Here is a 57,671-nt window from a genome sequence, read left to right as displayed (position 1 = left end):
TTTTGTTCAGAATTTTAACAAAAGCAATGGTTACTTTTTTGTAGCGGTCGTCGAAAGAACCTGCGCAACCAACCCAGAAAAGTATTTCAGGTTCCTGCCCGTTCATGGCCATTTCTGCCATGGTAGGCACTTTATATTCAATAGTATCTGTCATAGTTAGTAGTTTCAAAAACGATTTAAAAAAATCGTGATACATCAACAAAAATAGTATGCTTGCATAATATTTGCAATAGTATTCATAAAATATTTGAGAGATTATTAAAACTGCGCAAAATCAGGCATATCAATGTATTTTAATGAGTCTTTTATAGTTATCTGTTCATTTTATAAATGGTTGGTTTGGTGAGATTATGAAAAAAAGATAAATTTGAAACGAACCTATTATTCAACACAATGACCTCGGTAGTTTTAGTAGATGATGAAGAAGAATGCCTGGATGTTCTTGAAGCAGAACTCAATAAATTCTGCCCTGATTTCCAGATTTTACAAAAATTAAATAACCCGGTTGAAGCGGTTGAATATATCAATCATACCCCATTCGATGTTCTTTTTCTTGATATTTCAATGCCCTTGCTCAATGGTTTTGACTTATTGAAACAAGTGAAGCAAATTGATTTTGATGTCATTTTTGTAACAGCTTATGATAACTTTGCCTTAAAGGCATTTGAATTTTGTGCAGTAGATTATCTGGTTAAGCCTACTAATAAGGAAAGCATCATAAGAGCCGCAGAGAGAATCAGAGATAAGCAGAAAAATGATAGTATCAGGCAGAATATTGCTTTGTTACTGGCGAATATGCAAAAAGATAGTATTAAACGACGCCAAGTGGCTATTCCCACTCTGGAAGGGTTCGAGTTTGTAAGTATTCACCAAATCACTTACGCCAAAGCAGAGGGTAATTATACTACTATTGTGTTGCAAGGGCAGGAAAAAATACTCATTTCAAAAACCCTGAAAGAGTTTGAAGGTATCCTGAATGATTCAGCCTTTGCTCGTATCCACAATTCGTATGTAGTAAATCTTGAGCATGTAAAGAAATATATTAAGGGTGAGTCCGGCTCGGTGGTTTTAAACGACGGGACTATCTTACAGGTATCGCGTGCCAACAAATCCAAGTTATTAAGCAGATTAAGTTAGGTTGGCAAGTATGAAAAAGACTATCATTACATTGGTATTAATGGGTTTATTTGGTTTTTTGAATGCCCAGAATATGGCAATAGCAGATAGCACTTTCAGTAGAGCCGAAGTATTAGATTTAAAACAATACACTGATTTTTTTCTTGATTCTACTCATCAATGCTCCATTGACAGGATTAAGAATCAGTCGTTTAAGCGGCTTAATCTCCTCCATGAATTTGACCATTTTTCAAGATATGGTACTGATATATGGCTAACCTTCCAGATAAAAAATGTAACATCAGATACTTTAAAATGTCTCTTTACAGCCGGAGGGAGTTTTTATACTACTTTATATGTATCTGATGGTGCAAGGATGCTTCAGGTGGCAGAAGCAAGCAGATTAATGACAGAGCATAAGCGGCCTTTCAGATTTGACGGGGCCTATCTGCCTATTCTTATACCCCCGCATAAAATATATATCTATTATGCCAGGCTCAATCGGTTCTCTCTTAAAAAAGTGCAGATTGCCCCGAGGCTTGTATCTTATAATCAAGAGGCCCGCAATAAAGAACAAGCCTTATATCAGGATCGCTTTGCAATGGTGTTTAATTATTCGCTGATAGCCATCTTGTTATTTCTAGGAGTATTTACACTACTGCAATACATTCTTAACCGCCAGCTATATATATTATACTATTCGCTCTATTTGTTTTCCATGTCCGGGTTTGCTATTTGGGGGTTTGAGCATTCGCCATTTGTGGTGTATTTTATGAAGTATTTCCCGTTTTTGCTGACTTCCCTGAGACAAAATTTTTATGTACTACTAACCCAGTTCTTTTATTTCTTATTTATTGGCAAGTTTCTGCTTTATACCCATTCACATCCCTTTATTACCCAAACTATCCGGTTTTTGTTGAAGACAATTAGCGTGCTGATGGCTTTAGAACTAATTATTACGCTTGTTTTGAATAGATATGACTGGGAAATTTATCTGAGTATATTCACTCAGGTGTATCTGTCGGTATTCGGATGCGTAGTATTATTTTTTATCTATCAGATTAAAACCCAACTGGCATTTTATATTAAAATTGGCAGCACTTTTTTATTATTAGCCGGTATTTTTGGTTTTATTTCAAGCTGGTTGCAATGGATACCACAGAGTTCTGATTTACTGGAGCATTATCCGAATGTATTTTTCAATACCTGTGTTTTACTCGAAATCCTGTTTTTCTCAATGGGATTGGCCTATAAGTCTGTTGAAATTATAAATCAGAAAAACGATTTGGAACAGGCTGTTTCGGTCTCCGAGCTCAATATTCTGCGTTTACAGATTAATCCGCATTTTCTGTTTAATAGCCTTAATTCAATTAAAAGCTATATTGTCAAAAACAAAATGGATGAAGCGGCTGACTACCTGACAGATTTTTCGATGCTGATTCGTTCTATTCTGCAAAAATCCAAAGAGCAGGTTGTTACATTGCAGGAAGAAATAGATACAGCCTTGCTATATATTAAACTCGAACAATTCAGATTTCAGAATAAATTTGATTTTAAATACGAGATAGCACCAGATATTGATACTCAGAGTACGATGATTCCGGCACTATTGCTACAGCCTTATATAGAGAACGCCATCAAACACGGATTAACCAATAAGCCTGTAAAAGGAATGTTAAGTTTAAAAATACTTGAAATCGATGGACAGGTACAAATACTGATTGAGGATGATGGTATCGGAAGAGAAAAGGCAGCTGAACTCAAGTATAATTCAGAGGGACATCAATCGATGGGTTTGAAAATTAATGAGGATAGAATAAAGTTACTCAATAAAATTTATGGATGGAGCATACAATATGAAATCATAGACAAGACTGACTCAGCCGGCCATCCCACAGGCACATCAGTTGTCATAAGGCTGGCTCAATAAGCTCCTACCAATTTTCTCCTATTTCCTGCAAGATATTAACTCATCACCGCTAAATACTCATTGGTGCTTGTGCTGCTGGTTCTATTTTAAGAGTTTTGGCAACACAAAGCCCCTATTTTATATGAGAAAACTTTTCCTTCTACTCTTTACTACACAAATTTCAATTGCACAGGTAAGTACATTACCTACTTCGATAGGTATAGGCACAGGTACGCTCTCTACTATTCCTTTACATATCAACAGTGTGGGTGAGGTAGCCCGGTTTCAGGGAACTACACCATATGTATCTTTTTATGATAATGCCTTGCTCAATGGCTATATTCAGGCGATTAACAATAGTTTTGAAATTGGTTCAAAGAACAATTATACAATCACATTTTATACAGGCGATACTCAACGCCTGAAAATCTACGGTGATGGTAGCGGTATTACAGCCTACACCCGTATTAATGCAGGCGCCGGACTTGATTTGGTAGGGTCACTAAGGGTAGGAGATAATGCGGGTACCCTGGGTGATGTCCTGATGTCACTAGGCAACGGTACGCCAGTCTGGAGCTCTATCAGCCAGAACCCGCAAGTGGGTTTTCAGGCAAGCCTGTTCCCGGTTGGGGGATATGAGGTGCCTAACGCCAGCGAAACATTCCTGAATAATTTTAATGAACAATTTGATGATGGCAGTAATTTTGATAAAGTAACGGGAGTATTTACCGCTCCCTCTAGTGGCTTGTATGCTTTCGATATTGATATTAAAATACCTAATTTAACCAGCAGTCCGAATATTCCGGGATATATAAGGTTGTACAGGAATGACATAATAAGTCAGCAACGCAATTTTATAATAAGCACCTCTTCAAGCTATGGTAATGGCGTTGAAACTTCTTTCAGATTAAAACTTCAACAGAACGATACAGTTAAATTTTCCTTCTTTCAGGCATCTGGTAGTAATATAGATATAGGGGATAATGGAAGCCTGACAACCAGAACCGTTACCTGTTATAAAATTTACTGATTCATACCTTTATAAACTCATGAAAACGAATACTTATTTCTTTTTTATCACACTTTTAATAAGCCAACTCTGTGCCGGGCAGGTTACTACTTTGCCTAATTCTATCGGAATAGGCGCGAATACACTACCTTCCATTCCATTACATATTAATGCCACCAGCGAAGTAGCCCGGTTTCAGGGAACTACTCCATACATAAGTATGTATGATGGGATAATGATCAATGGTTATATTCAGGCCATTAACAACAGTTTCGAAATTGGTTCAAAAAATAATTATGATATTAATTTCTATACCGGAGATGCTCAACGATTAAATATTAACGGTACAAATGGCATAGTTACGGTAAATCAGAAACTTGTAGCACAAAATGGAATAAAACTAACCGGGCCATTGCAGGCTGCCGGAGAGAGTGTTGGTGCCGAAGGCATGGTGTTAGTATCTAAAGGGAATGCTACACCAGCCTGGGAAGAACGAAGAATAGGTTTTGCAGCTTATCTTAGTAATAATATTACATTGACCACAGGAATAGAAGCTGTGATTACAGGATTAACAGAGCATTTTGATGATGGATTTAATTTTAACCCATCTACTGGAGAGTTTACAGTACCCTTAGATGGGGTATATCATTTTGATGTGAATACTTATTTCCTTAGTACTTCAGATTTATCTAATAAACCTGTAAGAGTATCTATGCATAATCATGGGACACTTCTTTATCAATACATCTATTTAGTTGGCTTTTCATCTACATTTACTACAGGAACCAGTTCTGCATTCACGGCTAAACTAAATGCAGGAGATTTGATAACTTTTAGGGTAACTCAGGCATCCGGCATCAATCAAACATTGCTTAACTATTCCAGCACTATTACTATTGCGGGCTATAAAGTCTATTAAACATGAAAAAAATACTTTTCTTCTTACTCTTTATTTCATCTTCTGTTTTAGGGCAAACCTTTACCGCAGAAACAGGTGATATTTATATTGGAGAACCCAAAGGAAATTATTATGGTATTTTCATTATCAAAACAGGGATGTTAAAAAGTACTGATGTGCTTGAGATTTATTCAAATAGTGGCTTTAAGTACACCGCCCGCATTATTAAAATAACAGACCTTGATACACGCGCATTATTAAAAGAGATAAAAAGTGGTCAAAGTGCCTTTATTGATTTTTTTACAGCCGATGACCCCGGTAATTATAACGATGCACTACGTAAAGGGTTTAAAGTTTACCCAAAAGGTGTAAAACCTGACGGTAAGCTGCTTGATATAAACGAAAGTAAAAGGCCTGATTTGTTGGTTACATTAGATAGTAAACCATTTAGAGCGGCGCTCACATATAAAGGCGCTGTACTCTGGCGCAAGGGCGTTAAAAACTATGCCAATAATAAGCCTTATCTTTTATTGCAGTTTGGGTCTGTGATAGCGCCTGATGACCGGATAATCAGCATTCAGATATTTAATCCGAAAGAGATGCCGACAAAATATAGTGTAAAAGATATGGAAGTTAATTTTTCGGGGTCTATAGATGGCAAAAAGGAAAATACAACCATATATGGCTTTGTAAATGGTAAAGCCGACACAGATTTTACTATCGAAATTACCAGATGGCAGATAGTTTCAGATAAAAAAGCGATTATTTCGGGAAAAATATATGGAGAACTCAGAGAAGTGAAAATTTTAGGTATAGCCAAAAAGATAAACAGATTTGAGAATGGTTCTTTCGAAAATATTGAAATAGAAATAATGAACAATCAGCCGGATCTGAAAGAAATGATAAAGGCTGAATATTAAGGGTTAGTAATAGGGGATATAGCTATTTGAAGCGCATTTCGGGTAGCTATTTTATTGTTAGTAAACAAATTCTTTCCACACCAGCCTCGGTCAATCTTAGCATCTCTTCCTCATTAGTCTCAGAAGTAAAAACCTTTAAGCCAACACGATCTGGAGTCAATTGTTTGATTTTTAAAGATTGAGCCAGATTGAGTGCCTGATAAATTTTAATATAATCTGCCCCTGCATCAATGGCATCTTTTATGGCTAGTTGCAGATTAATAAGATCAAAATGGCAAGCATCTATAGCTACCGTAAAAAAAACTTCCTGTTGATGAATAAGCTTCCCCAATTTGGCAAATTCTATTTTTACCCAATTCTTTTGTGTTGAAAACCAGGCAGAAGTATTGAGCATCACTTCAATATCGGTAGCTCCGTCTTTTAAAGCAAGTTCTGTTTCCAGTTGCTTTACTTCGGTGCGTTGATAGCCATTGGGATAACCGATAATTGTTCCAAGCATGGCTGTATTAGCAACTCCCCAATCTCTGCGTAATTTCTTTACCCAGAAAGGAGGCACCACTAAGCCAGCCAGTTTATTCTGCTGAACCTGATGAAGCGCCGCATACATCTCTTCAATGCTGATTTTCGCTTGCATTAATTGGAGTTCGATAAATGGAAATAGATGCTGCATGAGGCAAATATAGAGTATTTGCTGGTATCGGATTCTCTGATTTTAATAAATATATCCCGAATAATGTTTTTTCGCTCTTCATAGAAAATAACCTTTTATCAAAAACTGCCTTACTAAAGACTAAAATAGCTTTTTCTTTGAAGAAAATTATGAAAAAACTATTTGTCACCCAATGATTCATTTATTCAACGAACATACAAATGCGCTTGATGTAATCAGAATAAAACAGAATTCATTGGTTTTTTCTTCTTTGCGTGAATATTATCAGCCTGTAAAATCAGAGGGATTTGCCATTAAATATGTGGTGGAGGGAGTAGAACGATATAAACTCAATAATAAAAGCTACCCCATAGAAACTGGAAAATATTTGCTCACCAATGATACCTATGAGGGGAGTGTTGAAATAGAAGCCAATAGAAATGTAAAAGGCATTTGTATTAATATTAACCCCCAAATGATTGCCGAAGTGCTGGCCAGTAAAAAAAGACCTGATACCGCTTATACAGATAATGAATTAGGTCAATACTTGTCGTCTACTCATTTTTTAGAAAACCAATATTCTGATACCCAAACACAACTGGGGAAATTATTAAGGGTTCTGACCTCCAAAGTATATCAGAGTGATACAACTAAAGACGATATATCTACTGAGTTTTTCTATGCCGTTTCAGAGAAAATTATTGAAGATCAGATTCCGGTTTACACACAATTGCAGGCAATCCCTAGCTTGAAGCCCGATACTAAAAAAGATTTATACAGAAGGCTACAAAGAGGAAAAGACTTTATAGATAATTATTTTACCATATCACTCTCCATCGAAACGATTGCGCAGGAAGCGTGTATGTCTGAATATCATTTTTTCAGATTGTTTAGAATAGTCTTCGGCCTATCACCTAATCAATACCTTATTCAGAAACGTCTGGAATATGGCCGGAAGATTTTGCTGCACGATAGAAATTCTGTTTCTATTGCTGCCATCGAATCCGGCTTCTCTGATATTCATACTTTCAGCAAAGCTTTCAAAAGGCATTTTGGCACATCTCCGTCTCATTTTATTAAGTAAATCTCCGATTTTAAGATAAAGAATGAATTAGTTGATTGAAAGATGAAATCTTGTAATTAGCAGGATTTGACAAATTGGTTTTGAAAACATCGCTTAGCTTTGAGTCTAAAAAATTGCCGATTTTAGGCCAATTAGTATTTAAACACAAACACGTAACAGGTATGAAAAAACAAGAATTGCAACAATTGAAAATGCTCAAGGTCATGACACCAATCCTGATTATAGGCGGTGCGATTGCCATCTTCAAAGCCGGATATGCAACCGGACAATGGCTATATGCTATCACTCATTAATTAACAAACCTCCAATTTTATTAACCTGAATTAAGCACACATACCAGATTATGTTTAAAAAGCTATTACTTTTATTATTGATTACGACTGTATCTAAAGCACAAAACGGTATTATAAAAGGCTCTGTAAAGGGAGATAAAAACGAAGCCATTGTTGGTGCAACCGTTATTTTGTCAAAAAATCAGAAAGGCAGTATTTTGAAATCATCTTTTACAGATCTAGACGGGAGGTTTGAGTTTGATAAGCTAAAATACGATACACTTCAAGTAGAAGTGAGTTATGTAGGCATGAATAAATATGCTTCAAAGAAACTGATTCTAACAGCCCAAAACAGTGCCATAGACTTAGAGAGTATTCCCCTGAGTAATAGCACCAATGAATTGCAGGAAGTGGCCGTGAAAGCCCAGAAAGCTTTTGTTGTACAAAAAATTGACCGGACGGTCATTAATCCTGAAGCTTTAATAAGCAATGCGGGGGTAACTTCTCTGGAAGTATTAGAAAAAGCACCGGGTGTAACCGTTGATGTGAATGGAAATATCTCTTTAAGAGGAAAGGGTGGGGTAGTAGTCTTTGTTGATGACAAACCAACATACCTCTCAGCGGCTGACTTAGCTAACTACCTACGCACCATTCCCTCATCAACCATAGAATCTATTGAGATTATGACCAACCCACCTGCTAAGTATGATGCAGCAGGGAATTCGGGTGTGATTAATATCCGCCTGAAGAAAAATGTAGCCCGAGGAATGAATGGAGGTTTGAACCTTTCTTATGGACAAGGGCGTTTCATGCGTACCAATAATAGCTTCAACTTCAATTATCGAATCAATAAATTCAACTTCTTTTCTAACCTGAGTGTCAATAGGAATAGTAGTTACCAGGATTTAACGATTACCCGTAAATACTTTACACCGGAAGGACAATTGAGTTCTACATTCGTGCAGAACTCGTACATCAGACCTACTAACAGAAGCAATAACCTGAAATTAGGGCTAGATTACTATATATCTAAAAAGACTACAATTGGTGTTGCTTTGAGTGGATTCATCAATCCATCAAGCAAAAATCTGACAAATAAAGCAGTTATCAGAGATGGACAGAATGTAATAACGGGTCTGGTTGATGCCTATAATCCAACAAATACGCTCTTTAAAAATGGTAGTGTAAATCTGAATATGACTCACCAAATGAATACAAAAGGCAAAGAAATATCAGTCAATCTGGATAATATTATGTATAAATCAAAGATTGACCAGAGATTACAAAACAGTAACTTGAATCCTGACGGAAGTTTGATTAATAAAAGTATTCTGGAATCTGACTTGCCATCTGATATTAGTATCAGAGCCGCAAAGGTTGATTATATTAATCCACTCGCCAAGGGTGGGAGAATTGAAGCAGGAGTTAAAACCAGCTTTGTAAAAACTGGAAATATTGCTGATTTTTATGACGTGACTGATAATCAGAAAGTACCAAATTATACTTTCTCCAACAATTTTCAATACAAAGAAAATATCAATGCAGCCTATGTCAATTATTCAAGAGACTTTAAGAAAATTTCAGTTCAGGCTGGTTTGCGTTTAGAGAATACCAATATTGTAGGTAATCAGCTAGGTAATGTAGTGGTGAAAGATTCTTCATTTAAAAGAAATTATACCAGCCTTTTTCCTACTTTTTATACACAATATAGAGTTGATTCAGCATCAAAGCATGTTATTGGTTTGTCAGTGGGCAGACGTATCGATCGTCCTAATTATAAGGATATGAATCCGTTTACTTATCCGATGGATAGATTTACTTACTATGGAGGTAACCCATTCCTGCAACCAACTTTCTCTTATAATGCAGAGTTATCTTATACATTCAATAATTTCCTGACAACTACGCTGCAATACAGCCAATCTAACAATGTGATTTCGGAGACCAACGAGCAGAGAGGAAATATCTATTATAGCCGTCCGGGTAATTTTGCCAAACAGGTGTCATATGGTATTGAAGTAAATGGTACTTTCAGGATACAAAAATGGTGGACACTCCAATTGTACACTTCGTATCTCAATAATAAATTCGAAAGCCCGATTTATACCGAAACTCTCAACGATTCACGTTGGTTCTGGGTAGTTGTGCCAACCAACCAGTTTGTGATTAATAAAAAATGGAGTGCCGAATTAGCAGGATCTTATCAAACTAAAGTATTATCAGGACAGTTTCTGGTTATCCCAATCGGTTCTATCAGAGCGGGAGTATCAACCAAAATAATGAATGATAAAGGTACTTTGAGGCTGAATGTAAACGATATATTCTATACCAATCAGGTGGGTGGCGATATCCGGAATATCAAAAATGCCGCTGCCAGCTGGTTTAGCTATCTGGATACCCGTGTAATAACAATCTCGTTTGCCTATAGATTCAATAAAGGCCAGAACCTGAAAATACGCCAGAATGGTGGTTCAGAAAGTGAGCAACAAAGGGTGAAGGCTTCTTGATAAAAACAAGAAAGGCTGTTCAATCTGATCAGCCTTTCTTGTTTTTAAATCACTGAGCGCCAGCCACCACCTAAGGCTCTATAAAGCCCGATAACGGCATTATATTGGCTCTTTCTTAGATTAATCAGTTCCATTTGTGCCTGTAAAGCATTTTTCTGAGCTGTTACAACTTCCAGATAAGTAGCACTACCAAACTTAAATAAATCTATCGAAGTGGTGATTGAGCTTTTAAGCACATCTACTTCTTTCGATTTTAACTGATGTATTTCGTTGGTATTCTCAATCAGATTCAGATAATTGTATACTTCAGTAAAACTGTTTACAATGGTTCTTTTATAGTTAGTATAAGCTATTTTTTGCTCTGCTTCTGATGCCATCAGATCGGCAATTAATTGGCGTCTGTTTAGTAATGGGGCAAACAAACCACCAGCCACACCATAAGCTAATGAACCCGGATTGAAAAGAACAGCCGCTTTGAAAGCCTGCAAACCCATCGAACCGTTCAGATTAAGCGATGGATAGAAAGCAGCCTTCGCTGAATAAATATCCGCATCGGCCGCTATTAAATCGAACTCTGCCTGTTTAATATCCGGCCTGTTTTCTAATAAAGCCGACGGTATTCCGGTAGATAATTTTGGTGGAACGATACTTTCCCAAGCTATTGTTTTACGCTCAATAGTCTGTGGGAATCTACCTAATAAGAAATTAATCTTATTTTCGTTTTCAATAATTTTCTGTTTTGCTTCTACTTTCAGCGCTTGAGAACTAAGCAATTGGGCGCTCATCAATTCAACTCCTAGCTGATTTCCTTCTCCTGCATGTTTCAACGCTTTTACAATGTCTAAAGCCGATTGTTGCAGTTTAATATTATCTTCTAATATTTTCAGTTCGTTATCCAGAATCAACAGTTGGAAATAAGCATCTGCAATTTCTGATACCATAGACGTAACTACCAGATTCCGACCATGTTCGCTGGCAATAAATCTGGCTGCGGCAGCTTTCTTTTTACTTTTGAGTTTTCCCCATAAATCCACCTCCCATGAAGATTGAAGACCGAGAAAAAAATCAGGGATAACTGGCGATGGTATTTTTTGTTTGTTATCCAGATTAGTAGAAAACCCCGTATCATAATTACCCACCCCATCAATGGTATAATTTCCGAATTTACGTGCGCCCATACTCGCAGCAGCCGATAAATCAGGCATATCAATGCCTTGGGTAAAACGCACACCTGCACGAGCCAGCTCTATATTTTGTAAAGCTATCTGCAAATCGAAATTATTCTTTAAGGCAGTATCTATGAGCGCCATCAGCGCAGGGTCTGCAAAGAAATCCTGCATGCTGGCTAATTGACTAGTGGTTGTGTCGGTTTTGGCACTAAACTGTTGTGGTATGACCACAGATTTATTCTGTGGTAAATTTTGCTTGATTTTGCAACCACCCAAAAAAATGAGACAGACGAGTAAATAAATATATCTATGCTTCAACATACGCTTCCTTGTTAGTTTTTTTCGTGTTTTTCTTTCGTTTTGGCATTCCGGCAAAGATGACGTATAAGCCCGGAATGATGATAACCCCGAAGATGGTTCCGAACAACATACCTCCAGCAGCAGCAGTACCAATGGTTTTGTTACCAATTGCCCCTGCACCAGATGCAGACATAAGCGGAATCAGACCAGCTACGAAAGCAAAAGAGGTCATCAGGATAGGTCTGAAACGGGCTACTGCACCGCCAATGGCTGCCTTAAGCAAAGTCTTGCCCTCTTTCTGTTGCAATACGGCGAATTCGACAATCAGAATGGCATTCTTGCCCAATAGCCCTATGAGCATAACCATGGCTACTTGTGCATAAATATTGTTTTCCAGACCGAATAGGTACAAGAAAAATAAGGAGCCAAATATTCCGACAGGCAATGAGAGAATAACTGGTAATGGAAGCATGAAGCTTTCATACTGGGCTGCCAGAAGCAGATAAACGAACAGGAGACAGATAATAAAAATATATACTACCTGATTGCCCGAAAGTACCTCTTCACGTGTCATCCCAGACCATTCGAAAGTATACCCACGAGGCAATTTTGCCTTAGCTACCTCTTCTACCGCTTTGATGGCATCTCCACTACTATAACCTTTGGCAGCTTCACCATTCAACATGGCTGATACATACATATTATAGCGCGTCAATTGTTCCGGGCCATATACACGCTCAATGCGGCTAAAAATGGCATAAGGTACCATTTCGCCGTTTTTATTCTTAATGCGAAGTTTCATGATGTCTTCTGGCTGGGCACGATATTTCGGATCAGCCTGTATCATTACTTTATACATCTGTCCGAACAAAATGAAGTTGGTGGCATAAAAACTACCAATCAACGATTGCAGATTACTCATAGCAGCATCTACCGAAATCCCTTTCTTAGCAGCCATGTCCTGATCTACATGAATCAGATATTGTGGGAAATTGGGGTTGAAACTCGAAAACACTTCTTTAATTTCAGGGCGTTTTTTGAGTTCCTCTATAAATTCGTCAGCCACTTCTGCTGTTTTTTGCAGATTTCCTGAGCCCGTTTTGTCAAGCATACGCAACTCAAAACCACTGGCATTTCCGAAGCCCGGCACAGCAGGTGGAGGGAAAAACTGTATTTCAGCATCTTTGATATGCTTGGTTTTTTCAACCATTTGCGCAATAATATCGTTGGCATTAGCCTTGCGTTCATCCCATGCTTTCAGGTTGATGGTACTCATTCCAAAGGAAGCTCCTACACCATCAGTCATCATACTAAAACCAGACAAACTGGAGATAGATTCTACTTCCGGCAATGTCTTGGCAATCCTGTCAATTTCATTCATCACCTCTTCTGTACGTTCCAGCGTAGCACCTACGGGTGTAGTAACATTGACATAGATAGTTCCTTGGTCTTCCGTTGGGATAAAACTGGTAGGTAACACCTTACCCACACCCCAGGTACCCACACTAAAGGCAACCAATACAAGTACTGTTACCAGACGTCGATTGGCAATCAATCTTAGCAGGCTTTTATATCTATCAGATAGCTTATCATAGCCTTGGTTGAATTTATCAAAGAAACGGGTCAGCAGATTCTTTTTCTTCACCTCAGTGTGCGGATTTTTAAGCATCAAGGCACAAAGTGCAGGTGTAAGTGTCAAGGCATTTATACCGGAAATAACAATGGAAATGGCCATCGTAACCGAGAATTGCCGATAAAATACCCCTACAGGCCCAGATAAAAATGCCACAGGCACAAACACCGCTGACATTACCAGAGTAATAGCAATAATGGCACTACTTATTTCACCAATTGATTCAATAGTAGCTTCTTTTGGTCCTAAATGTTTTTCTTCCATTTTGGCATGCACACCCTCCACTACTACAATGGCATTATCAACCACGATACCGATAGCTAATACCAAGGCAAAGAGCGTAAGAAGATTAATGGAAAAGCCAAATAATTGCATAAAGGCAAAGGTTCCCACCAGAGAAACAGGCACGGCCAATACAGGAATAAGCGTAGAGCGGAAGTCTTGCAGGAACAGGAATACCACAATAGCCACTAAGATAAAGGCTTCGATAAGGGTCTTAATAACCTCATGAATAGAAGCATCCAGGAAGCGCGAAACGTCGTAGCTGATTGTATACTTCATTCCTGGCGGGAAAGTCGTTTCTTTCAGGAAATTCAGACGAGATTTAATGTTATCAATTACCTCGCTGGCATTAGAGCCCGGTCTTTGTTTCAATACAATAGCCGCCGATGGTTTGCCATTTTCTTTTGATAGTACATCGTAATCTAAGGAGCCAAATTCTAAATCAGCCACATCTTTCAAGCGAAGCAATTCTCCGTTGTCAGATACTTTGATAACGATATTTTCGTATTGCTCTTTTGTGGTCATTTTACCAGTATAGCGCAATACGTATTGCAATGACTGGTGCTGACGGCCTGAGCTCTCACCGATTTTACCGGGGGCGGCCTCTACGTTCTGGGCTTTCAATGCCTGAATAATATCGTCAGCTGAGATTTCATAGGCATCCATTCGCGTTGGTTTCAGCCATACACGCATGGCATACTCACGAGAACCCATAATATCTACAAAACCTACTCCGTCAATCCGTTTAAGCTCAGCTAAAACGTTGATATCGGCAAAGTTGTAAATGAATTTTTCGTCTAAAGAGGTATCATCGCTGATAAGGTTAATGTACATTAACATACTATTCACCTCTTTTTCTGTTGATACCCCGGCTTTGATTACCTCTTCAGGTAACTCGTCCAATACAGTGGTTACCCTGTTCTGCACGTTTACGGCAGCTACATCAGGGTCGGTACCTACTTCAAAATAGACCTGGATAATACTGGTTCCGTCATTACCTGAAACGGAAGTCATATAGGTCATGCCCGGCACACCGTTGATGGCTCTTTCCAAAGGAGTTACTACCGCTTTGGCACATACCTCGGCATTAGCACCCGTATATTTGGTGGTAACAGAAACGGCTGGTGGGGCAATATCGGGATACTGGGTGATTGGGAGGCCAATCATAGCCAAAACCCCTAACAGTACTATAAAAACGGATATAACCAACGATAGTACCGGTCGGTTGATAAAATTTGTAAACATGTTGATAAGGCTTATCTTAGGGCGTTGTTAGCCGCAAATTCTTTCGATATTTCGTTCATTTCCACAAATTGCGGATCTACGGTCATGCCGTCTTTGATATTCTGGATACCTTCATAAATAATCTTGTCATCAGGCGATAAGCCTGAATCTATGATATAAAAATGAGGCATCCGGCTATTGGTAGTGATAGGCTTAGACTTGACTTTATTGCTTTTGTCGATCACATAGACATACATTTTATCCTGAATCTCAAAAGTAGCTTTCTGAGGAATAATCAAAGCATTTTTATATTTTCTTAGCAAGCGAACTCTACCACTGGCACCATGTTTCAGAATCTTCTCCGGGTTGCTAAAACGGGCTCGGAAAGCAATATTTCCTGTACTTTGCTCTATTTCGCCCTCTGTGGTTTCAATTTTTCCTTTAAATGGATGCTCTTCACCATTGGCTAATATCAAAGTTACATTTTTTGATTGCTCTGCATCTGTTTTCAGATTAGCAGCATAGTTGAGATATTCTTTTTCTGAAACATCGAAATACGCAAATACTTCATCGTTTTTAGAGATACTAGTCAACAGCGTACCATCTTCCATCAAACTTCCGGTTTTATTAGGAATACGATTCACAATGCCACTGAAAGGTGCTTTGACCTGTGTATAAGTTAATTGAATTTTAGCGAAGGTTTCGTTGGCCTGTGCTTCTTCTACTTTTGCTTTAGCTAAATCAACTTTATTTTTAGCCATTTCAAACTGGGTGTTTGAAACAACGTTTTTATCAACCAGATACTTGATGTTTTTCAGCTCCAATTCGGCAGCTTTCAGTTCTGTAACTGTGCTTTTCAACGCAGCCGTGGCTTTTACGATATTCTCGTTCAACTCAGGATTATTGATAGTAAACAGAACCTGCCCCTGTTTTACATATTTACCTTCGTCGATATAGATATGATCCAGATATCCCTTGACCCTTGCCCTGATTTCGACATTCTGAACAGCGTTGATTTCTGCTACGTAGTCAACCGGCAAGGTAGTGTCAATGGAGATAGGAGACGTTACAGGAAATTTTTCCATTTCCTGTACCTGCTTTTCATCCTTATTAGAGGAGCAGGACGATGCCAATAATAGCATCGACAATGAGAGGGTAAGATTTTTCATAAAATAGTTTCTTTGGTGATTCGTAAAAGAAAGACTGTCAAGGTCTTAGATTAAATTTATTCTTAATAAATTCTTAATCCAAGTAATTCTTCGAAAGTCAAATTCTTTTATTGGAATCGTACAATGATAGATACAGCAGTAACCGACAAAGGCATTGCTAATTAAAAAAACAACATTTTACACGAGAAGCTATTGGGGTATTTAAAAGAATAATCTGACAGCAAAGAAGACCCTGCTGCGAGAAGAAACTTTTAAAATACACTTAAGCGAGCAAACGCATTTGCTCAGGGGGAGGTGTGTTGAGACCTAAGTACACTTCGGGTACATAGGAGGTGAAAAACATAGCTTCTTTATTGAGTGTACACTCAATAACAACAGGCTTGAACAGACCGGCAGAAAAGCATTCTTCTGCTTCATCAAGACTGAACAATTTGGCTTCCAAAGAACCACTATCCTCAAGACTAATATCCAAACATTGCTCTGTTTTATTGGCAGTCAATTCGTGGATTCTGATACCTTCAGTTACGAATTGTGTGCAAATAAAAGAGAACATCAGTATTAATAAAAAATACGCTTTTGAAGTTAATTTTTTCTTAAGCACTGAGATTTGGTTTTCTTTAGAAAAAGGATAATGAGAGCAAATATAGATATTAACAACTAAAAAATAATCCTAAGTTCAAAAAACAGCGAAATTTCTCTATCAACCCCCTGTTTTAATCGACCAAATTATTAATCGTATACGAATAAAACAACAAAATTACCTTTTGTATAAAAAAAGAGGTTTTACGAACAACAATTCGCAAAACCTCTTAATACATCTGGATTTATATTTATTTATCACTATACACTTTCTCGTAATACTCAGTTGCCATACGGTCTGAATCGAAGAAAGCATTTACATCATTCATACTCTGCAATACCATCTTTTGCCATTCGGCTTGATTATCATAATACATAGGCAGAATTTTATGTTCAAGCATATCCAACATATTACTTATATCAGCATTATCTCTTTCCCATTCAGGATAAGCAGTCGCAACCGGAACTACAAAAGAGTTCTGGTCGCTGGCAAATTCGCATACCCAACCATCAAAGGTTGAGAAATTAAGCGAGGCATTCATAGCAGCCGTCATTCCACTGGTACCAGATGCTTCACGGGTCACAATTGGATTATTTAACCATACATCAGACCCATCTTTCAAGGTTTTTGATAAAGCCAACTCATAACCTGTCAGCACAGCCATATTCGGGAAAAGATGGCTCAAATAATAGAGGTTATTAAAGATACCAATTGCTCCATCATCAAAAGGATAAGGCTTGCCCGCCCAGATAAACTGAATTGGGTAACGGGTATTACGCATGATTCTTTCAAATCTTTCTCTATCACGTGTCAATAGATCAGGACGTTTATAAGCAGCAAAACGTCTGGCCCATACAATCGTTAATGTATCAGGATTAAATAATTTACCACATTGGTCAGCAACTGTTTTAAATAAAACCTGTTTAAGCTCCTTTTTGCGTGTAGTTATTTTCTTGGTATCTGCTTTCTTCCGTGCTTTTTCCAGTTCTTCATCCGCCCAATAGAGGTTATTCTGTGCATTGGTTACATGAGTAATGGGAGCTACGCCACTTTGCCCACTCCACATGGTGCGGGATACATCTCCATGTAGTTTTGAAACAGCATTCGCTTTTTTGCTGAAACGAAGTGCCACCAATGAATGGTTAAAGATATTATCTTTAATGCCAGTAATCTTACGAACTTCATTTAAAGGAATTCCATTAAAGAAATTCATACTCTCCAGCATATGAATGTCATGCTTCTCGTTGCCTGCTTCTTCGGGTGTATGTGTTGTAAATACGATATTTTTCTTAATATCAGCCACTTTGCCCTGTTTCTTGTATAGATGAAATACTCCTGAAACAGCGTGCGCCTCATTGAAATGATAAATATCAGGTTGATAATTGAGTTCGTCCAGCAATTTCATACCACCCAAGCCCAGAATCATACATTGAGCTACCTTAACTGAAGCGTCTTTGTCATATAAATGATAAGACAATGAACGAGCCCAGGCATCGTTCCCTTCTGTATCAGTAGTCAGAAAAAACATAGGTGCAGACCCAAAAGTATCAGGTGTAAGAAAATAAGCGGCAATCCAGACCGGGCGATTCTGAATAGTTATCTGAAAGCGGATACCTGTGTCTTTTATAAAACTATACATCTTCTCACGAAATTGTACAGCCATACTATTGTCGCTATTACGGGTTTGGTCATAATACCCGTATTTCCAAAGTATGCCTACTCCAATCAGATTCTGTTTCAATTGATAGGCACTGCGCATATGTGAGCCAGCCAGAAACCCAAGACCACCCGAATAAGTTTTTAATGATTGATCTATGGCAAATTCCATAGAGAAATAAACAACAGATTTTTTGAATTTTGATGCGTAAGCGTAAGGATGAGCATATGGCTCAGGCAGATTATTCATAAACGATCATAGGTTTGTGTGGCACAAAATAAGAACATTTCTATGGATTAATACTTAAGAGCGATTTTAATATTCTTTTCCTGATTGACAAGAATACTAAACTCGCTCTATCTATAACGCCTTTGAGTAGGCTTTTGTCTTTTTATTAAGAAATTTCTTTCAGGAAATTACCATCTTACCTGCCCGTTGCCGGTTACTACCCATTTCTCAGTGACCAGTTTCTCCAAGGCAAATGGTCCTCTGGCATGAAGTTTTTGGGTAGAAATACCGATTTCGGCACCTAAGCCAAACTGCCCGCCATCTGTAAATCGGGTAGAGGCATTATGATAAACAGCCGCGGCATCCACCTCTCTTAAAAACTGATCAGCCAATGCCTGATTCTCCGTCAGAATAGCTTCTGAATGACGGGACGAATATTCTTGAATATGTGCTAAAGCTTCATCAATACTGCTGACAGTTTTAATAGATATTTTATAATCCAGCCATTCTTTGCCAAAGTCTTCCGGCTTTGCTTCATGTAATTTTTCATAGCCTGCTTGTTTAAAAGCAGTATAAGCCGGTGCATCTGCATATACTTCAACATTCCATTTGTTGAAATCTTCAATCAATAAAGGTAGAAAGTAGGCTATGATAGCTTCATCAACAATGGCGCAATCCAATGAATTACAAACTGATGGGCGAGACACACGGGCGTTGACAATAATGTCTTTGGCTTTTGCCAGATCTGCCGTCTTTTCTACATAGGTATGCACAACCCCTGCACCTGTCTCAATGGTAGGAATCAGTGAGTTCTGGCGAACATATTGTATCAAAGAATCAGAACCTCTCGGAATAATAATATCTACAAAGCGGGTGGCTTTGAGTAATTCTTCTGTAAATTTTCGGTCTGTTGGTAAGAGTAATACTCCTTCTTTAGCCACTCCGGCTTCTTCCAAAGCCTGATGGATCAAACCAACCAGACATTGATTTGAGAAGTTAGCTTCTTTCCCACCTTTCAATACGCAAGCATTACCTGAGCGCAGGCATAGAGAAGCTACATCAATTGTTACATTCGGGCGGGATTCATAGATTACTCCCACAACGCCTATTGGAACGGCTATTTTTTTTATAGTCAATCCATTATTCAGATGATTTTCAAGCAATAATTGTCCTGTTGGGTCGGGCAATAAAGCTACTTCTCTCAACGAATCAGCTAAACCCTGAATACGATTTTCGTTCAATAAGAGTCGATCGTATTTGGGATCAGCTTTATCCATCAGGTCTAAGTCTTTTTTATTTTCAGTCATAATCAACTCTTTCGACTGCTCAATAAGTATAGCCAGTCGATTGAGTAATTGACTTTTTTGTTCATCTGATAAATTTCTGATACCCGCCGATGCCTGTTGCGTTGCCTGAAGAAGAGGAAGAATGCTGTTCATAATAAATCACCCCAAAGTATTGCCTTGATTCTAAATTTTCGTAAAATTACGTCGCAATAATCACAATCAAAAGTATAAATACAACAAGTGATATGTTCATCGAAAAAGACCTTGACAAAATCAAAGTTCGTGGTGCTAGCCTCGAAACTATTGAACAACAGATAGAAAACTTTAAAAAGGGTTTTCCGTATCTGAATGTAATCAAAGCTGCGACCATTGGCGATGGCATTATCGCACTCTCAGATGCTCAGGCGAGCAAATATGCCAAGTATTTTGATAAAAAAGCCAAGAAACTAAGACTACTGAAATTTGTACCTGCCTCAGGTGCAGCTACCCGTATGTTTAAGTCTTTGTTCTCTGCCAAGGATGACGGGAAGCTGGATAAATCGGTAAATGAATTTCTGGAACGTCTGAAAGATTTTGCCTTTTATAATAAACTCACCAAATCTATTGGCTCAGAAACGGCTGATTATCAGGTAATCTTAGACCATTTGTTAACAGATAAAGGCTTAGACTATGGTAATTTGCCTAAAGGCTTGTTGCATTTCCATCAATATGGTAAAAAAGCTCGTACACCCTTAGAAGAACATCTGGTAGAAGGAGCTAAATATGCCAATAGCAAGGGCAAAGTAAGATTACATTTTACGGTTTCTCCAGAGCATAAAAAGAAATTCAAGAAACTGATAAAATCGGTATTGCCCAAATATGAAAAGAAATATGATGTAGAATATAAAATCAGTTTCTCTGAGCAAAAGCCTTCTACAGATACCATTGCAGTAAATATCGATAATACGCCATTCCGTACGGCTGATGATGAATTACTTTTCCGTCCTGCCGGACACGGTGCTTTGCTTGAAAACCTGAATGAGCAAAAGGCAGATATTATTTTTATTAAAAACGTAGACAATGTAGTGCCTGACCGATTAAAAAAGGAGACTATTTTATATAAAAAGGCGCTAGCAGGATTGTTACTTGATTATCAGGAGAAGATATTTTCTTACCTCAAAAAATTATATAATGGTGAGGTAGATGAAGAATTGTTAAAAGAAATTCTTGATTTCCTTGAAACCAAGCTTTGTACATTGCCTCCTGAAGGTTTTGAGAGTTTTTCAGCAGATGCCAAAATGGACTATTGCAAACGCAAACTGAATAGACCGATTCGCTTGTGTGGCATGGTGAAAAACGTAGGTGAGCCCGGTGGTGGACCATTCTGGGCAAAAGACCCTGATAGCTCGGTATCTTTGCAGGTAGTAGAATCGGCGCAGATTGATTTGGGTAATGCGCAACAGAAGGAGATTTTTGATAAAGCTACTCACTTTAACCCGGTTGACCTGATATGTTCTGTAAAGGACTATAAAGGCGAAAAATTTGACTTATTGAATTACCGTGACCCAATGACAGGTTTTATCACACAAAAATCGCAAAGCGGTAAAGATCTGAAAGCACAGGAGCTACCGGGTCTATGGAACGGAGCAATGTCAGACTGGAATACACTTTTTGTAGAGGTTCCACTCATTACTTTTAACCCTGTTAAAACAGTGAATGATTTATTGAGAATCGAGCACCAACCAGCCCGATAAGCATGAGCGCAATTAAAATTGATTCTCCTACAAGTATCAGGCAGGGTGAAGAAATTGATTTGGTAAAGCTGAATGCGTTTTTGCATTCAGCTTTACCTGATTTTGAGCCTATCATCGAAATCGCCCAATTTCCAGGCGGATATTCTAATTTGACCTATTTGTTAAAGACAGTCGGTAAAGCTTACGTTTTACGTAGGCCTCCATTTGGTGCAAAAGACATCAAAGGCGGGCACGATATGGGTCGGGAGTATAAGATACTTAGTGCACTGCAAAACAGCGGTTATCAGAAAATACCCAAGCCTGTTATCTATACCGAAGACGAATCTGTAATGGATTGCCCTTTCTATATTATGGAGCGGGTAGAGGGCATTATTTTGCGGGCAAAAGATGCACCAAAGCTAATGGGAAATATAAGCCCTGAAATGATGCAGAAAATGTCGGAAGCCTTATGTGATAATCTGGTAGAATTGCACGCTATTGATATTGAGATATCAAGTAGAGAGCAACCAGCTTTGATTAATATAGGCAAGCCGGAAGGCTATATTCAAAGGCAGGTAGAGGGGTGGCATAAACGCTATTTAGCCGCACAAACTGACGAGATTACGGCTATGGATAGTCTGGCGAACTGGCTAAAAGCTAATCTCCCGATAGAAGGTAAACCTACGCTGATTCATAATGATTACAAGTATGATAATCTGGTATTGAATGCAGATAACTGGTCGGATATATTAGCCGTCTTAGACTGGGAAATGACAACCGTCGGAGACCCTCTGATGGATTTAGGTACGACCTTATCCTATTGGGCAGAGGCCAACGATGGAATGTTTGAAAAAGGATTTAATTTATCATGGCTTCCGGGAAATCTTACGCGTCAGGAGTTTGCTGAACGCTATGCCGAAAAGAGTGGGAGAGAGGTATCCAATATTCTCTACTTCTACGTTTTTGGCCTTTTCAAGAACTCGGTAGTGATTCAACAAATATATAGTCGATATAAAAAAGGACTAACTAAAGATGAGCGCTTTGCTGATTTGATTTATGGAGTAAAGGCTTTATCGAAGAAAGGTGCTAATTCTCTAGAAAAAGAGAAGATGTTATGATAAGCAGTGTATAAATGAAACGGGGCTTTGAGATATCTCAAAGCCCCGTTTCATTTATTTGTATTGTTCAATGATTCTAAACAATGCCTTCTGTGTATTTAGATTCGGGAAAAAGTCATAAACCTGCGTATGGGCATCATAATTAAGCGTTAAGCCCGATTCCAGATACTGATAAGCTTCGTTGAAGCTACCATCTAAAATAAGATAAACTGCAGCTCTATAATACAAATCGGCATCTTCCGGTATTTCGGTGATAGCGTCATACATAATCTCAAAAGCCTTGGTATATTCTCCGTTTTCAAAGAATAAAAAAGACCAGCTCAACCAGATGTCCGGGTTTTTAGGGTCCAGACCCATTGCAAACCGATACGCTTCGTTGCTTGATAAGAAATTGCCCAGTTTTGCCTCTGTATCTCCTAATAAAAGCCAGTAGTCAGCATTGCTTTCATTAAGCTTAATGGCCTTTTGAGTAAAGTGAATACTTTCGTACCAACGATTTAACTCGTATAATGCTGAGCCCATACCAAACCAGGCTTCTTCCCAGTTTTCATCAAGGTTAACGGCCTCATTATAGTATTTATAAGCTTCTTCGTATTGTTCTAATTTCTCACAGGCTACTCCAAGGTGCGTATAAACCTCGGCAGTAGGTGTCTCATTCTTCAATACATTTAGATAACATTCTTTCGCATCCAGATGGTTTTCCAGATTGATATAAGTATAGGCCAGATTGAACCATCCCGAGGCAAATTTATCGTTGATGGTTACGGCATAATCATACGCATAAGCTGCATCTTTATGATTATTCAGCCTGCCATGTACCATACCCAAGGCAAACCACGCCAGATATGAATAAGGATTGTTATCAACTAAATCCTGAAAATAGGATACGTTTTCTTTTAATTTATTAATTTGCTCTAAGCAAAAAACCAATTCATAAAAAGCTATTTCTTCATTAAACTGATATTTAATGGCCTTTTTATAGAAATGAGCGGCTTCTTCAAACTTCTGCCAGTTCTGGTATGTCTGAGCCAATTGGAAATATACCGACTCTTTCTCTTCCGACATCAATAAGGCTTCTCTCAAATGTTCGATGGCTTCCTCATAGCTACCCATCAGGTTGCAGATAACGCCTCGCATATAAGTGATTTCGTTGTCAGCCGGATTAAAAGTAGCGGCTCTGTCGAGCACTTCCATGGCTTCGTCAAACTGTTCAAAATTAGCATGAATCTGTGCTCGGTCCAGAAGGAGGTCGAGAGAGTAGGGATACTGCTCCAATCCCATCTGACAGGCCTGCATGGCCATGTCCCATTTTCCGGTTAGAAGATAGTACTCAGAGAGTTGTTCATAGGTTTCTTCATCGAAGAAGACCGTTTCTTGGCTTTTGAGCATTCTTTCAAAACGTTCGACACTCGCTTTTACATCTGCGTCATCGAAGTTTTCGAATCTGTCGCTGAATTCGTGTTGCATGTAAGATTACCCAAAGTTTTTTACGATCCTACCGTAGGACGGTAATTATAAGTTATTGCCCGGGTTAGTCTTAATCTTTTATAAACAGCTTTAAATAAAGGATTTAAAGTGTTTTCAATTAAAAATACTCAATCCCGACAAGAATTATGATTCAATATAAGTATTTTTTATCAAATGTCAAGGATTTCTCTTAATAAATTTACTGTAAGGATGAGCCGGTCAAAACCCGGCATTATACGTTAGTTTTACCCAAAAAATCAATGACTCTTTAATAAAAACATACTTACCCGTTGAATGGTTTCGTCGAAATCAGTAAACTTGAAATGGAGTGTCTCACGAATCTTGTCACTTTTATAGACAAACTTCATCAAGGAGTTTTTAGCAGTCTCTTTGGTAATCAACGGTGCTTTTCCTGTAAGAAATGACCTGAACCCTTCTACCCGCCAGATGATTTCTGTAAGTATTGGCGATACCTTTTTGGTAGGCGGTTTTTTATTGAATAATCTGGCCGTTTTTTCGAAGAATTCTTTATAACTCACGGTACCTCCGTTTAAGATAAATCTCTCACCCTCAATATCCGAAGTAGTTAACTGATAAATGGCCTCAATCACATCTTTTACATCTACGTAGTTCATATTACCTTCGCTATAAAACCGATGCTCGTCAAAGGCATATTTAAACAACTGTGTACTACTTTTCGTCCAGTCGCTTTCACCTAATATAACGGAAGGATTTACAATGACAATCGGTAGTCCCTCTGCTTTCCCACGCCATACTTCCAGTTCTGATAAATACTTGGTTTTGGCATAGTGAGAGTTGATAGGGGAGTCTTCCCATTTCTGATCTTCGTCAATAACCGTATCCTTTGCTGTTAGTTTTAAAGGAGTATCTGGTTTACCTAAAGCGGCAATAGAGCTGATATGGCAAAGCTTTTTGATGCCTTTCAAAATACATGCATTTACCACGTTGGCTGTGCCTTCAACGTTTGTCTTATACATCCTGTTTTTGTCTTTCGGAGCATAAGAAACTACCGCCGCTGAATGTACCACAAAGTCTACATTCTCAAAGGCTTTTTCTAAAGAAACAACATCGAGAATATCTCCCTCAACGATGGTTATTTTTGAAGCAATGTCTTTAAGAGCAGTCAAATCACTTTCAGCACGGCACAAGGCTAGTACTTCAAAACCTGCTTCAACAAATTTTTTAGCGGTGGCACTACCCAGCAGCCCGTTAGCACCTGTAATAAGAATACGGTTCATATAATTTTGTGGTGCAAACCTCCCGGTTCGCAATCTGCTACAAATGTAACAGCAAAATGGCTAAAAAAAAGCCTTAAATTCGATTAGTCGAGAAAATCAGACTCTATTTCTTATCAACAAAAATCCCCGACTGAATTTCTGTTCAATCAGGGATTTTCAAGTTATTAAATTAATCTCTTAGGCTTCTGCTTTGGTTTCTTCCGCTACTGGCTCAACAACTTCAGTCGCTTCTTCAGCGGCTGGAGCTATGAAAACTTCCGGTAGATTTTTTGAAAGAACATTATACCAGCCAATGATTTTTTTGATGTCTGACGGATATACTTTATCACGGTCAAAATCAGGAGCTACCGGTGCAAAGAAATCGAAGAACTGGTTGTTTGAAAAGCTTTTATAATTATCCGCCACTGTTTCACCGTGTAATTCACGGATTTTCAGGAAAATATCCGAAAGTGGGATTGATTTGTTCTGGTCTTCGGTATAAATCGAAATATCTTTTAAAACGGATACACGTGCATTGGCACTTACCATTTCACGTTGTTTCTTATCGTCAAGCGTTTCTACAATTACGCCACCACGGCCCGGCTTTAAAATTTTATATAATCCGCTTTTTCCCGAAATGTGGGCGATGTCTCTTAATAATTCCATTTGATAAATAAAGTAAGCTTTATAAGTGGCAATAAATTACCTGTTTGATAAATTGTTGGATAAATTCAGCTGATAGCTTTGCTAATCAACGATTCATACGAATGCAAAATTATAAATTATTTTTTAAAAGACTGATTTAACTCATCAATTGCTTTCAATAATTCCTCACGTCCTATCCTTCTTTCAGAAGATGTAACAAAATAAGGCGGAACCTTGCTCCAGGTTTGTAACATTGTCCTTTTAAATAAATCAATGTTCTGTTCGGCTGTTACTTTACCAACTTTGTCTGCCTTTGTAAATATTAAATAGAAAGGAATGTTTTTTTCTCCTATTGCATCAATAAAGTTAAGGTCAACCATTTGTGGTTCGATTCTTATATCTATCAGTACAAATACGCACATCAGGTTTTCCCTATGTGCCAGATAATCCCAGATCATTTTATCCCATTTTTCACGCTCCGCTTTGGGTGCTTTGGCAAATCCATAACCTGGTAAATCAACCAGAAACCAATTATTATTGATGATAAAGTGATTAATTAATTGGGTCTTCCCCGGTGTCTGCGAAGTTTTGGCTAAGTTTTTATTAGCTGTGAGCATATTAATCAAAGATGATTTGCCGACATTTGACCTTCCTATAAAGGCATATTCAGGCAGCAAAGGCTTGGGGCTTTTGCGATAATCAGAGGCACTTTGAACAAATTTTGCTTCGGTGAGTTTCATGCTATTTCCAGATTCAGGCAATCGTTGACGATTGTATTTTTTCTTCTTATAAAGCTGATAGCTATAAAAAAGAAGAGAGAATAAAGTACAAAGGTAGCACTTTTTTCTCTCTTCTTTTGGTTTTATTGACGGGGCTTATGCCCGGCTATTATTTTACTTCTAATTCAAATGGTATTCTAGCCTGTAATTTGTCCATCGTTTGAAGCGTTTTTATCTGCTTGGCAAATGGAGCAAATGCACCTAAATAGGCTCTCACTTTTTCTTCTTCCTTGTCTTTGCTGAATTTATCAAAGAGTGCCTCAAATCCTGATTTCTCAATCGGATAATATTTTACTCTATAATCGCCTTCTTTTAATTTAGCTTTTTGAGCCGCAATTCTAATGGCATCATCAATACCACCTAATACGTCAACCAAGCCATTCGCTTTGGCCTGTGTGCCTGTCCATACTCTACCACCAGCAATAGCTTTTAGTTGATCAACACTCATGTGGCGACCTTTGGCGGCTTTAGCCGTGAAAGTTTCATAGCCATGATTTACACTGTTCTGAATCATCATTTTTTCGGCATCACTCATCGTACGGGTTGCTGATGGGAAATCAGAGAATTTATGTGAACCAACCGCATCGAAAGTAATACCTAGTTTCTGGTTCATTAGTGTTTCTACATTGAAAATCATTCCGAAAATACCAATAGAACCTGTAATAGTTGTTGGACGAGCCACGATCGTATCGCAAGACATCGCCATATAATAGCCACCCGAAGCAGCATAATCACCCATAGAAGCAATGACAGGTTTTACTTTTTTTGTCAATTCAACTTCTCTCCACATCACATCAGATGCTAATGAGCTACCTCCACCAGAATTAATTCTTAATACTATGGCTTTTACTTTAGAATCATTACGAGCCTTTTGTAATTCCTTTACAATTTTATCAGAGCCTATATTACCGTCTTCGCCTTCACCAGTCACGATATCCCCTTCACCTACAATTACTGCAATTTTTCTGGAAAGACTTCCTTCTTTTACATATTTATCAGCTTTCAGATATTTATTTAAGGTAACGTATTCAATCTTTTTGTCTTTATCTAAATGTAATTGGTGGCGAAGTGCCTGCTCAAATTCATCCCAATAGCCTGTATTGGTAATTAACTTATATTTTACTGCATCGCCAGGTTCCTGAATTAAGGCATTATTCAAAATATTGTTCAATTCATCCATTGGGATATTTCTTGATTTTGAAATATCGCCATAGAAACGTGCAGCAATGTCGTTGATAAAAGACTGCGTCTGCTCGCGGTTCGCATCACTCATATTGGTTCTGAAAAACGGCTCAACTGCACTTTTATATTCACCTACTCTGAAAATCTCAGGTTTTACACCGATTTTCTCAAATAAGCCTTTCATAAAAGTATATTTCGCATTGAGGCCATTAAAGTCTAAGCCACCACTTGGTGTCAGGTAAATCTTATCAGCTACGGAAGCGAGGTAAACCGAACCTTCCGACATAACTTCGGCATACGAATACACAAACTTTTTAGATTTTTTGAAATCTTCCAGATAACTTCTGATTTCCTCTAAAGTAGCAAAACCTGCAGATGGATATTCAGCGTGTAAATAAATACCCTCAATATTCGGATCTAGCTTGGCATTGGCAATAGCTTCTTTGATTTGCGGCAAACCTATTTTTCCAGGACCACGGCCACCAGATAAAAGCTCAGTAAATGGATCTTCTTGCGGAGTGTTTTCGGTAATGATTTGATTGAGGTCTATTTTTAAGACAGAATTTTTGGATACAGTCGTTTTTTCATCAGAATTAGACATCATTGAGCCGATACCTATCAATATAAAAATGCTAATTATTCCAAACAGAAAGAGGCCAACGATTGTCGCAAAGACATATTTCAAAAATTGTAACATGGTTTATAAAACGGTATAGTTATTAGAGTTTTCACGCGATAAAACCGGTTTAGGATACAAAATAAACAGCAGTTTGAAGTGTAAGTTTATGTACACTAGTACCCAAATGGTTTTAATATACAAAAGTATATGTATATACAGTAATTTGCATCAATATTATGATAAATGGCGGAAGTTTTAGCTAAGAGGAAATTTGAGATGATAAGGAAAAAGGCGCTTATATCTAAGATTGATATAAGCGCCTGATTTTTAATGAGAAGAGACTAAATCAGAAGTTGGTAATAATTGCTTAATGGCGCCAATACCACCTTCAACATTGACTACATTATCAAAACCTCTTGATTTTAATATTGAGGCAGCAATCATTGAGCGATAACCTCCTGCACAATGAATAAAATTAATTGCTTTCTTCGAAAACTCACCCATATTCTCACTTATATAGGCCAAGGGTATATTATCAGCATTGACTAGATGTTCTGTTTCGTATTCACTACTTTTACGAACATCCTTTACTGTAATATCTCCTTCAAGGTATATATTACGAAACTCTTGTGGAGAAATAGATTCAATACTATCAGTTTCTTTACCTGCTTCTTTCCATGCCTCAATACCTCCTTCCAGATAACCTAATATATTATCATAACCTACTCGTGATAAGCGGGTAATCACTTCCTTTTCCAAACCTGCCTCTGCTACAAATATGATAGGTTGTTGAATATCGGTTATCAATGTACCAACCCAGGGCGCAAAATCGCCTTTGATACCAATATTAATACTATTGGGTATGAATGCGTCTTTAAATTCAGCGGATTGGCGGGTGTCCAGAATAATCGCTCCGGTTTCATTAGCAGCTACTTCAAAAGCTTCAGGTGATAATGCCTGTAAGCCTGACTCCATTACAGTTTCTAAGCTTGCCGAGCCTGTTTTATTCAATTGAACGTTTTTCGGGAAATAGTAGGGTGGGGGTGTCAGGCCATCTGTAACAGCTTTGATGAAGTCTTCTTTGCTTTGTTCCTGCAAGGCGTAGTTTACCTGTTTCTGATGCCCCAATGAATCGAATGTTTCCTTACTCATATTTTTTCCACATGCCGAGCCTGCGCCATGAGCCGGATAGACAATGAGATGGTCAGATAAAGGAAGGATTTTATTTCTTAAAGAATCGTATAAATGTCCGGCCAGATCATGTACGGTCAGGTCTGATTTTTGAGCAAGGTCAGGGCGACCAACATCTCCGATAAATAGTGTATCTCCTGTGAAAATACAATACTCTTTACCATTTTCATCGAATAGCAAATAGCACGAAGATTCCATCGTATGGCCGGGGGTATGCAGAACTTTTATTTTGATTTTACCTAGCTTAAACACTTGTTCATCAGTAGCAATAATACTCTCAAAGGCAGGATTGGCATTGGGGCCATAGACAATCGGGGCATTGGTTTTTTGCGACAATTCTAAATGACCAGAAACAAAATCTGCGTGGAAGTGGGTCTCAAAAATGTATTTGATGATGGCTCCACTTTTCTTAGCTTTATTAATATAAGTGTTTACTTCGCGTAAAGGGTCAATAATGGCAGCTTCTCCTTCTGATTCAATATAATAGGCTCCTTGTGCCAGACAACCCGTGTAGATTTGTTCGACTTTCATATTTGTTGATGCAATGTTGGTTGATTTTTCAACGTGAAATTAAAAAAAAATGTTCATATACGACTTATTATAAAGGCGCACATGAACATGATTCTAGTCATATTTTACTTAATGAAACTCTGTGGTTAAACTCAAAATCCTAAACCATCTTTCCCAATTCATCAGCAATTTTGCGGTCATTGGATAAACGAGGAACTTTGTTCTGGCCACCTAATTTCCCTTGTGAACGCATATAGTTGATAAAGGCATCTCTTTTCAATGAGGTAATAACTAACGGCCTGAGAATACTACCCGTAATCAAATCATCATAATAGACATTCAATTTAATCATTCTCTCATCTAAATCTTTGGCAAACTGCTCCATATTTTTCGGAGGTGTAGCAAATTCAATCAGCCATTCATGATAGGGAAGCCCGTCGGCTGCGGTTACCATAGGAGCAACAGTAAACTCTATTACTTCCACTTCCGGGTGACGTTCGCAGGCAAATTTCATTGCTTTTTCTACCTCTTCCCCAATCACGTGTTCACCAAAAGCTGAGATGAAATGTTTGATTCTACCAGATACAATTACTTTATATGGATTAAGAGAAACAAACTTAACGGTATCACCGATAGAGTAACCCCATAGTCCGGCATTATTGTTAATGACTAACGCATAGTTCTTTCCTAACTCAACCTCTTCAATACTCAGGCGAGTAGGTTTTTCATTGAAATACTCATCAGCAGGAATGAATTCATAGAAGATTCCGGTATTTAATAACAATAACATTCCCGGATCATGCTGCTCATTCTGATAAGCAAAGAAGCCTTCAGAAGCTGGGTATAATTCTACCGAATCGACCGGTTTACCGATGGATTCAAAAAGCTTTGCCCGATAAGGTTCAAAATTTACACCACCATAGACAAATAAATCAAAATGCGGAAAAACATCTTTTATCTTTTTACCCGTGCGAGCCTGAATTCTATCAAAATACATTTGTACCCAGGGCGGAATGCCAGAAATAAGGCTCATGGGTTGATTGATGGTTTCATCAATTATTTTCTCCAGTTTTTCTTCCCAGTCTTCAATACAATTGGTTTCATAAGAAGGCATACGATTGCTTTGCAGATAAGCCGGAACATGGTGCGTCGAAATCCCTGAAAGTCGACCGATATGGATACCATGTTTTTCTTTCATCACAGGGCTACCCGATAGAAAAATGAGCTTATAATCTAAAAACGATGATTTGCCCGTTTCATTGATATAATTGAGCAAGGCATTCTTGGCTGAATCAATATGATTATGGATAGAATCTTTGGAGATGGGGATATATTTGGTGCCCGAAGTAGTGCCCGAAGTTTTGGCAAAGTAAAGAGGCTTACCCGGCCATAGTACATTTTCTTCGCCTTCCAGAATCTGATTGATATAGTGCTTCACATCTTCATAATCACGCACAGGAATGGCCTGTTTGTAATCTTCGTAAGACTGTATATCCTTAAAATGATGGTCTTTGCCAAAGGTAGTATTGCCGGCTTGCTCAACAAGTTTTTGTCTCCATTCAGCCTGAACTTGTGCCGAGCGGGCAATCCATTTTTTTTGTTGGGCAACTACGTAAGCCGCCAGAGGTTTACTTAATATTGAACGAATTCCCATAATGAGGCAAATATAGGATTTTAGAACAAACTTTGTTTAAATGCATACGTTTGTTTGTGGGCAACATAAATTATATACGTGCTTTTGCGATGCTTCCAAAACAAATAAAACGGTATTTTGTTATAACATTTGTGCAAATTTACAATCAAAATCAAACAATAAGTGACTGGTTAAATTATTTACAAATTTTAATTTCTTATAAAAATTCAAAAAAAACCTCCCAAAGTAAAATAGGGCAAGATTTCGTTGAATTTATTTATACTATTCGACCAATTAAAAAGTAAAAAATTTATTTTTCACAAAACTTTGCAAATAATAATTGTAAATTTGCGGGCAAATTTAAAAAACTCATTAACTCATAAAGCTCGATATGGCTGGATTGTTTAACTTTCTCACGAGTGACATCGCGATTGACCTGGGTACCGCTAATACCCTTATTATCTACAAGGACCAGATTGTGGTAGATGAACCTTCTATTATTGCTTTGGACAAAATTACCGGAAAAGTGTTGGCGATAGGACACAAAGCAATGCAAATGCATGAAAAAACAAACGAAAATATAAAAACTATCCGTCCATTAAAAGATGGAGTAATTGCCGACTTTACCGCTGCCGAATTAATGATTCGCGGAATGATTAAAATGATTGAAACCGGTCGTAACTGGTTTTTCTCACCATCACACCGCATGGTAGTTTGTATTCCGTCTGGTATTACTGAGGTAGAAAAACGTGCGGTTAAGGATTCATGTGAGCACGCAGGTGCGAAAGAAGTATATATGGTGCATGAACCTATTGCAGCGGCTATCGGAATCGGTATTGATATTGAGCAACCAAACGGCTCAATGATTGCTGATATTGGTGGTGGTACTACTGAGATTGCAGTTATCGCGCTTTCGGGTATTGTTTGTGAGGCTTCTATCCGTATTGCAGGAGACTTGTTTACAAGAGATATAGTAGATTATATGCGTCGTGAGCACAACTTGTTAATCGGCGAGCGTTCAGCAGAGTTTATTAAAATTCAGGTAGGTGCTGCTTTACCTGACTTAGATAATCCGCCGGCTGATATCGAAATCCGTGGTCGTGACTTGATGACAGGTATTCCGAAAGAAATTAAAGTTACTTATAGCGAAATCGCTTACGCTTTAGATAAGTCTATCTCGAAAATTGAAGAGGCGATTATGCGTGCGCTTGAAATGTCTCCACCTGAGCTTTCTGCCGATATCTACGAAAACGGTATTTATCTGACGGGTGGCGGTGCTTTATTGCATGGTTTAGACAAGCGTTTAGCTATCAAAACAAAACTTCCTATTCACGTAGCTGATGATCCACTTCGTGCGGTAGTACGCGGAACCGGCGAGGTTTTGAAAAATATAGAAAAATATAGAGCTGTTATTGTTCAGTAGATTTAATAAGCTTCAAGCTATGGGCTACAAGTTGTGTTACATAACTTGTAGCTTGTAGTTTCAATACAACAAAGACTTATGTCGCAACTCTTCCGTTTAATATTTCGGATACGAAATTTCCTATTGTTTGTAATTTTAGAATTGGTTAGTTTCTGGTTAATAGTGAAGAACGACTATTACTGGGATGTATCCTTTTTTAATACTTCAAACTACTACGCTGCTAAAACCCTCGAAGCTTCTAATTATGTAAAAAACTACATGAATCTGGGAAAGGAAAACGAACGTCTGGCCATGGAAAATTCTGAGTTAAAAAAAACAATGATTGCCATGCAACAGCTAAAGGGTCGTGAGGGAGACTACTATAAGGTAGATTCGGCTTTTGCTCAAAGATTTGAATTTAAAGTGGCCAAAGTGGTAAACAATACAGTGAATTTATCGAAAAACTATCTGACGATTGATAAAGGTAAATTAGACGGTATTGAGCCAGGTATGGGGGTTATTTGTCCGCAAGGAGTTGTGGGACAGGTGATGCAATGTTCAGACCATTTTTCTCGTGTATACTCTATTCTCCATTCAGAGTTCAATGTATCAAGTGAGGTGAAAAATCAGGCATTAAGAGTGAAGAGCGACAAGGCTCTGGGTATTGCCAGATGGGGTGGCCTCAATCCAAGAGTAATTGACCTGACAACTATCGACAGATTCAAGCCTATCAAACAAGGCGACTCTGTGACAACTTCTGAGCAGAACGTTATTTTCCCGTCAGGCACAATGCTGGGTAAAATTCGTAAGCTCAGCGCTAAACAAGATCAGGCCTTTTTTGATATAGAAGTTGAGTTAGCAACCGATTTTCAGAACATATCTTATGTATATGTGGTGAACAATAAGTTGAAAAACGAACAGGAGAAACTGGAAGAAAGTACCAAAGTTGATTTAAAAAATAAGAAACAATAGATAGCATAAGTAAACGCTACATACGCTATTTTAATCATACCCTGGACTATAAATGAATTCGCAAACAGTCATACGGTTAGTAGTTACCTTTTTTATTTATTTGTTATTACAGATTGTGGTGCTCCGCAATTTTGTATTTTTTGATGTAGCTTTTTGCTTCGTTTATATTGCTTGTATCTTATTATTACCTGACGAGATTCCGCCTGTATGGGTTATATTGATTAGTTTCCTTACCGGACTACTGGTCGATATTTTTTATAATACCGCAGGGGTACATGCTTCGGCCAGTGTATTAGTCGGTTATCTCAGAGGGTACATCATAAAATTCCTTTTTCCGACAAAAGGTATTGAAAATGAGATTGTTATATCTTTAAAAGATATGGGCGCCGAGCGCTTTGTTCGTTATGTGGCAATTCTGACTTTGATACACCACTCGACTCTGTTTTTTGTGGAAGCAGGAGGCTTTGCTTTCTTCCTTATTACGATTCTGAAAATCATTTGTAGTGTAGTTTTCACTTCTTTTATGATTATTATTTTGCAGTACGTACGAGGAAATTAATGTTGGGATACACGGTTTTCGCAATCGTGTTGGGGTTTATGTAATGAATTTTTAGCGGGTTTAACAATGCGTTTGTATTTATATATTTTTGCTTTCTTCTCTTGTATTTCTATTTTTTCATGCCAAACCAAAACTACTGATTCCACTAAAGCGCCTCTGACGGAAGTAGATAGTGCCGAATTACGAAGAAAAGAGGCCAAAATCAGAAAAGATATTAAGGCCGATGTAAAGGCGGCTTTGATTGAGGAGGTGATGCAGAAGAAACTCGCACAAGGTTTCAACGGCAATGTGCTGATAGCTCAGAAAGATGTAATTGTTTACGAAAAAGCTTTCGGCTACGCTAGTTTTAAAGACACTGTTCGTAATGTACTCCAATCAAAATTTCAGTTAGCTTCTTTATCTAAAACCTTTACGGCAGTAGCAGTGATGAAACTGACCGAGCAAGGAAAACTGGCGTTAGATAATACCGTAAAAGATTATTTTCCTGAATTTCCTTACGATGGTGTGACAGTCCGCAGTTTACTCTGCCACCGCTCGGGTTTGCCTTTCTATCAATATACTTTCGATAAAATTGTAAGAGAAGGTAAGCTATATCCAACCAATCAGGATATTATGCGTTGGTTTGCCAAAGCAGTGCCTGTGCCACCCATATTCAATAAGCCTGATCATTTCTTTAGCTATAACAATACCAATTTTGCTATTCTGGCAGCCTTAGTTGAAAAAGCCTCAGGAAAATCATTTGATGAGTATATGCGTGAAAACATCTTCACACCTATCGGTATGAAAAATTCTTTCATTGCTACTACCAAAAATGACTCGATTAATATCAACCGTACTTACGGCTATCAGTTTGGACAAAGATTACCAAAGGATTATTATGATGATGTGACAGGTGATAAGGGTGTGTATTCAACTGTAGAAGATTTATTGAAATGGTATAAAGCTTTGAGAGATAATACTCTTATTTCGAAAGAGTCTTTCAAAGAAATGGTTTTACCACGAAGCTTCGAACATCCCGGCTTACGTAATTATGGATACGGTTTCAGGTTGTGGGTAGACTCCAAACAAAAGACTGATTATGTCTACCATACAGGTTGGTGGAAAGGCTATAATACCATCATGTTTTTCGATCCTCGCGAAGACTTTGTTATCATTCTCCTGAGCAACCGCTACAATCGTTCTGTATACAATATCAAAGAAATAGTAGATATAATGCATGGCGGTAAACAATCTTCTATGGAAGAAAATATTCTTGACGAGTAGAACTTTTTACACTTATAGAGAGTATTAAATTAGAGCATGTTTAAATCAGGTTTAAACATGCTTTTTAGTATCACCAACCCACAAAACAAAATTATGAACTATCAGCGTATTGCCAGCGATGCTACCGCATTTATAAAAAAAAACAAATCCACTGCCAACCAGATTTCTTATTTACGGCTTTTTTTAGCTATTCTTGAAGCGTATCTCCTGTTTATGATTATCAGAGATGGCTCAAGTACTTTATTGGTTATCAGTGCCTTTGTAGTAGCTGCTGCCTTTTTTTTCTTTGTTAATTTACATCAGAAAATCCTTGAAAAAATTCAATATCATGAGTCAATGCTAAAGGTTTGTGAGAATGAAATCTTAGCAGCCGAGGGTATTTGCGATCAGTTTAAGAATGGGAAAGAATATGAAGATAAAACCCACTTTTTTTCTTACGATTTAGATGTTTTTGGTAATCATTCTATTTTTCAATTATTAAATAGAACTATCACCAAATCAGGGAGTGATGCCTTGGCTCATCAACTAAAATTTCCTTTCCTGACCAGAGAAGCGATTGAGTCAAGACAAGTAGCTGTTGAAGAACTAAGTCAGAAAATTGACTGGCGGGTAAATTTTTTAGCTACCGGAAATCTATTGGAAAAAGATGAAACTAAATACCAGGAATTACTTAAATGGCTTAAAAGTGAAGATATAGACTTGATAGGCAAGCTCAAATTCTTATTGTGGTTAGTGCCAGCCGTCAATTCCATTATACTAGGTTTGTGGATTTTTGATGTCATTAATTTCAAGATATGGTTATTGACCCTGATTTTACAATCGGGTTTCTCCTTTGTTAACCAAAAGAAACTCAATTCATTATATCGGAATGTTAGCAAGAATACATCGAATTTGCAGAGATATATTCAATTATTTCAGATCATTGAAAAAGAAGAGTTCAAAGCACCGATATTGAGCACTTGGAAGGATACTTTAGCTGAACCCTCATATATTTCAATTGCTATCCAAAAACTGTCTACTATCTCAGCTTATTTTGCTATCCGAAACAGTTTCTTTGCTCCTGTGCTGAACGCCTTTTTCCTATGGGATTATCAATGTGCTCATCGCTTCGAGATTTGGAAAAGACAATATAGCGGAGAACTCCTGCAAGCCTTTACGATATTGCATGAGTGGGAAGTTCTGGTAAGCATTGCCTGTTATGATTTTGCCAATAATAATTATACCGTTCCTCAGGTTTCAGATCGTACTATTCTTGACGTGACACAATTAGGGCATCCGCTGCTTAAAAAAGGGAAGAGTGTTAATAATGATTTCAGAATTAATGCAAGTGAGCAGATATTTATAGTAACGGGGGCTAATATGGCTGGAAAAAGCACATTCCTGAGGGCAATAGGTGCAAACTTCATATTAGCCATGCTTGGGGCAAGAGTAAGGGCAGAGAAGTTTATATTCAAGCCGATTCAGGTCTATACCTGTATGCGTATTACAGACTCTATAGATGAAGGAGAATCTTATTTCCATGCCGAATTGCTACGTTTACAAAACGCAGTTAAAATGCTTGAAACAGGCAAAGAGATATTTGTGATATTAGATGAGCTATTAAAAGGCACAAACTCTAAAGACAAACTGCAAGGCTCAGAATTGTTTTTAGAAAAGCTGATTCAATACAAAACCGCCTTCGGAATGATTGCCACCCATGATTTAGACCTGACGAATATGGCAGCTAAATATCCGGAGAAGATTAAAAACATCTGCTTTGAAATCATCATAGCCGGAGACAAAATGACATTCGATTATAAATTAAGAAACGGTGTTACGCAAAACATGAATGCCCTGTTTCTGATGAAGCAGATGGGGATTGTGTAGTGTGTAAAACCTGAAAGTAAAATCGCTTTGTAAAATTCAATTTTACAAAGCGATTTTACTTTTATAAGAAGCTATTATCTTACACTGACTAGCACATTGATTTTTCCTGTTTGACCATTGAAGTCTTCTAAGGCTTTCCCAATTACTTGTCCTATTTTTATTTTCTTAGGGTTACCTTTCATGGCATAGCCTGTGCGTGAAGAAGTTACCAGCATATCTCCAATATGAATTTTACCCCCTTCATTACATACTTTAGTTGGTATTACCCCTACTACACCCATAGGAACTTTATCTGATATATCTGTATCAATATTTTCTTCCGTTAATAATACGCCTGGTTTGGTAGCATATACTCCTGCAACTAAAGTAGAATAAGATTTAGAAGACTTTTCAACTGCGCGCTTTTTGCTTGTGGCTATTACCAATACGTCTCCCGCTTCATAAGCATTAGTGGTGCCAATTACATCAAAAGCTTCAGCAATATCAGCACCACTATTTTGAGTACCCCCATTAAAGAAACCTTTTCCGGTCTTGTCAATTCTGGCTACATTAGTTAAAGAACTTTGAAAAACAGCTATATTTCCGCTCTGACCTGTATGATTAGCTACAAGCGTAGCTCCTATACCGGCAGTTGTACAATAAACAGCAGGCTTAGAATTATTTGCATTGGTAACTACAAAATAGGCAGCTCTTCCCATTCCTGTGTTATAACCGTTTATGGCATCACCAACACCTTTATGCTCCATACTAAAACCATCTCTATCGTTTTGAGGATTAGTAAGAATAAATAGGTTTCCAATGCCAAGACCATTGCTTGTTCCGGTTAATATGGTACCAGTATTACTCTCATTATCTATCTTGAAATATCCCACAGTACCTCCTTTTCCATTAGTCGATGCTTCTAAGACTATACCATTGTTAACTGTATTCAAAATTTGGAAACGCCCAGCTCCTCCTGTACCAAAAGTACTTGCATTAAGTGCATTGGCTGGATTTAGCGTATTAGTTATTCCAGCGAAAATGGCTCCTCCTGTACCATCGGTAGAACCAGCTAAGGCATAACTTGAATTGAACGGATGAAATATCATAAAGGAACCGACAATACCTGAAGGAGTATTATTCGTAAACAAGGTTGAACCAGGTTCAATACTTGAATAGGTTTGGGCTTGTACTAAGGCAGGTAAAAGAAATACAAGTGTAAATAGAGTTTTTTTCATAGCAATATGGAGTTTAAATGAGAAAATATAAAAAATAGGTAGCGGAATTTAGTGAAAACCTACTATTTCGCTTCATTTATCCAATAAATCACGCGAATAATTTATTAAAAGGAATTTTGAAGTATTAAAGGGCTGAAAGAAGGTAGATTTAAAGAAGTTTTCAGGTAAATACATCAAAAAAAAGCCCTGATTTAGCGCATGGAATCTGCTGTAAATCAAGGCATTAAATAAGAAAAAAAACAATATAGCTTTATCGCTTGAAACTCTTAAACCAACTCCAGACCTTCATCATCACTACCCCAAAAACAGCTTCTCTGAAAATCTTGGTCGACATCTTGGATACACCTTTAGTGCGGTCAGTAAAAATAATAGGTACTTCGGTAATATTGAATTTATAGAGGAAGGCATTAAACTTCATTTCTATCTGAAAGGCATAACCTACAAAGACAATCTTATCAAGCGGAATGGTCTTTAAAACTTCACGACGGTAGCAGATAAAACCGGCTGTAGGATCCATAATCTTCATACCAGTGATAAAGCGCACATATACTCCGGCAAAATAAGACATCAATACACGTCCCATTGGCCAGTTAACTACATTTACCCCTTTAATATATCGCGAACCGACAGCCACATCAAAGCCGTCTATTTTACAGGATTTAAATAGTTTTATCAGGTCATCAGGATTATGCGAGAAATCGGCATCCATTTCATAAATAAACTCATACCCTTGTTCTATAGCCCATTTGAAACCATGAATATAGGCCGTACCCAGGCCTAGTTTACCACTGCGCTCTATCAGATGCAGTTCGTTCGGATATTCGAGTTGTAATTCTTTTACCTGAAGCGCCGTACCATCAGGTGAGCCATCATCAATAATCAACACCTCAAATCTCTCATCCAGATGCATCACATTCCTGATAATCGCTTCTATATTCTCAATTTCGTTGTAGGTCGGTATGATAACAAGATTCTCTTTCGACATTTACTTATAGCTCTTTTTGGGTGTGTCAGTCTGTTTTAATTTGTTTGTTCTTTTTCTTCTCGTCCAGAATATTCAGTGTTTCATCATACACTTTTACCATCAATTCCGGATTCTGCGCATAGAATTGATAACTTGCCTTATAGTGAGCAGTATCTACTTTATATTTAGCCATAATTCTACGCTCATATTCCATATAAACCACTCTGGTAGAATCATAAGCCTGAAAACTCAATCGGTTTACTTTCGCCTCTGTTAGGTGAATATCTGCCAGAATCTTTGCCATAGTTTTTATATCAATCACATCATTGGGAGGAGTGGGGTCTCCTACACAGGAAATAAGTGTTGAAATAATGGCTAAATGCAAGATTATTTTTTTTGTCAGTATTTTCACTTTATCTTCGTTTTCAGATTAAAAAACAAATTACGGAAAAAAATAAGAAATTGAATACGTTAAAGTTTGTTAATCGCGCTAAAAAATTTGGGAAACTAATTGGCAAAAGACAGTGGTAGAAGATATAATCTCTAAACTCAACAAGTACGAAATTAAAATCCGTAAAGCTGTCGATTCGCAGATGCATGGCAATTTTCGTTCGGTTTTTAAAGGCTCCGGCCTGGAGTTTAGCGACTTGCGTACCTATCAGTATGGTGATGACGTTCGAACCATCGACTGGATTACTACCGCCAAAGGACACGGAGCGTACGTAAAGATTTTCAAGGAGGAGAAAGAACAGACTGTTTTCTTTATGCTGGATGTTAGTGCCTCACAGGAAGTAGGAAACTTCGGACAATTAAAATTAGATACAGCTAAAGAAATTTGTGGGGTATTGTCATTATCGGCCATTAAAGAGGCTGGGCACGTGGGGCTATATTGTTTTTCAGACCAGAAAGAACTCTATTTTAAACCAGCCAACGGCTTGAAACACGGGTACGAAATTATTCTGAGTCTTTTCAAAATGAAGCCTTTATCTCAGCAGACAAATATCCCAGCTGCCATAGGTTTCGCACTCAATATTCTGAAACGCCGGAGTGTCGTATTCTTGATTTCTGATTTTCTGGATAAAGACTATGAACACAACCTGAAAGCCTTGGCTCGTAAGCACGATTTAGTAGTGATTCATATTTACGACCAGAGAGAGATAAAACTCCCGAGCCTGGGGATTATACCTGTGCTTGATAAAGAAACTAAAAAGACCGTGTGGCTGAATACGTCTTCTCCTACTTTCAAAAAAGAAATGAAGGAAATGTTTGAAGATAACCAGCAACGTTTAGAGAAGCTTTGTAAACAACACAATGCAAACTATCTGGCTATCGATTCAAGAGAAGATTATGTTTCAAAACTTATACAATTGTTTAGAGTCAGAAAGTAAAATAATGTCTTATTCCAATCAATCTTATAAAATCAGATTCGCTGCTATTCGTATAATAGGTAGTGGGATAATGATTTTTTGTTTGATGCTTACTAATGCTTATTCCCAAAAGCCTGTCGGACGATTTTTAACTGATAGTGTCGAGCTAGGTCGCCCTTTTGATTATGCCCTGAGTTATTATCACTCACCCTCTGCCGAAGTGTTCTTTCCTGATACTACCTACAATTTCTATCCTTTCGAAATGGTGCGTCGGAATTATTTTACCACCAGTACTACTAATAATCAAAGTCTGGATAGCGTTGTGTATACTTTGGTTACTTTTGATATTAGCAAAACACAGAAATTTAACCTGCCCGTATATATATTAGGCAAACGAGACTGCACCGCCGTATTTGCTGCATTGGACTCAGTTTTTCTGAAAGAAATGATAAAGTCGAGTACTGATTCGTTGATGCTGAAACCAGATACTAAACTAATGCCTCTGGAACAGCAGGTAAATTATCCTAAAATTCTGGGTTATTTATTAGGCTTATTGGGTATTTTAGGTATTATTTATGCTTTTTTTGGTAGATGGATTGAGAAGCAATATCGACTTTTCATGTTTGGTCGCAGAAATAAAGAGTTTGTGAGTAATTATAGAAAAATAACGAAAGGCTCTTTGGATAGTGACAATATTGGCAAAGCACTTGTCATGTGGAAAGAGCATTTAGAATGGCTTGAAAATCGACCATATACCTCTTATACCAGTAAAGAAATTATCAACCGTCTTCCTGGTGAATTATTAGAAGATTCATTAAGAGATGTAGACACCGCTATTTATGGTGGTATCCTCTCTACACATATGCCTAAAGCAATGAACGTTTTGCTGGATAAGGCTGTTGAATTATATCGGAAACGCCGCGAAGAACTGGCGCTCAATTCATAAACTAAATATTTTGATTGATACCTGAAATAATAGGTAAACTGCACAATCATCTCATAAAAGAAAATTTAAAATGCAAAACCCGGTATTGATTTTTGGCGCAGGTACGCTTGGTAAAGTTGCCTTAGATATTTTTAATCGTAATAATGTATTGGTATATGGTTTTTTGGATGATGACAAAAAACTTCATAATACCGAGATAGGAGAGATAGTCGTATTAGGAGAAACAGATGATGATGGTTTTCTGAAAATTGTAGGGCAAAAAACAGAGGCTTTTGTAGCTATCGGTAATACAAAAGTAAAGAAAAAAATAGTAGAAATTCTTACCGAACGCCGCCATGTAATGCCAGTAAATGCCATTCATGACCGCTCAATAGTAGCAGAAACTGCTATAATAGGACATGGAAATCTGATTATGGCGAATGCAGCTATTAATCCGTTTGCCAAAATAGGTAATCATTGCACTATTCAATCAGGTGCAGTAATAGATACCGATGCTAAGGTAGCCGACTTTGTAACGATTGCGTCTGGAGCTATGATAAACGCAGGTGCCGAAATTGCTGAAGGTGCATTTATCGGTTCAGGAGCTGTGATTGTGACAGGTGTTAAAGTTGGTAAAAATGCACGTGTAGGTGCAGGCTCGGTCGTAATAGAAGACGTGCCTGATAATGCAACCGTTTTCGGAAATCCGGCCAAGAAAGTTTAAGACTCCAGCTTAATGCTCTTTGGCATAATTCTGTTCTCCGGCGGCAATAGCTACCTGTAAATGATTTTCTCTTGGTGGTATCGGGCAACTATAACCCGCACTAAAGGCACAATAAGGATTATAAGCTTTGTTGAAATCGAGAATGATTTTTTCATTCTCGATTTGCTTCATACGCAAATCAATATATCGACCACCTCCATACGTTTCTTTGCCATTGGTTAAATCCCTGAACGGAACAAAGAGGTAATCCCGGTATTGTGCTAACTGTTGTAAATCCGGCGACCGATACACCGCAAGCTTATACGTTTTGCCATCTAACTGAAAAGTTAATTCTCCGAATTTCGCATACGTTTTAGTGTCACCCGTGGTGGTCGGAATCTGAAAAGGTCTGCCGCCTGTTGTAGCTGTAAACTGGCATTCTACCTTATATTTCTCATTGGGTTCATAAAAACGCAGATACTTTAAATCTTCTTCTTTTAAAGGCGAAAACTTCGATTTCAGAAATTCGGCTTTGTATTCATCTCTGAACTGTGCTATTTCTGAATTAAAATCCTGGGCAAAGGTATTCAACGATAATAGTATGAATGCACAGGCAAATAGGTTGTTTATACGTAGCATGGTCTTAAAAGGTTTATCTATGAAACTTTTACGGGATTTTCATTAGTAACAATTGATTGTGGAATTGGTTTCACCATTCGGGCAATAAAAATGCTCATACTTATCATCGTAATAGAAAAATAACCTACCCATTCATAATGCTCAATATAACCTGATGCAGTTTTATGAATAATAAAACCACCGATATTGGCTGCAATAGCTTGTGCAAATAATTGTAACGATGAATTGATAGCCATAAAACTTCCTCTTTGCTGGGGGGGAGCCACATTAGAAATAATGGCTTGGGTCGGAATCATTCGTCCGCTTGAGAATACAAAGAATATACCTGATACACACAAAATAACCCATACCATTCCCGTAAACATATTGGTAATCAAATATATCGGAATGAGTGATAAAAGCGCAAATGTCACGAATACTGGATATTTGCCTTTTTTATCAGCCAGTTTGCCTATCATAGGCGAAGTAAAAATAGTTAATAATCCACCTACCAGATAAATAAGAAAAATATTGCTCTGGCTAAAACCTACGTTGGCAACCAGCGTAGGGGAGATATAAGGAATGATACTGAAATGTCCAAGCATAATGGTTGTTGATAACCATAGGGCTCTTAACATATTTGGATTTTTCAGAATATTAGTGATTACCGTGAATGGATTGGGCTTTTCTTCACGGTTCTTCAGATGTTTATCAATAGGAGGCACATATCTGATAATCAGAAAAATCACAATAAGCCCTAAACTTCCTACTACCAGAAAAGGCATATGCCAGCCTAAATGATTAGCCAGAAATAAGCCTGCCGGAATACCTACCACTGAGGCAACAGAAAAAGCCGTAGTAATAAAGCCCATAGCCGTAGCCCGACGTTGATAGTCAAAAGTATCAGCAACGATTGACATGACTTGCGCACCTATCAGGCCTCCGAATGTACCTGCTATTACGCGGGCGGCAATCAGAAAATGATGAGTAGGGGCAAAGGCGCAGGCAAATGTGCCTATTACAAAACCTATATAGGCAAAGAGAACCACTTTTTTGCGGTCGTAGTTATCAACAAAAAAAGCAGCTAAAAACCCCGAAATTCCGGCACTCAAACCATAAGCAGAGACAATGACTCCGAAATATCGGGGTGAGATATTAAAAATTTGCATGAGTTGAGGCCCCAAAGGCATCATAATCATAAAATCAACAATATGTGTAAAGTTTATGCAGGCTAGTATAAAGAGTAGTAGCTTTTCTTTTGAACTCATCACAGAATATCTTCTTGGTATATATGAATCCAACGAAAATATATCTGACGTAGTTCACTATTTATTGCTATTTGCCAATTGGCTATCCATACTATTTATCGGAATTTTTCCTTGTACACTCCACGCACCATCTACAAAGAATAATTGCCCTGAAACATAGCTCGAATCATCAGAAGCCAGAAAAACTGCCGGGCCAACCATTTCTTCTGGTTCACCGGTGCGTCCCATTGGTACTACACCGCCCCAGTTGGTGCGATAATTCGGGTCTTCTCTCAGATTCCGTTCTACATTAATAGGCCCCGGACCAAAAGTATTGACACGGATATTATAAGGAGCTAGTTCCACTGCCATTTGCTCAGCCATGGCATGAATACCTCCTTTACTGGTAGAATAGGTGATTAGGTTCTTGACACTCAAAGCCGCACAGATGGTTGATATGTTAATAATACTTCCTCCACCATTGGCGCGCATGATTTTAGCCGCTTCGATAGAGCAGAACAAGGTGCCTTTCAGATTAACACCCATAACAGTGTCGAAAACGGCTTCGTCAGTTTCAAAGAAATCGCTCCAGCCTGTAATACCTGCATTATTGACTAATACATCAAGTTTATGGTATTTCTCAGTAATCTTTGCAAACATATCCCTAATTTCTGAGACCTTTGAAATATCAGCATATATTACTTCCGATTGCCTTCCCATGGCTCTGATTTTAGCCACTACTTCTTCTGCATAATCGGCTCCTGCTACTTCGTTAATAATGACATCGGCACCCTCCCGGGCAAACCCTAAAGCAATAGCTTCGCCAATCCCACGTCCCGCACCTGTAATAAGGGCAATTTTATTTTTTAATCGCATGGTTGAATAGAATATTGAAAACCAAAAGTAATAAAAAAAATTGTGGCGCGAACGTCTCGTTCGCAGTGAATACAGGCAAGCTATTTATAATGGAAATAATTTTCTGCTAATACCTCCTAATAAATTAGTCTTCCGTTTTTCAATGCCCATTGCGAACGAGACGCGACCGTCGCCCGGTTCGCGCCACAAAACTTTACAACCCTTTCCCGGTAGCAGCCCAATAAATAGCACCAAACAAATGGTCAAGGAAGAGCGGATCGCTGAAATTTTGTGGTACGTGTCCCATGGCAGTATAAAATGCTCTACCGCCGTCGTAGTTATGATACCATGAAATAGGGTGGAAGCCCATGCCTTTCCCTTCATTATCTCCCCATTTTACAACCGGATTATACGTTTTCTCATCAATAGAAATTAAGAAATGTAGGTCTTTTGATTTCGCAGCACTGAACTCATACCATTCATCAGTCCATAAAAGTTTAGCAGGGAAACGTTCCATACCCGGAAAATTTTTGTCTTCTACTTTGAGATAGGCAGTCTGGATAGTCGGGTGAATCTTGAACATCATACCCACCATTTTGGTATACCATTCCCAATCATATTCGGTATCACTGGCACTATGGATACCCACAAAACCTTTACCTGATTGAATAAATTTTTCAAAGGCTGTTTGTTGCTCTGGGGTCAGGATATTTCCGGTTGTGTTTAGAAAAATTACGGCTTCGTAATTAGCCAGATCTTTGTCATTGAAAACCGAAGCGTTCTCCTGCCAGCTAACCGAAAAGAATTGTCTTTCAGCCATAGTCTTGATAGCCGTTACTCCTTCGTTGATAGATTCGTGGTGGAAGCCGTCAGTCTTGCTGAATAAAAGTACTCTGAATTGTTTTCTTTGGGCAAAAGAAGAGGAAGAAAAGCAAAGTACTAATACAAGCATTAGTAATGCTTTAGGAGTGAGTAGTAGTTTCATTGTTTAATAATTTAGGTAGATTGAATATTTCGTGTCAAATAAACACTTATTGATTTAACAAATGTATTGTTTTGTCTTAAATCAACCAATAAAAGAGGGGAGATTAAAACCATCTTCCGATAATTTTAATCTCCCCTCGGTAAATTATTTATGCTATATCTGAGTAAGGTCCCTTAGTTCAGGAATTCATAGATACCTGCTACACCTTGTCCACCACCTACACAAGCAGTTACCATTCCGTATTTCTTATTCTGACGGCGAAGCTCGTTCAATACCTGAACAGATAATCTGCCACCAGTAGAACCCAAAGCATGACCTAAAGCAATAGCTCCGCCATTTGGATTGATTTTGCTGGCATCTAACCCTAATTCCTGAATAACGGCTAATGCTTGTGCAGCAAATGCTTCATTCAACTCAATCACATCAATATCGTCCTGTTTCAAACCTGCCTGCTTCAATGCCACAGGAATAGCCGCCACAGGGCCAATACCCATGATACGAGGCTCAACTCCTGCCGAAGCATAAGCCATCATACGAGCTATCGGTTTCAAACCCAATTCATTCACCATTCTTTCTGACATCACAATGACAAAGGCTGCTCCATCAGAAGTCTGTGAAGAGTTTCCGGCGGTTACGCTTCCACCCAGTGTAAATACAGGTTTCAATTTAGCTAATGCTTCAACGCTTGTATCAGCACGTGGACCTTCGTCTTTAGTAACCGTGTATTCTTTGGTTTTCTTCTTGCCAGAAGCCTCGTCGAAGAAAGTCTCCTGTACTTTTATCGGTACAATCTCGCCATCAAATTTCCCTTCGGCTTGTGCAGCCAAAGCTTTTTTATGAGAGTTATAAGAAAACAAATCCTGGTCTCCGCGGCTGATACCAAATTGTTGTGCTACCTGCTCAGCAGTTAAGCCCATGCCAATATAATAATCAGGGTGAGTAGAAGCCAGATTATAGTTCAAGGCTGTTTTCCAACCCATAGTTGGTACCAACGACATAGATTCTGTACCACCTGCTACAATACAATCGGCCATTCCGGCATGGATTTTAGCGGCTGCCATCGCAATGGTTTCTACGCCTGAACCACAATAACGGTTTACCGTCACACCAGGCACACTTTTACCTAATGCCAATAGTGAAATATAACGCGCCATCTGCATACCTTGTTCTGCTTCAGGTACGGCATTACCTACAATCACATCTTCTACACGAGCAGGGTCTAAATTGGGTACACTTGCCATCAGGTGTTTAATAACCTCCGCTGCTAAATCGTCAGGGCGGGTGAAGCGGAATACGCCTCTGGGTGCTTTGCCGACTGCACTACGGTAGCCAGCGACTATATATGCGTTCATGTTTTTATCTTTTGTCTAAGCTCTCGGTTTGTGTAAAACCAAGGTTGAATGATTTATACTAATATAACAATATTAATTTCTTGGAGGTTTCCCGCCACTCAATAAGCCTTGCATACGTTCCATTGTTTTCTTTTCACCTGTCAATGAAAGGAAGGCTTCTCTTTCAAGGTCTAAAAGATATTGCTCTGAAACATTCTGCGGATAACTTAAATCACCACCACAAATCACATAAGCTAATTTATCAGCGATTTTGGCATCATGTTCGGTAATATATCTACCCATTAACATACCCGTAATTCCAGCCTTGAAAAGGGCGATTCCGGTTTTGCCTTGTACTTTAATATCAGTACGTTGTTTCGGTTGTGTATAACCATCTTCTGCCAGTTTGATTGCTTCTTCTTTTGCCTCAGCAATTAAACGACTACGGTTTAGCACGATTCTATCCTTATCCGGTTTCAGATAATTCATATCGAAAGCCTCTTGTGCCGAAGTTGACACTTTTGCCTGAGCAATATTCATAAAGGCACCTTGCAGAATATTCAATTCTGGGTCACCTGTCTGATACATATCTGAGCAGCGAACAGCCATTTCTTTAGTGCCACCACCTGCTGGAATCAAACCAACGCCTAATTCAACCAGACCCATATAGGTTTCTGCATGAGCCAGAACTCTGTCAGCATGTAAATTCAACTCGCAGCCACCACCCAAAGCCAGGCTATGAACAGCCGTCACAACAGGAACTGATGAGTATCGGGCACGCATCATTGTTTGTTGGAACTGCGCAATCATCATATTGATTTCGTCGTATTCCTGCTCAATGGCAAACATAAACAACATAGCTAAGTTTGCACCTGCCGAGAATGCCTCGTTTGAATCATTTCCTACTACCAGTCCTCTAAAATCTTTTTCTGCAATGGCATAAGCTTTATTTAATCCTTCCACCACTTCTGCACCGAAAGTATTCATTTTTGAATGGAATTCTACCCCGGCAATACCATCGCCTAAATCGAAGATGGTCGAGCCTGCGTTTTTCCAGATAACATTCGTTTGACGAAGATTGTCCAGAATAATAAATGATTCTGTGCCTGGAATTACCTTATAAGATTTGCTCGGAATATCATAATATTTCTTCTTGCCACCCTCTACTTTGTAGAAACTCTCATTGCCTGCCTCCAGCATTTCATATACCCATGCTGCAGGCTTCATGTTCAGATCTTCCATGATTTTAAGCATTGGTTTTACACCAATGGCATCCCATGTTTCAAAAAGACCCAATTCCCAACCAAAGCCTGCGCAGATAGCTGAGTCTATTCTGTATAGTTCGTCAGAGATTTCTGGGATACGATTCGTAGCATAGCGGAAGAAATCGGCAAAGGTTTTTCTGTAAAATTCACCTGCATTGTCTTTTCCTGCTAAAAGTACTGAGAAACGTTTTTTCAAATCGTCAATGCTCTTTGTACCTTCAAGAGTCGCAAATTTTACTTTTACTGATGGCTTATACTCAAAAGTTTTCAGGTCTAAAGCCAAAATAACAGTCTGACCTTTTTCGTCTTTGGTTTTCTTATAAAAACCTTGTCCGGTTTTATCTCCGAGCCATTTGTTTTCCATCAATTTAGCCATTACAGGCGGTAACTGGAAAGCATCTTTTGACTCATCATTCTCTAAAACCTTTATCAGGTTATTACAAACATTCACAGTTGTATCCAGACCTACCACATCAGACAAACGAAATGTGCCTGATTTCGGGCGGCCTACTACCGGGCCTGTCAGTTTATCTACTTCCTCTACTGTTAAGCCCATTTCTTCGGCTACTCTGATGGTTTGTACCATCGCATAAATGCCCAGGCGGTTAGCAATAAAAGCAGGTGTATCTTTACACAAAACAGTAGTTTTACCCAGATACAAATCGCCATAATGCATCAGGAAGTCAACAATGGCTGGGTCTGTTTGGGGCGTTGGGATAATCTCCAACAAACGCAAGTAGCGTGGAGGGTTAAAGAAGTGGGTTCCGCAGAAATGTTTCTGGAAATCTTCTGAGCGTCCCTCTGCCATCAGATGAATAGGAATACCAGAAGTATTAGAAGTAATCAATGTGCCCGGTTTACGGAATTGCTCCACTTTCTCGTAAATCGACTTTTTAATGTCCAGACGCTCAACCACAACCTCTATGATCCAGTCGCAATCTTTGATTTTAGGCATATCATCATCAAAGTTGCCCAATTTTACACGAGTAACCGACTGCTGACTAAAAACAGGTGATGGACTGGCTTTAACGGCCGTCTGAAATAATTCATTGACGATTCTGTTACGTACTGCCGGATGCGTGGTATCCAAACCTTTGGCTTTCTCAGCGTCATTCGGTTCTCGTGGCACCATGTCGAGTAGCAGTACTTCTACTCCAATATTAGCAAAGTGCAAGGCAATACGACTACCCATAATACCCGCACCTAAAACAGTTACTTTTTTTATACTACGATTCATGTTTGAATTGAATATGATAACAGTAAATTATAAACAGTAATATGATTTATCAACGATAAAAATATGCTTGGTTAGTACCATAAGGGTTAAACATTTACACCAAAAAGATACCCAACTAAAGCTGAAAGTCCCATGGCAAGAGTACCCCACACCGTTATTCTTATAATAGCTTTCTTTATACTCGAACCACCGGTTCTGGCAGATATTGTTCCCAAAATAATAAGAAATAAGAGGGTAAATCCATACAGCCAATACTCCATTCCCTTTACAGGAGTTAAAAAGGTGACTAAAAGCGGTAGCACTCCTCCCACAGTAAATGATGAACCGGATGCTAATGCAGCCTGAAGTGGATTTGCCTGACTAATTTCATTGATACCTAATTCGTCTCTGATATGAGTGCCTAGTGCGTCAGTTTCTGTCAACTCTTTGGCAACTTGCAGTGCAGTTTCTTTCTTTAACCCCCTTCTCTCATAAATCTGAGCCAGAATTTGTAATTCTACTTCAGGCATTTCTTTAAGCTCCTGCGCCTCTCGCTCTATATCGGCTTTTTCTATATCTGTCTGCGAGCTAACTGAGACATATTCACCTGCGGCCATTGACAAGGCCCCTGCAACTAAACCTGCAACTGTCGCAAGAATGATAGGTTCTCTTGTAGTACTGGCAGCAGCCACACCTATTGCAAGGCTCGATATTGAAATAATACCATCATTTGCTCCTAACACGGCAGCTCTTAGCCAGTTGCTTTTATGTATATAGTGGTTCTCTAAATAGTTATCTATTGTTATCATTTTTCTGTTGTCTTTAAAATGATTCTCAATTCTGATTATTTCACTTTTACCAATAATCCTATTCTTGATAAATAATAAAATCTGCTCGTAGACTCTCTTTTTGTTGGAACAGTCTACAATCTTATACTGATACTACTTCTTTAAAACCCAGGCCCAATTCATCTCCGCCACAATAATCTCTTCTTCCGTTTCATCCATAATTTTTACGGCTACACTCACATCGCCTTTATCCAATTCCCGAATTTGGCTAATTTGCTGCTCAGTTAATGTGGCAATTGCTTTTTGTTGCCCCTGGCTGCGTTTGATGAATTTCACTGACAGGTTTTTCATCAATGGTAATTTATTATCGGGAATATTCATGCCCACAACCATACCCGTAGCGGTTTCAGCTAACAGGGTAGTAGCGGCGGCATGAATTTGCCCGATGTGATTTTGTACTTTGGTTTTATTGGGAAGTGTAATTACGACTTCGTGGCAAGTCATTTTTTCGAAATGAATACCAGCCGTACCCACGAATTTAACGAATTTACCAATGGAATAATCACGTAACCAATTTTGCAGAAAAGCTGGCATTTTCTGAACCTTTGCAAGGTTTCGGTTAAGGTTATTGTTATATTCCATTAAGATTGAGAAAGATTTAGTATATTTAAATGATTTTTTGAACAATCATCTTATAGCTAAATAATAGTATGCAAGCATAATTATTGGACAAAGATACAGTAAAGGAAATATTATGCAAGCATACTAATATAAAATTTATTCTTAACAAATGCAGGATAAATCAGGCAATAAATTTTTTTAATTGGCAGGCGTTTTTATGAAACCATTTTTTTGTGCCATTGGTTTTTACTAATAGCACTCAGATATAAAACTTCACCATTATTATTATTTTTATTGATTTGATATTATTCGATAAAAATTAAAATCACTATTTGTTTGTATGAAACTGATACCCATTGAAAGACGCAGCAACTTAAGTCGAGAAGAGTTCATAGAAAATTATTTAAAGCCTAAAAAGCCAGTTATTTTTACCGATTTAGTAAAAGACTGGCCGGCCTTGAACAAATGGACGTTTGACTGGCTTCGTGAAAACCACGGAAAAATTGAAGTTCCGCTGTTTGACAATAATGTGCATGATGCAAAAAATTACTATAAGGCTGCTAAAACCATGCCTTTTGGTGAATACCTGAGTTTGATAGAAAAAGGGCCTACCGACTTACGTATTTTCTTGTTTGATATTTTTAAGAAAGTCCCAGAGTTGGCGAACGATATTCGTTTTCCCACTATTATGGATGGCTTCTTGAAAAGCTATAAGTTTATGTTTTTTGGTGGACAGGATGCTGAGGTAAATCTTCATTACGATATGGATTGCTCACACGTGTTCCTGACACAGTTCCAGACCCGTAAGAAAATTGTTCTTTTCCCTCAGGAAGAAAGCGTTAACTTATACCATCACCCATTTACGGTACAAAGCCACGTGCATCCGTTAAAACCTGACTTCAAGAAATTCCCTGCTTTTGAAAAATCGGTAGGTTATGAAGCAACTTTCGGGCATGGTGAAACCGCATTTATTCCGTCATTATGGTGGCACTATATCAAGTATGTAGACGGTGGTTTCAGCTTGGCTTTAAGAGCCAATGATTCTGTGTTTACTACTGTAAGAGGGGGATGGAATCTCGTACGTCATACTTTTGTAGATAAAGGCATGGCCAAAATGTGGGGACCTCAATGGAAAGAATGGAAAGAGAATAAAGCCCAGGAAAAAGCAAATCAATCTTTACAGGAAGCTTAATTTATGATGAAAGCAGCATTAAGGAAAGAATATCTTCAAAAAAGGAATGACCTGCCAAATTCGGATATCCGAGGGTATTCGAAGAAAATCCATGACTGGATTTTCAAGAGTTTTCCTATGCATAATTATGCTGTGATTCATACTTTTTTGCCTATCAGACGAAAGAACGAGGTAGATACGCATCTGGTAATTGATACTTTAAGAAAAGACTTCAAGGCTGATATTGTGATTCCTAAAAGCCACGATGATGGGAGCATGACCCACTATCCGCTAAAAGACAATACCATTTTATTGGAGAATAAATTCGGTGTACCTGAACCTCTCAATGGCTCGCCACTTACGGTAAATCCTAAAGAAGTAGACTTAGTGATACTTCCTTTATTAGCCTTCGATAAGCGAGGATATAGGGTAGGGTATGGAAAAGGGTATTATGACCGTTTTTTAGCCCAATGCAGACCAGATGTAGTGAAGATTGGTGTTTCTTTTTTTGAGCCCGTAGATGTCATTGAAGACATAAATCAGGAAGATGTAAAGCTTAATTATTGCGTTACACCTGACGGAATCTGGAGCTTTTAAAATATTTTGGATTATTCCAAGAAAAACAAACGAAAATTTCTATTATTTTTGCACTTCCAAGCCCCTTTGAAAATTGGGGCTTTCTTGTAAATATATGTCTAACTAAAATTTCCCATGTAAATCGTGGGGTATGAATCATGAAAATCGCAGTTGTAGGTGCTACCGGACTGGTAGGCACTGAAATCTTGAAAGTCTTGGCGGAACGCAATTTCCCCGTTACCGAAATTATTCCTGTTGCTTCTGAAAAATCTATTGGTAAACAGGTTGAATTTAAGGGTAAGCAGTTTACGGTAGTAGGCTACGAAGACGCAATCAAGATGAAGCCTGCGGTGGCAATATTTTCGGCTGGTGGAAGTACTTCGTTGGCGTTGGCTCCGAAATTTGCAGAAGCAGGCATCCCGGTTATTGATAATTCATCAGCCTGGAGAATGGACCCTACCAAAAAATTGGTTGTGCCGGAAGTAAATGCTGATACCTTAACAGCAGAAGACAAAATTATTGCTAACCCGAATTGCTCAACTATCCAGATGGTAGTTGTGATGAAACCATTACACGATAAATACAAGATTAAACGTGTAGTTGTTTCAACATATCAATCGGTTACAGGTACAGGTAAAGCAGCTGTTGACCAACTTTTTGCAGAAAGAGGTGGTGACGACGATGCAACTAAGAAAGTATACCCACACAAAATAGATTTGAATGTATTGCCTCATATTGATGTTTTCCTTGACAATGGTTATACCAAAGAGGAAATGAAAATGACCAATGAAACCAAGAAAATTATGGGTGATGATAGTATTGCTGTTACAGCTACTACTGTTCGCATCCCTACTATTGGTGGACACTCAGAGGCGGTAAATATAGAGTTTGAAAATGATTTTGATTTAGCAGAAGTTACAAAGTTGTTAAGCGAAACTGAAGGCGTAATTGTACAAGACGACCCGAAGAACTTTGTATACCCTATGCCAATCAATGCACATGGTAAAGATGAAGTTTTTGTAGGTCGTATCCGTCGTGATGAATCTCAGGCAAAAACTTTGAATTTGTGGATTGTAGCAGATAACCTTCGCAAAGGTGCTGCTACCAATGCTGTACAAATTGCAGAATATTTATTAAGCAAGGGCTTGCTAGCTTAATAGCGCAATATTAAGAAAAGTAAAAAGGGTCTCGAAAGAGGCCCTTTTTGTTTGAAGATGAAGTGTTTACGACTCATTTAGCGATACAAAAAGAGCCTATGAATAGGCTCTTTTTGTAAAATATCAGATTACAGGATCATTCGGAGTATTGGTATTATTATCCTTCTCTGTTGTTGGGTAAGGATACCAGTTGCGGTTGCGTTCTGCTCCTGCTGTCCCAGGCCCCGGACGGCCAAAACGGCGGCTATCTTCCAGACGGAAACCTTGCAGGAATAATTCAATGCTGCGTTGTTTATAAATCTCTGTCAGAATAGCTGCTGAAGTTTTTTCTCCGGCATAGGCAGGTAAACCCGCACCTATTCCCCAGGCATCAGAAGTTTTGGTTAAAACATTGTTTAACTCCGTTACTGCAGCATCCAGATTGTTTTTACGTGCATTGGCTTCTGCTTTAATCAACATGATTTCACCCGGTAAATAAACAGGTAGGGCAGAGTTATTAGCTGTATAAAAACTTGCCCGACCTAAGTTGTTGGTGGCGCTTGAAGTCTGAAAAAAGAAGGCAATTCTTTTATCAGCCGGATCTGGCTTCAAGATAGCGGGAAGGCCGAAATCTGTATTAGTAGGTTCAGTTACGTTACGGTTACTGAATACTACATCAAACATCGGGTTACGAGAAGTATCATCGAAATTGAAAGCCGATTTTTTGGTTAAATCTACTTTTGCTGCTGCTGCCAAGGCTTTATCGTAATCACCTGCCATCATACTATAACGGGCTATCAATGCCTGAATCGTATTGGCTAAATCGATACCCGGTACAATGCGGCTGGTAAAGTTGGCTGAAACTGGTGTAGCTAAAGCAGTAGCTGCACTTTCAAGCGTGGTAATGGCTGCTTTCAGAACATCTGCACGCGGAACAAAAGCGGCATTTGTACCCACTACTAATGGTGCTTGTTCCCAACCCGTAGCCAGATTGCCTAAAGCCAAAGCCTTGAAAATAGAAGCATAAGCAATTAGGCCGCTCTTTGTACCAGCATCTTGTACGATGTTGACATTATTTAAAATAGTTTCAGCATTGGCTTTTACCAGATGGCTTTGGTTCCAAAGGTTTGAAGTAATAGAGTTTGGGTTTTGAACACTGGCCGCTCCCGTTTCCAGGAATGCCTCGTCTCCATTACCCGCATTTAATACTTTCAACTCTTTAGTTGTTAAACCAATTGCTGTTGGAAGTGCATAACCCGGACTGGCACGTCCGATGGTTAAACGATATTGCAAACCATTGGCTAGGGCAATCAGACCATTTACGTCGTTGATTACCTGTTGTTCGCTGGCAGCACTCGGGTTAAGATACTCTTTATCACAAGAAGTAGCCAACAGAGTAGAAGCCGTCAGAACTGTGTATATGAATATTTTTTTCATTTTTTTAAATCCCCTGTCAAATACATCCATGCTTCGGGGTGAATTTTAAGCATGAAATATGTTTTTGAAATGAACCAGTTGTAAGCTTTATCAGAATGTCGCCGTTAGCTGAACCTGATAAGTTTTCGGAATCGGTACGTTACCGAAGTCTACGTTACGCAATAAATCGTTGTTTCCGCCGGCATTGGTTTCAGGATCATAGCCGTTGTATTTATCCCACGATATAAGGTTACGACCTACCAATGTAAGATTGATATTGCTGATGCCTTTGATAACGTTAGGTAACTGGTAGCCAAACGAAAGCTCACGTAGTTTCACGAATGAACCATTGTCCACACGATATTCACTGATATTTGCCAATGAGAATACATATCCACGTGGCAATTCTCCGGTCATTTCTTTTTCTGCTATATCACCTATTCCTACGTTGTTTCTTGTGCGTTTATCGGCATTAAATACACTAACACCTTGCACAGCATCTAACAAGAATCTGAAATTGAAGTTCTTCCAGCTAAGTGAGTTAACGAATGAGCCTGTCCAGTCCGGATTAGGATTACCGATGATTGTTCTTACAAAAGTAGTTCCTGCCTCATAAGATGGTTGTCCCTGTGCATCACGCGATGGGGTATAGGTAATAGCATTAGTAGGCTGAACACCTCTTTCACGTTGCGGTAGACCTTGTGACGTCAGCAATAAACTACCGTCAGGATTCCTTGCATAGGGGAAATCGTAAAACACAGAAGCTGGTTGACCTTGAATCAAGAAAACTGGAGCACCTGCCGAGTTACTGATAGCCAAAGTCGGACTTCCTAAGCTGAGAACCTTATTGCGATTACGGTTATAGATAATCGTAAAATCCCAGTTGAAATCTTTTGTTTTAACAGGCGTTACATTCAAAGCGATTTCAAGCCCTTTGTTCTCCATAGTACCAACGTTGTTTACAATACTTGTACCACCAGTAGTCGCTGCTAACACGCGGTTCACAACAAGGTCAGAGATTTTTTGTTTATAAACAGTTACACCCAGGTTGATTTTGTTTTTCCAGAATGAAATGTCTGCACCACCTTCAGTTTCTGTCATACGCTCAGGACGTACACTTGGGTTAGCCAGAGTAGAACTCGGAATAATGGTGTTTTTGCCTAATAGAGGTACGGGCAAGAATTGCCAGAAACGGTCATAAGAACCAATACCTGTCAGGTTT

49 protein-coding genes (2 of these 49 only partly in view) are annotated in these 57,671 nt (G+C 38.4%); 21 read left to right on the top strand and 28 right to left on the bottom strand.

What is annotated here, in order from left to right; translation table 11 throughout:
• On the bottom strand, positions 1-154 hold the beginning of the coding sequence (locus tag ACYVFA_RS26870) for a (Fe-S)-binding protein (protein WP_460474955.1). Its footprint begins 641 nt before the window's first position; the window shows 154 of its 795 coding nt (coding positions 1-154); it begins with the start codon at positions 152-154; its stop codon lies off the left edge, out of view.
• 239 nt (positions 155-393) lie between these two features.
• On the opposite strand from ACYVFA_RS26870, the gene ACYVFA_RS26865 reads away from it, so the two are divergent.
• The 5 genes from ACYVFA_RS26865 to ACYVFA_RS26845 all read left to right on the top strand — a co-directional run bounded on the left by ACYVFA_RS26865 (position 394) and on the right by ACYVFA_RS26845 (position 5,852).
• Positions 394-1,137: a LytR/AlgR family response regulator transcription factor gene (locus tag ACYVFA_RS26865; protein WP_460474954.1), complete on the top strand. Its 744-nt coding sequence runs from the start codon at positions 394-396 to the stop codon at positions 1,135-1,137.
• Between the two features lie 10 nt (positions 1,138-1,147).
• Entirely contained in the window at positions 1,148-3,046 is a 1,899-nt protein-coding gene (locus tag ACYVFA_RS26860) for a histidine kinase (protein ID WP_460474953.1), read from the top strand.
• Between the two features lie 121 nt (positions 3,047-3,167).
• On the top strand, positions 3,168-4,055 hold the full coding sequence (locus ACYVFA_RS26855; protein WP_460474952.1) for a C1q-like domain-containing protein: 888 nt from the start codon (positions 3,168-3,170) through the stop codon (positions 4,053-4,055).
• Between the two features lie 19 nt (positions 4,056-4,074).
• Complete coding sequence (locus ACYVFA_RS26850) at positions 4,075-4,953, top strand: complement C1q domain-containing protein (RefSeq protein WP_460474951.1); 879 nt, start codon at positions 4,075-4,077, stop codon at positions 4,951-4,953.
• 2 nt (positions 4,954-4,955) lie between these two features.
• Complete coding sequence (locus tag ACYVFA_RS26845; RefSeq protein WP_460474950.1) at positions 4,956-5,852, top strand: hypothetical protein; 897 nt, start codon at positions 4,956-4,958, stop codon at positions 5,850-5,852.
• Between the two features lie 46 nt (positions 5,853-5,898).
• Here ACYVFA_RS26845 and ACYVFA_RS26840 read toward each other — a convergent pair whose 3' ends face one another.
• On the bottom strand, positions 5,899-6,522 hold the full coding sequence (locus ACYVFA_RS26840; RefSeq protein WP_460474949.1) for a beta/alpha barrel domain-containing protein: 624 nt from the start codon (positions 6,520-6,522) through the stop codon (positions 5,899-5,901).
• Positions 6,523-6,694: 172 nt separating this feature from the next.
• On the opposite strand from ACYVFA_RS26840, the gene ACYVFA_RS26835 reads away from it, so the two are divergent.
• The 3 genes from ACYVFA_RS26835 (at position 6,695) to ACYVFA_RS26825 (ending at position 10,364) form a co-directional block, all read left to right on the top strand.
• Positions 6,695-7,585: a helix-turn-helix domain-containing protein gene (locus tag ACYVFA_RS26835; protein ID WP_460474948.1), complete on the top strand. Its 891-nt coding sequence runs from the start codon at positions 6,695-6,697 to the stop codon at positions 7,583-7,585.
• 161 nt (positions 7,586-7,746) lie between these two features.
• Complete coding sequence (locus tag ACYVFA_RS26830; RefSeq protein WP_460474947.1) at positions 7,747-7,878, top strand: hypothetical protein; 132 nt, start codon at positions 7,747-7,749, stop codon at positions 7,876-7,878.
• A 50-nt stretch (positions 7,879-7,928) separates the two neighbouring features.
• Positions 7,929-10,364, top strand: a complete 2,436-nt coding sequence (locus tag ACYVFA_RS26825) for a TonB-dependent receptor (RefSeq protein WP_460474946.1) — start codon at positions 7,929-7,931, stop codon at positions 10,362-10,364.
• A 44-nt stretch (positions 10,365-10,408) separates the two neighbouring features.
• Here ACYVFA_RS26825 and ACYVFA_RS26820 read toward each other — a convergent pair whose 3' ends face one another.
• The 6 genes from ACYVFA_RS26820 to ACYVFA_RS26795 all read right to left on the bottom strand — a co-directional run bounded on the left by ACYVFA_RS26820 (position 10,409) and on the right by ACYVFA_RS26795 (position 20,045).
• Positions 10,409-11,854 (bottom strand): efflux transporter outer membrane subunit, encoded by a 1,446-nt coding sequence (locus ACYVFA_RS26820; protein WP_460474945.1) that lies wholly within the window; start codon positions 11,852-11,854, stop codon positions 10,409-10,411.
• Entirely contained in the window at positions 11,841-14,993 is a 3,153-nt protein-coding gene (locus ACYVFA_RS26815) for an efflux RND transporter permease subunit (protein WP_460474944.1), read from the bottom strand. The genes ACYVFA_RS26820 and ACYVFA_RS26815 overlap by 14 nt, the downstream gene beginning before the upstream one ends.
• 11 nt (positions 14,994-15,004) lie before the next feature.
• Positions 15,005-16,141 carry an efflux RND transporter periplasmic adaptor subunit gene (locus ACYVFA_RS26810; protein ID WP_460474943.1) on the bottom strand — a complete coding sequence of 379 codons (1,137 nt, stop codon included), beginning with the start codon at positions 16,139-16,141 and terminating at the stop codon, positions 15,005-15,007.
• A gap of 262 nt (positions 16,142-16,403) precedes the next feature.
• A complete protein-coding gene (locus ACYVFA_RS26805; RefSeq protein WP_460474942.1) occupies positions 16,404-16,694 on the bottom strand; it encodes a hypothetical protein in 291 nt (96 codons plus the stop codon).
• Between the two features lie 277 nt (positions 16,695-16,971).
• Positions 16,972-18,627 (bottom strand): alpha-glucan family phosphorylase, encoded by a 1,656-nt coding sequence (glgP, locus tag ACYVFA_RS26800; protein ID WP_460474941.1) that lies wholly within the window; start codon positions 18,625-18,627, stop codon positions 16,972-16,974.
• A gap of 167 nt (positions 18,628-18,794) precedes the next feature.
• Positions 18,795-20,045, bottom strand: a complete 1,251-nt coding sequence (locus tag ACYVFA_RS26795) for a glutamate-5-semialdehyde dehydrogenase (RefSeq protein ID WP_460474940.1) — start codon at positions 20,043-20,045, stop codon at positions 18,795-18,797.
• Between the two features lie 92 nt (positions 20,046-20,137).
• On the opposite strand from ACYVFA_RS26795, the gene ACYVFA_RS26790 reads away from it, so the two are divergent.
• Together ACYVFA_RS26790 and ACYVFA_RS26785 are read left to right on the top strand one after the other, a co-directional pair.
• The gene (locus ACYVFA_RS26790; protein ID WP_460474939.1) at positions 20,138-21,625 is read left to right on the top strand and encodes a DUF4301 family protein; all 1,488 of its coding nucleotides are present in this window, start codon (positions 20,138-20,140) and stop codon (positions 21,623-21,625) included.
• Positions 21,626-21,627: 2 nt separating this feature from the next.
• Positions 21,628-22,722, top strand: a complete 1,095-nt coding sequence (locus ACYVFA_RS26785) for a phosphotransferase family protein (RefSeq protein ID WP_460474938.1) — start codon at positions 21,628-21,630, stop codon at positions 22,720-22,722.
• 54 nt (positions 22,723-22,776) lie between these two features.
• On the opposite strand, the gene ACYVFA_RS26780 is transcribed toward ACYVFA_RS26785, so the two are convergent.
• The 7 genes from ACYVFA_RS26780 to ACYVFA_RS26750 form a co-directional block, all read right to left on the bottom strand.
• Positions 22,777-24,189, bottom strand: coding sequence for a tetratricopeptide repeat protein (locus ACYVFA_RS26780; RefSeq protein WP_460474937.1), 1,413 nt, complete (start codon positions 24,187-24,189; stop codon positions 22,777-22,779).
• Between the two features lie 257 nt (positions 24,190-24,446).
• Complete coding sequence (locus tag ACYVFA_RS26775; RefSeq protein ID WP_460474936.1) at positions 24,447-25,448, bottom strand: Rossmann-fold NAD(P)-binding domain-containing protein; 1,002 nt, start codon at positions 25,446-25,448, stop codon at positions 24,447-24,449.
• Positions 25,449-25,625: 177 nt separating this feature from the next.
• Entirely contained in the window at positions 25,626-26,093 is a 468-nt protein-coding gene (locus ACYVFA_RS26770) for a DUF5606 family protein (RefSeq protein WP_460474935.1), read from the bottom strand.
• Between the two features lie 116 nt (positions 26,094-26,209).
• Positions 26,210-26,812, bottom strand: coding sequence for a GTP-binding protein (gene yihA / locus ACYVFA_RS26765; protein WP_460474934.1), 603 nt, complete (start codon positions 26,810-26,812; stop codon positions 26,210-26,212).
• 148 nt (positions 26,813-26,960) lie between these two features.
• Entirely contained in the window at positions 26,961-28,730 is a 1,770-nt protein-coding gene (gene sppA, locus ACYVFA_RS26760; RefSeq protein ID WP_460474933.1) for a signal peptide peptidase SppA, read from the bottom strand.
• Positions 28,731-28,979: 249 nt separating this feature from the next.
• Positions 28,980-30,374 carry an MBL fold metallo-hydrolase gene (locus ACYVFA_RS26755; RefSeq protein WP_460474932.1) on the bottom strand — a complete coding sequence of 465 codons (1,395 nt, stop codon included), beginning with the start codon at positions 30,372-30,374 and terminating at the stop codon, positions 28,980-28,982.
• Positions 30,375-30,513: 139 nt separating this feature from the next.
• A complete protein-coding gene (locus ACYVFA_RS26750) occupies positions 30,514-32,007 on the bottom strand; it encodes a GH3 auxin-responsive promoter family protein (RefSeq protein ID WP_460474931.1) in 1,494 nt (497 codons plus the stop codon).
• Positions 32,008-32,377: 370 nt separating this feature from the next.
• On the opposite strand from ACYVFA_RS26750, the gene ACYVFA_RS26745 reads away from it, so the two are divergent.
• The 5 genes from ACYVFA_RS26745 to ACYVFA_RS26725 all read left to right on the top strand — a co-directional run bounded on the left by ACYVFA_RS26745 (position 32,378) and on the right by ACYVFA_RS26725 (position 38,048).
• The gene (locus ACYVFA_RS26745) at positions 32,378-33,409 is read left to right on the top strand and encodes a rod shape-determining protein (RefSeq protein ID WP_101728069.1); all 1,032 of its coding nucleotides are present in this window, start codon (positions 32,378-32,380) and stop codon (positions 33,407-33,409) included.
• 78 nt (positions 33,410-33,487) lie between these two features.
• Positions 33,488-34,360, top strand: coding sequence for a rod shape-determining protein MreC (gene mreC, locus ACYVFA_RS26740; protein ID WP_460474930.1), 873 nt, complete (start codon positions 33,488-33,490; stop codon positions 34,358-34,360).
• Between the two features lie 52 nt (positions 34,361-34,412).
• The gene (locus ACYVFA_RS26735) at positions 34,413-34,919 is read left to right on the top strand and encodes a hypothetical protein (protein ID WP_130019009.1); all 507 of its coding nucleotides are present in this window, start codon (positions 34,413-34,415) and stop codon (positions 34,917-34,919) included.
• 66 nt (positions 34,920-34,985) lie between these two features.
• On the top strand, positions 34,986-36,182 hold the full coding sequence (locus ACYVFA_RS26730) for a serine hydrolase domain-containing protein (RefSeq protein WP_460474929.1): 1,197 nt from the start codon (positions 34,986-34,988) through the stop codon (positions 36,180-36,182).
• A gap of 57 nt (positions 36,183-36,239) precedes the next feature.
• Positions 36,240-38,048: a MutS-related protein gene (locus ACYVFA_RS26725; protein ID WP_460474928.1), complete on the top strand. Its 1,809-nt coding sequence runs from the start codon at positions 36,240-36,242 to the stop codon at positions 38,046-38,048.
• 74 nt (positions 38,049-38,122) lie between these two features.
• Here the strand turns inward: ACYVFA_RS26725 and ACYVFA_RS26720 are convergent, their stop codons facing one another.
• The 3 genes from ACYVFA_RS26720 to ACYVFA_RS26710 form a co-directional block, all read right to left on the bottom strand.
• Positions 38,123-39,265 (bottom strand): hypothetical protein, encoded by a 1,143-nt coding sequence (locus ACYVFA_RS26720; RefSeq protein WP_460474927.1) that lies wholly within the window; start codon positions 39,263-39,265, stop codon positions 38,123-38,125.
• 250 nt (positions 39,266-39,515) lie between these two features.
• Positions 39,516-40,250, bottom strand: a complete 735-nt coding sequence (locus tag ACYVFA_RS26715; RefSeq protein WP_460474926.1) for a polyprenol monophosphomannose synthase — start codon at positions 40,248-40,250, stop codon at positions 39,516-39,518.
• A 25-nt stretch (positions 40,251-40,275) separates the two neighbouring features.
• Positions 40,276-40,641, bottom strand: coding sequence for a DUF4296 domain-containing protein (locus ACYVFA_RS26710; protein ID WP_460474925.1), 366 nt, complete (start codon positions 40,639-40,641; stop codon positions 40,276-40,278).
• A 112-nt stretch (positions 40,642-40,753) separates the two neighbouring features.
• Here ACYVFA_RS26710 and ACYVFA_RS26705 point away from each other — a divergent pair, with 112 nt between their 5' ends.
• The 3 genes from ACYVFA_RS26705 (at position 40,754) to ACYVFA_RS26695 (ending at position 43,245) form a co-directional block, all read left to right on the top strand.
• Positions 40,754-41,617: a DUF58 domain-containing protein gene (locus ACYVFA_RS26705; protein WP_460474924.1), complete on the top strand. Its 864-nt coding sequence runs from the start codon at positions 40,754-40,756 to the stop codon at positions 41,615-41,617.
• 4 nt (positions 41,618-41,621) lie between these two features.
• Positions 41,622-42,542 (top strand): hypothetical protein, encoded by a 921-nt coding sequence (locus ACYVFA_RS26700; RefSeq protein WP_460474923.1) that lies wholly within the window; start codon positions 41,622-41,624, stop codon positions 42,540-42,542.
• Positions 42,543-42,612: 70 nt separating this feature from the next.
• The gene (locus ACYVFA_RS26695; protein ID WP_460474922.1) at positions 42,613-43,245 is read left to right on the top strand and encodes an acetyltransferase; all 633 of its coding nucleotides are present in this window, start codon (positions 42,613-42,615) and stop codon (positions 43,243-43,245) included.
• Between the two features lie 9 nt (positions 43,246-43,254).
• Here ACYVFA_RS26695 and ACYVFA_RS26690 read toward each other — a convergent pair whose 3' ends face one another.
• From ACYVFA_RS26690 to ACYVFA_RS26655, 8 genes are all read right to left on the bottom strand, one after another.
• On the bottom strand, positions 43,255-43,863 hold the full coding sequence (locus ACYVFA_RS26690; RefSeq protein ID WP_460474921.1) for a DUF1684 domain-containing protein: 609 nt from the start codon (positions 43,861-43,863) through the stop codon (positions 43,255-43,257).
• 17 nt (positions 43,864-43,880) lie between these two features.
• On the bottom strand, positions 43,881-45,110 hold the full coding sequence (locus tag ACYVFA_RS26685) for an MFS transporter (RefSeq protein ID WP_460474920.1): 1,230 nt from the start codon (positions 45,108-45,110) through the stop codon (positions 43,881-43,883).
• A 57-nt stretch (positions 45,111-45,167) separates the two neighbouring features.
• Positions 45,168-45,965, bottom strand: coding sequence for an SDR family NAD(P)-dependent oxidoreductase (locus tag ACYVFA_RS26680; RefSeq protein ID WP_460474919.1), 798 nt, complete (start codon positions 45,963-45,965; stop codon positions 45,168-45,170).
• Between the two features lie 193 nt (positions 45,966-46,158).
• The gene (locus ACYVFA_RS26675) at positions 46,159-46,929 is read right to left on the bottom strand and encodes a ThuA domain-containing protein (RefSeq protein WP_460474918.1); all 771 of its coding nucleotides are present in this window, start codon (positions 46,927-46,929) and stop codon (positions 46,159-46,161) included.
• A gap of 173 nt (positions 46,930-47,102) precedes the next feature.
• Complete coding sequence (locus ACYVFA_RS26670) at positions 47,103-48,281, bottom strand: acetyl-CoA C-acetyltransferase (protein WP_460474917.1); 1,179 nt, start codon at positions 48,279-48,281, stop codon at positions 47,103-47,105.
• A 72-nt stretch (positions 48,282-48,353) separates the two neighbouring features.
• Entirely contained in the window at positions 48,354-50,762 is a 2,409-nt protein-coding gene (locus ACYVFA_RS26665) for a 3-hydroxyacyl-CoA dehydrogenase/enoyl-CoA hydratase family protein (protein ID WP_460474916.1), read from the bottom strand.
• Positions 50,763-50,848: 86 nt separating this feature from the next.
• On the bottom strand, positions 50,849-51,550 hold the full coding sequence (locus tag ACYVFA_RS26660) for a VIT1/CCC1 transporter family protein (protein ID WP_460474915.1): 702 nt from the start codon (positions 51,548-51,550) through the stop codon (positions 50,849-50,851).
• Between the two features lie 132 nt (positions 51,551-51,682).
• A complete protein-coding gene (locus tag ACYVFA_RS26655; protein WP_460474914.1) occupies positions 51,683-52,171 on the bottom strand; it encodes a hotdog family protein in 489 nt (162 codons plus the stop codon).
• Positions 52,172-52,490: 319 nt separating this feature from the next.
• On the opposite strand from ACYVFA_RS26655, the gene ACYVFA_RS26650 reads away from it, so the two are divergent.
• The 3 genes from ACYVFA_RS26650 (at position 52,491) to ACYVFA_RS26640 (ending at position 55,054) form a co-directional block, all read left to right on the top strand.
• Positions 52,491-53,342, top strand: coding sequence for a cupin-like domain-containing protein (locus tag ACYVFA_RS26650; RefSeq protein ID WP_460474913.1), 852 nt, complete (start codon positions 52,491-52,493; stop codon positions 53,340-53,342).
• 3 nt (positions 53,343-53,345) lie between these two features.
• The gene (locus ACYVFA_RS26645) at positions 53,346-53,918 is read left to right on the top strand and encodes a 5-formyltetrahydrofolate cyclo-ligase (RefSeq protein ID WP_460474912.1); all 573 of its coding nucleotides are present in this window, start codon (positions 53,346-53,348) and stop codon (positions 53,916-53,918) included.
• Between the two features lie 137 nt (positions 53,919-54,055).
• On the top strand, positions 54,056-55,054 hold the full coding sequence (locus ACYVFA_RS26640) for an aspartate-semialdehyde dehydrogenase (RefSeq protein WP_460474911.1): 999 nt from the start codon (positions 54,056-54,058) through the stop codon (positions 55,052-55,054).
• Between the two features lie 123 nt (positions 55,055-55,177).
• Here ACYVFA_RS26640 and ACYVFA_RS26635 read toward each other — a convergent pair whose 3' ends face one another.
• A complete protein-coding gene (locus ACYVFA_RS26635; protein ID WP_460474910.1) occupies positions 55,178-56,470 on the bottom strand; it encodes a RagB/SusD family nutrient uptake outer membrane protein in 1,293 nt (430 codons plus the stop codon).
• Between the two features lie 90 nt (positions 56,471-56,560).
• Positions 56,561-57,671: the 3' end of a SusC/RagA family TonB-linked outer membrane protein gene (locus tag ACYVFA_RS26630; protein ID WP_460474909.1), read on the bottom strand. Its footprint extends 2,060 nt past the window's final position; 1,111 of the gene's 3,171 nt are visible here — the last part of the coding sequence; the start codon falls outside the window, past its right edge — the gene reads right to left on this strand; the stop codon is at positions 56,561-56,563.

This window comes from Emticicia fontis (assembly GCF_054779675.1).
The sequence above is the reverse complement of the archived record's forward strand: the minus strand, read 5'-3'. Positions and strand labels throughout refer to the sequence as shown.

Coding starts and splice junctions, on each gene's coding strand:
- ACYVFA_RS26735 (WP_130019009.1), top strand. CDS start 34,413: ATGAATTCGCAAACAGTCATACGGTTAGTAGTTACCTTTTTTATTTAT.
- ACYVFA_RS26845 (WP_460474950.1), top strand. CDS start 4,956: ATGAAAAAAATACTTTTCTTCTTACTCTTTATTTCATCTTCTGTTTTA.
- ACYVFA_RS26715 (WP_460474926.1), bottom strand. CDS start 40,250: ATGTCGAAAGAGAATCTTGTTATCATACCGACCTACAACGAAATTGAG.
- ACYVFA_RS26780 (WP_460474937.1), bottom strand. CDS start 24,189: ATGCAACACGAATTCAGCGACAGATTCGAAAACTTCGATGACGCAGAT.
- ACYVFA_RS26755 (WP_460474932.1), bottom strand. CDS start 30,374: ATGAAAGTCGAACAAATCTACACGGGTTGTCTGGCACAAGGAGCCTAT.
- ACYVFA_RS26745 (WP_101728069.1), top strand. CDS start 32,378: ATGGCTGGATTGTTTAACTTTCTCACGAGTGACATCGCGATTGACCTG.
- ACYVFA_RS26775 (WP_460474936.1), bottom strand. CDS start 25,448: ATGAACCGTATTCTTATTACAGGTGCTAACGGGCTGCTGGGTAGTGCC.
- ACYVFA_RS26850 (WP_460474951.1), top strand. CDS start 4,075: ATGAAAACGAATACTTATTTCTTTTTTATCACACTTTTAATAAGCCAA.
- ACYVFA_RS26650 (WP_460474913.1), top strand. CDS start 52,491: ATGAAACTGATACCCATTGAAAGACGCAGCAACTTAAGTCGAGAAGAG.
- ACYVFA_RS26840 (WP_460474949.1), bottom strand. CDS start 6,522: ATGCAGCATCTATTTCCATTTATCGAACTCCAATTAATGCAAGCGAAA.
- ACYVFA_RS26640 (WP_460474911.1), top strand. CDS start 54,056: ATGAAAATCGCAGTTGTAGGTGCTACCGGACTGGTAGGCACTGAAATC.
- ACYVFA_RS26825 (WP_460474946.1), top strand. CDS start 7,929: ATGTTTAAAAAGCTATTACTTTTATTATTGATTACGACTGTATCTAAA.
- ACYVFA_RS26865 (WP_460474954.1), top strand. CDS start 394: ATGACCTCGGTAGTTTTAGTAGATGATGAAGAAGAATGCCTGGATGTT.
- ACYVFA_RS26725 (WP_460474928.1), top strand. CDS start 36,240: ATGCTTTTTAGTATCACCAACCCACAAAACAAAATTATGAACTATCAG.
- ACYVFA_RS26680 (WP_460474919.1), bottom strand. CDS start 45,965: ATGCGATTAAAAAATAAAATTGCCCTTATTACAGGTGCGGGACGTGGG.
- ACYVFA_RS26785 (WP_460474938.1), top strand. CDS start 21,628: ATGAGCGCAATTAAAATTGATTCTCCTACAAGTATCAGGCAGGGTGAA.
- ACYVFA_RS26835 (WP_460474948.1), top strand. CDS start 6,695: ATGATTCATTTATTCAACGAACATACAAATGCGCTTGATGTAATCAGA.
- ACYVFA_RS26700 (WP_460474923.1), top strand. CDS start 41,622: ATGTCTTATTCCAATCAATCTTATAAAATCAGATTCGCTGCTATTCGT.
- ACYVFA_RS26830 (WP_460474947.1), top strand. CDS start 7,747: ATGAAAAAACAAGAATTGCAACAATTGAAAATGCTCAAGGTCATGACA.
- ACYVFA_RS26665 (WP_460474916.1), bottom strand. CDS start 50,762: ATGAATCGTAGTATAAAAAAAGTAACTGTTTTAGGTGCGGGTATTATG.
- ACYVFA_RS26750 (WP_460474931.1), bottom strand. CDS start 32,007: ATGGGAATTCGTTCAATATTAAGTAAACCTCTGGCGGCTTACGTAGTT.
- ACYVFA_RS26795 (WP_460474940.1), bottom strand. CDS start 20,045: ATGAACAGCATTCTTCCTCTTCTTCAGGCAACGCAACAGGCATCGGCG.
- ACYVFA_RS26730 (WP_460474929.1), top strand. CDS start 34,986: ATGCGTTTGTATTTATATATTTTTGCTTTCTTCTCTTGTATTTCTATT.
- ACYVFA_RS26645 (WP_460474912.1), top strand. CDS start 53,346: ATGATGAAAGCAGCATTAAGGAAAGAATATCTTCAAAAAAGGAATGAC.
- ACYVFA_RS26720 (WP_460474927.1), bottom strand. CDS start 39,265: ATGAAAAAAACTCTATTTACACTTGTATTTCTTTTACCTGCCTTAGTA.
- ACYVFA_RS26770 (WP_460474935.1), bottom strand. CDS start 26,093: ATGGAATTATTAAGAGACATCGCCCACATTTCGGGAAAAAGCGGATTA.
- yihA (WP_460474934.1), bottom strand. CDS start 26,812: ATGAAACTCACCGAAGCAAAATTTGTTCAAAGTGCCTCTGATTATCGC.
- sppA (WP_460474933.1), bottom strand. CDS start 28,730: ATGTTACAATTTTTGAAATATGTCTTTGCGACAATCGTTGGCCTCTTT.
- mreC (WP_460474930.1), top strand. CDS start 33,488: ATGTCGCAACTCTTCCGTTTAATATTTCGGATACGAAATTTCCTATTG.
- ACYVFA_RS26655 (WP_460474914.1), bottom strand. CDS start 52,171: ATGGAATATAACAATAACCTTAACCGAAACCTTGCAAAGGTTCAGAAA.
- ACYVFA_RS26695 (WP_460474922.1), top strand. CDS start 42,613: ATGCAAAACCCGGTATTGATTTTTGGCGCAGGTACGCTTGGTAAAGTT.
- glgP (WP_460474941.1), bottom strand. CDS start 18,627: ATGAATAATCTGCCTGAGCCATATGCTCATCCTTACGCTTACGCATCA.
- ACYVFA_RS26685 (WP_460474920.1), bottom strand. CDS start 45,110: ATGAGTTCAAAAGAAAAGCTACTACTCTTTATACTAGCCTGCATAAAC.
- ACYVFA_RS26815 (WP_460474944.1), bottom strand. CDS start 14,993: ATGTTTACAAATTTTATCAACCGACCGGTACTATCGTTGGTTATATCC.
- ACYVFA_RS26820 (WP_460474945.1), bottom strand. CDS start 11,854: ATGTTGAAGCATAGATATATTTATTTACTCGTCTGTCTCATTTTTTTG.
- ACYVFA_RS26675 (WP_460474918.1), bottom strand. CDS start 46,929: ATGAAACTACTACTCACTCCTAAAGCATTACTAATGCTTGTATTAGTA.
- ACYVFA_RS26855 (WP_460474952.1), top strand. CDS start 3,168: ATGAGAAAACTTTTCCTTCTACTCTTTACTACACAAATTTCAATTGCA.
- ACYVFA_RS26670 (WP_460474917.1), bottom strand. CDS start 48,281: ATGAACGCATATATAGTCGCTGGCTACCGTAGTGCAGTCGGCAAAGCA.
- ACYVFA_RS26810 (WP_460474943.1), bottom strand. CDS start 16,141: ATGAAAAATCTTACCCTCTCATTGTCGATGCTATTATTGGCATCGTCC.
- ACYVFA_RS26635 (WP_460474910.1), bottom strand. CDS start 56,470: ATGAAAAAAATATTCATATACACAGTTCTGACGGCTTCTACTCTGTTG.
- ACYVFA_RS26790 (WP_460474939.1), top strand. CDS start 20,138: ATGTTCATCGAAAAAGACCTTGACAAAATCAAAGTTCGTGGTGCTAGC.
- ACYVFA_RS26660 (WP_460474915.1), bottom strand. CDS start 51,550: ATGATAACAATAGATAACTATTTAGAGAACCACTATATACATAAAAGC.
- ACYVFA_RS26690 (WP_460474921.1), bottom strand. CDS start 43,863: ATGCTACGTATAAACAACCTATTTGCCTGTGCATTCATACTATTATCG.
- ACYVFA_RS26805 (WP_460474942.1), bottom strand. CDS start 16,694: ATGTTCTCTTTTATTTGCACACAATTCGTAACTGAAGGTATCAGAATC.
- ACYVFA_RS26860 (WP_460474953.1), top strand. CDS start 1,148: ATGAAAAAGACTATCATTACATTGGTATTAATGGGTTTATTTGGTTTT.